Origin of the sequence: Arsenicicoccus dermatophilus (assembly GCF_022568795.1) — a bacterium.
Taxonomy (GTDB): domain Bacteria; phylum Actinomycetota; class Actinomycetes; order Actinomycetales; family Dermatophilaceae; genus Arsenicicoccus; species Arsenicicoccus dermatophilus.
The window spans coordinates 2224720-2279426 of record NZ_JAKZHU010000001.1 but is presented as its reverse complement, the minus strand read 5'-3'; the positions used below and the strand labels follow the sequence as shown (position 1 = coordinate 2279426).

59 protein-coding genes, 2 tRNA genes and 1 pseudogene (2 of these 62 only partly in view) are annotated in these 54707 nt (G+C 72.1%); 27 read left to right on the top strand and 35 right to left on the bottom strand.

The annotated features are described in order from the left end of the window. Window positions 1-939, bottom strand: partial view of a type IV secretory system conjugative DNA transfer family protein gene (locus MM438_RS10490; RefSeq protein ID WP_241452428.1) — the 5' portion only. 942 nt of this gene lie to the left of the window's left edge; the window shows 939 of its 1881 coding nt (coding positions 1-939); it begins with the start codon at window positions 937-939; its stop codon lies off the left edge, out of view. Between the two features lie 589 nt (window positions 940-1528). On the opposite strand from MM438_RS10490, the gene MM438_RS10485 reads away from it, so the two are divergent. Continuing rightward, entirely contained in the window at window positions 1529-1768 is a 240-nt protein-coding gene (locus MM438_RS10485) for a hypothetical protein (RefSeq protein WP_241452427.1), read from the top strand. 248 nt (window positions 1769-2016) lie between these two features. Here the strand turns inward: MM438_RS10485 and MM438_RS10480 are convergent, their stop codons facing one another. The 19 genes from MM438_RS10480 to MM438_RS10390 all read right to left on the bottom strand — a co-directional run bounded on the left by MM438_RS10480 (window position 2017) and on the right by MM438_RS10390 (window position 12117). Next, window positions 2017-2553 (bottom strand): hypothetical protein, encoded by a 537-nt coding sequence (locus tag MM438_RS10480; RefSeq protein WP_241452426.1) that lies wholly within the window; start codon window positions 2551-2553, stop codon window positions 2017-2019. Further along, the gene (locus tag MM438_RS10475) at window positions 2550-2975 is read right to left on the bottom strand and encodes a hypothetical protein (protein WP_241452425.1); all 426 of its coding nucleotides are present in this window, start codon (window positions 2973-2975) and stop codon (window positions 2550-2552) included. Before MM438_RS10475 ends, MM438_RS10480 begins: the two co-directional genes overlap by 4 nt. Beyond that, complete coding sequence (locus tag MM438_RS16765) at window positions 2972-3292, bottom strand: DUF4326 domain-containing protein (RefSeq protein WP_241452424.1); 321 nt, start codon at window positions 3290-3292, stop codon at window positions 2972-2974. Before MM438_RS16765 ends, MM438_RS10475 begins: the two co-directional genes overlap by 4 nt. A gap of 41 nt (window positions 3293-3333) precedes the next feature. Then, entirely contained in the window at window positions 3334-3711 is a 378-nt protein-coding gene (locus tag MM438_RS16760; RefSeq protein ID WP_241452423.1) for a hypothetical protein, read from the bottom strand. Next, window positions 3708-4349 (bottom strand): hypothetical protein, encoded by a 642-nt coding sequence (locus MM438_RS10460; RefSeq protein WP_241452422.1) that lies wholly within the window; start codon window positions 4347-4349, stop codon window positions 3708-3710. The genes MM438_RS16760 and MM438_RS10460 overlap by 4 nt, the downstream gene beginning before the upstream one ends. Further along, entirely contained in the window at window positions 4346-4726 is a 381-nt protein-coding gene (locus MM438_RS10455; protein WP_241452420.1) for a hypothetical protein, read from the bottom strand. Before MM438_RS10455 ends, MM438_RS10460 begins: the two co-directional genes overlap by 4 nt. Continuing rightward, window positions 4723-5703, bottom strand: a complete 981-nt coding sequence (locus MM438_RS10450) for a hypothetical protein (RefSeq protein ID WP_241452418.1) — start codon at window positions 5701-5703, stop codon at window positions 4723-4725. The genes MM438_RS10455 and MM438_RS10450 overlap by 4 nt, the downstream gene beginning before the upstream one ends. A 43-nt stretch (window positions 5704-5746) precedes the next feature. Then, a complete protein-coding gene (locus tag MM438_RS10445; RefSeq protein WP_241452416.1) occupies window positions 5747-6232 on the bottom strand; it encodes a hypothetical protein in 486 nt (161 codons plus the stop codon). Further along, entirely contained in the window at window positions 6229-7239 is a 1011-nt protein-coding gene (locus MM438_RS10440; protein WP_241452415.1) for a hypothetical protein, read from the bottom strand. Before MM438_RS10440 ends, MM438_RS10445 begins: the two co-directional genes overlap by 4 nt. Before the next feature lie 24 nt (window positions 7240-7263). Next, window positions 7264-7530, bottom strand: coding sequence for a WhiB family transcriptional regulator (locus MM438_RS10435; protein ID WP_241452414.1), 267 nt, complete (start codon window positions 7528-7530; stop codon window positions 7264-7266). Beyond that, entirely contained in the window at window positions 7527-8471 is a 945-nt protein-coding gene (locus MM438_RS10430) for a helix-turn-helix domain-containing protein (protein ID WP_241452413.1), read from the bottom strand. The genes MM438_RS10435 and MM438_RS10430 overlap by 4 nt, the downstream gene beginning before the upstream one ends. Window positions 8472-8546: 75 nt before the next feature. Next, window positions 8547-8690, bottom strand: coding sequence for a hypothetical protein (locus tag MM438_RS10425; protein ID WP_241452412.1), 144 nt, complete (start codon window positions 8688-8690; stop codon window positions 8547-8549). 23 nt (window positions 8691-8713) lie between these two features. Next, window positions 8714-9619 carry a recombinase RecT gene (locus tag MM438_RS10420; protein WP_241452411.1) on the bottom strand — a complete coding sequence of 302 codons (906 nt, stop codon included), beginning with the start codon at window positions 9617-9619 and terminating at the stop codon, window positions 8714-8716. Between the two features lie 5 nt (window positions 9620-9624). Then, a complete protein-coding gene (locus MM438_RS10415; protein ID WP_241452410.1) occupies window positions 9625-10500 on the bottom strand; it encodes a YqaJ viral recombinase family nuclease in 876 nt (291 codons plus the stop codon). Beyond that, on the bottom strand, window positions 10497-10901 hold the full coding sequence (locus tag MM438_RS10410; protein WP_241452409.1) for a hypothetical protein: 405 nt from the start codon (window positions 10899-10901) through the stop codon (window positions 10497-10499). Before MM438_RS10410 ends, MM438_RS10415 begins: the two co-directional genes overlap by 4 nt. Beyond that, window positions 10898-11050 (bottom strand): hypothetical protein, encoded by a 153-nt coding sequence (locus MM438_RS10405; RefSeq protein WP_241452408.1) that lies wholly within the window; start codon window positions 11048-11050, stop codon window positions 10898-10900. The genes MM438_RS10410 and MM438_RS10405 overlap by 4 nt, the downstream gene beginning before the upstream one ends. A 1-nt stretch (window position 11051) precedes the next feature. Continuing rightward, window positions 11052-11546, bottom strand: a complete 495-nt coding sequence (locus tag MM438_RS10400; RefSeq protein WP_241452407.1) for a hypothetical protein — start codon at window positions 11544-11546, stop codon at window positions 11052-11054. Between the two features lie 92 nt (window positions 11547-11638). After that, on the bottom strand, window positions 11639-11845 hold the full coding sequence (locus tag MM438_RS10395; RefSeq protein ID WP_241452406.1) for a helix-turn-helix domain-containing protein: 207 nt from the start codon (window positions 11843-11845) through the stop codon (window positions 11639-11641). A 14-nt stretch (window positions 11846-11859) separates the two neighbouring features. After that, window positions 11860-12117, bottom strand: a complete 258-nt coding sequence (locus MM438_RS10390; protein WP_241452404.1) for a helix-turn-helix domain-containing protein — start codon at window positions 12115-12117, stop codon at window positions 11860-11862. A 297-nt stretch (window positions 12118-12414) separates the two neighbouring features. On the opposite strand from MM438_RS10390, the gene MM438_RS10385 reads away from it, so the two are divergent. Further along, window positions 12415-12807, top strand: a complete 393-nt coding sequence (locus MM438_RS10385; protein WP_241452403.1) for a hypothetical protein — start codon at window positions 12415-12417, stop codon at window positions 12805-12807. 267 nt (window positions 12808-13074) lie between these two features. Here MM438_RS10385 and MM438_RS10380 read toward each other — a convergent pair whose 3' ends face one another. The 3 genes and pseudogenes from MM438_RS10380 to MM438_RS10370 form a co-directional block, all read right to left on the bottom strand. Continuing rightward, complete coding sequence (locus tag MM438_RS10380) at window positions 13075-14286, bottom strand: tyrosine-type recombinase/integrase (RefSeq protein ID WP_241452402.1); 1212 nt, start codon at window positions 14284-14286, stop codon at window positions 13075-13077. Between the two features lie 225 nt (window positions 14287-14511). After that, window positions 14512-14592: pseudogene (locus MM438_RS10375) on the bottom strand (excalibur calcium-binding domain-containing protein); the annotation flags it as partial. Between the two features lie 22 nt (window positions 14593-14614). Then, complete coding sequence (locus tag MM438_RS10370; protein ID WP_241452401.1) at window positions 14615-15544, bottom strand: antirestriction protein ArdA; 930 nt, start codon at window positions 15542-15544, stop codon at window positions 14615-14617. A gap of 404 nt (window positions 15545-15948) precedes the next feature. Between MM438_RS10370 and MM438_RS10365 the strand changes: the two genes are divergently transcribed. From MM438_RS10365 to MM438_RS10350, 4 genes are all read left to right on the top strand, one after another. Next, the gene (locus MM438_RS10365) at window positions 15949-16689 is read left to right on the top strand and encodes a metallophosphoesterase family protein (RefSeq protein WP_241452400.1); all 741 of its coding nucleotides are present in this window, start codon (window positions 15949-15951) and stop codon (window positions 16687-16689) included. Next, a complete protein-coding gene (locus MM438_RS10360) occupies window positions 16683-17849 on the top strand; it encodes a bifunctional metallophosphatase/5'-nucleotidase (protein ID WP_241452399.1) in 1167 nt (388 codons plus the stop codon). The genes MM438_RS10365 and MM438_RS10360 overlap by 7 nt, the downstream gene beginning before the upstream one ends. Window positions 17850-17992: 143 nt before the next feature. Further along, on the top strand, window positions 17993-18397 hold the full coding sequence (locus tag MM438_RS10355; protein WP_241452398.1) for a hypothetical protein: 405 nt from the start codon (window positions 17993-17995) through the stop codon (window positions 18395-18397). Between the two features lie 155 nt (window positions 18398-18552). Continuing rightward, on the top strand, window positions 18553-18939 hold the full coding sequence (locus tag MM438_RS10350) for a hypothetical protein (protein WP_241452397.1): 387 nt from the start codon (window positions 18553-18555) through the stop codon (window positions 18937-18939). A 29-nt stretch (window positions 18940-18968) separates the two neighbouring features. On the opposite strand, the gene MM438_RS10345 is transcribed toward MM438_RS10350, so the two are convergent. After that, window positions 18969-19598: a vitamin K epoxide reductase family protein gene (locus tag MM438_RS10345; RefSeq protein ID WP_241452395.1), complete on the bottom strand. Its 630-nt coding sequence runs from the start codon at window positions 19596-19598 to the stop codon at window positions 18969-18971. Next, window positions 19595-20518, bottom strand: coding sequence for a DUF929 family protein (locus tag MM438_RS10340; RefSeq protein WP_241452393.1), 924 nt, complete (start codon window positions 20516-20518; stop codon window positions 19595-19597). Before MM438_RS10340 ends, MM438_RS10345 begins: the two co-directional genes overlap by 4 nt. Before the next feature lie 207 nt (window positions 20519-20725). Here MM438_RS10340 and MM438_RS10335 point away from each other — a divergent pair, with 207 nt between their 5' ends. From MM438_RS10335 to ettA, 5 genes are all read left to right on the top strand, one after another. Continuing rightward, window positions 20726-22531, top strand: a complete 1806-nt coding sequence (locus MM438_RS10335; RefSeq protein WP_338155538.1) for a dynamin family protein — start codon at window positions 20726-20728, stop codon at window positions 22529-22531. Then, window positions 22528-24207, top strand: coding sequence for a GTPase (locus MM438_RS10330; protein ID WP_241452391.1), 1680 nt, complete (start codon window positions 22528-22530; stop codon window positions 24205-24207). Before MM438_RS10335 ends, MM438_RS10330 begins: the two co-directional genes overlap by 4 nt. Before the next feature lie 137 nt (window positions 24208-24344). Continuing rightward, complete coding sequence (locus MM438_RS10325; RefSeq protein WP_241452389.1) at window positions 24345-24545, top strand: hypothetical protein; 201 nt, start codon at window positions 24345-24347, stop codon at window positions 24543-24545. A 155-nt stretch (window positions 24546-24700) separates the two neighbouring features. Further along, window positions 24701-25357 carry a single-stranded DNA-binding protein gene (gene ssb, locus MM438_RS10320; protein ID WP_241452387.1) on the top strand — a complete coding sequence of 219 codons (657 nt, stop codon included), beginning with the start codon at window positions 24701-24703 and terminating at the stop codon, window positions 25355-25357. A 108-nt stretch (window positions 25358-25465) separates the two neighbouring features. Continuing rightward, entirely contained in the window at window positions 25466-27148 is a 1683-nt protein-coding gene (gene ettA, locus MM438_RS10315) for an energy-dependent translational throttle protein EttA (RefSeq protein WP_241452386.1), read from the top strand. A gap of 132 nt (window positions 27149-27280) precedes the next feature. On the opposite strand, the gene MM438_RS10310 is transcribed toward ettA, so the two are convergent. Next, window positions 27281-28249 carry an acyl-CoA thioesterase gene (locus MM438_RS10310; protein ID WP_241452385.1) on the bottom strand — a complete coding sequence of 323 codons (969 nt, stop codon included), beginning with the start codon at window positions 28247-28249 and terminating at the stop codon, window positions 27281-27283. Between the two features lie 135 nt (window positions 28250-28384). Here MM438_RS10310 and MM438_RS16940 point away from each other — a divergent pair, with 135 nt between their 5' ends. Next, window positions 28385-28537 (top strand): AMIN-like domain-containing (lipo)protein, encoded by a 153-nt coding sequence (locus MM438_RS16940; protein ID WP_420914040.1) that lies wholly within the window; start codon window positions 28385-28387, stop codon window positions 28535-28537. 19 nt (window positions 28538-28556) lie between these two features. Here the strand turns inward: MM438_RS16940 and MM438_RS10305 are convergent, their stop codons facing one another. Then, window positions 28557-30722, bottom strand: a complete 2166-nt coding sequence (locus MM438_RS10305) for a RecQ family ATP-dependent DNA helicase (protein WP_241452384.1) — start codon at window positions 30720-30722, stop codon at window positions 28557-28559. 61 nt (window positions 30723-30783) lie between these two features. Here MM438_RS10305 and MM438_RS10300 point away from each other — a divergent pair, with 61 nt between their 5' ends. After that, entirely contained in the window at window positions 30784-31239 is a 456-nt protein-coding gene (locus tag MM438_RS10300) for an acyl-CoA thioesterase (protein ID WP_241452383.1), read from the top strand. Next, window positions 31236-31946: a DUF8185 domain-containing protein gene (locus MM438_RS10295; protein ID WP_241452382.1), complete on the top strand. Its 711-nt coding sequence runs from the start codon at window positions 31236-31238 to the stop codon at window positions 31944-31946. The genes MM438_RS10300 and MM438_RS10295 overlap by 4 nt, the downstream gene beginning before the upstream one ends. 243 nt (window positions 31947-32189) lie before the next feature. Here MM438_RS10295 and MM438_RS10290 read toward each other — a convergent pair whose 3' ends face one another. The 4 genes from MM438_RS10290 to MM438_RS10275 form a co-directional block, all read right to left on the bottom strand. Continuing rightward, window positions 32190-33599, bottom strand: coding sequence for an MFS transporter (locus tag MM438_RS10290; RefSeq protein WP_241452381.1), 1410 nt, complete (start codon window positions 33597-33599; stop codon window positions 32190-32192). Beyond that, window positions 33596-34414, bottom strand: coding sequence for a glycerophosphodiester phosphodiesterase family protein (locus tag MM438_RS10285; protein ID WP_241452380.1), 819 nt, complete (start codon window positions 34412-34414; stop codon window positions 33596-33598). The genes MM438_RS10290 and MM438_RS10285 overlap by 4 nt, the downstream gene beginning before the upstream one ends. A 105-nt stretch (window positions 34415-34519) precedes the next feature. Further along, the gene (locus tag MM438_RS10280; protein WP_338155537.1) at window positions 34520-35047 is read right to left on the bottom strand and encodes a globin; all 528 of its coding nucleotides are present in this window, start codon (window positions 35045-35047) and stop codon (window positions 34520-34522) included. Then, window positions 35044-36153 (bottom strand): mechanosensitive ion channel family protein, encoded by a 1110-nt coding sequence (locus MM438_RS10275; protein WP_241452379.1) that lies wholly within the window; start codon window positions 36151-36153, stop codon window positions 35044-35046. Before MM438_RS10275 ends, MM438_RS10280 begins: the two co-directional genes overlap by 4 nt. 76 nt (window positions 36154-36229) lie before the next feature. Here MM438_RS10275 and malQ point away from each other — a divergent pair, with 76 nt between their 5' ends. The 4 genes from malQ (at window position 36230) to MM438_RS10255 (ending at window position 43778) form a co-directional block, all read left to right on the top strand. Continuing rightward, a complete protein-coding gene (malQ, locus tag MM438_RS10270) occupies window positions 36230-38446 on the top strand; it encodes a 4-alpha-glucanotransferase (RefSeq protein WP_407568155.1) in 2217 nt (738 codons plus the stop codon). 72 nt (window positions 38447-38518) lie between these two features. Then, entirely contained in the window at window positions 38519-40024 is a 1506-nt protein-coding gene (locus tag MM438_RS10265; protein WP_241452378.1) for a pyridoxal phosphate-dependent decarboxylase family protein, read from the top strand. Then, window positions 40021-41409: a lysine N(6)-hydroxylase/L-ornithine N(5)-oxygenase family protein gene (locus MM438_RS10260; protein WP_241452377.1), complete on the top strand. Its 1389-nt coding sequence runs from the start codon at window positions 40021-40023 to the stop codon at window positions 41407-41409. Before MM438_RS10265 ends, MM438_RS10260 begins: the two co-directional genes overlap by 4 nt. Then, entirely contained in the window at window positions 41406-43778 is a 2373-nt protein-coding gene (locus MM438_RS10255; protein ID WP_241452376.1) for a GNAT family N-acetyltransferase, read from the top strand. Before MM438_RS10260 ends, MM438_RS10255 begins: the two co-directional genes overlap by 4 nt. 73 nt (window positions 43779-43851) lie before the next feature. Here the strand turns inward: MM438_RS10255 and pepN are convergent, their stop codons facing one another. After that, the gene (pepN, locus tag MM438_RS10250; protein WP_241452375.1) at window positions 43852-46404 is read right to left on the bottom strand and encodes an aminopeptidase N; all 2553 of its coding nucleotides are present in this window, start codon (window positions 46402-46404) and stop codon (window positions 43852-43854) included. A gap of 113 nt (window positions 46405-46517) precedes the next feature. On the opposite strand from pepN, the gene MM438_RS10245 reads away from it, so the two are divergent. From MM438_RS10245 to MM438_RS10235, 3 genes are all read left to right on the top strand, one after another. Then, window positions 46518-47162 carry a mycothiol-dependent nitroreductase Rv2466c family protein gene (locus tag MM438_RS10245; RefSeq protein ID WP_407568154.1) on the top strand — a complete coding sequence of 215 codons (645 nt, stop codon included), beginning with the start codon at window positions 46518-46520 and terminating at the stop codon, window positions 47160-47162. Window positions 47163-47209: 47 nt separating this feature from the next. Further along, the gene (locus MM438_RS10240; RefSeq protein WP_241452374.1) at window positions 47210-47701 is read left to right on the top strand and encodes a ribose-5-phosphate isomerase; all 492 of its coding nucleotides are present in this window, start codon (window positions 47210-47212) and stop codon (window positions 47699-47701) included. Window positions 47702-47927: 226 nt separating this feature from the next. Continuing rightward, window positions 47928-48140: a hypothetical protein gene (locus MM438_RS10235; RefSeq protein WP_241452373.1), complete on the top strand. Its 213-nt coding sequence runs from the start codon at window positions 47928-47930 to the stop codon at window positions 48138-48140. 118 nt (window positions 48141-48258) lie between these two features. On the opposite strand, the gene MM438_RS10230 is transcribed toward MM438_RS10235, so the two are convergent. Further along, window positions 48259-48879, bottom strand: a complete 621-nt coding sequence (locus MM438_RS10230; protein ID WP_241452372.1) for an immunity protein Imm33 domain-containing protein — start codon at window positions 48877-48879, stop codon at window positions 48259-48261. A 499-nt stretch (window positions 48880-49378) separates the two neighbouring features. On the opposite strand from MM438_RS10230, the gene MM438_RS10225 reads away from it, so the two are divergent. Both MM438_RS10225 and MM438_RS10220 read left to right on the top strand, forming a co-directional pair. Continuing rightward, window positions 49379-49546, top strand: a complete 168-nt coding sequence (locus MM438_RS10225) for an excisionase family DNA-binding protein (protein WP_241452370.1) — start codon at window positions 49379-49381, stop codon at window positions 49544-49546. Next, on the top strand, window positions 49546-50664 hold the full coding sequence (locus MM438_RS10220; RefSeq protein ID WP_241453428.1) for a tyrosine-type recombinase/integrase: 1119 nt from the start codon (window positions 49546-49548) through the stop codon (window positions 50662-50664). The genes MM438_RS10225 and MM438_RS10220 overlap by 1 nt, the downstream gene beginning before the upstream one ends. Before the next feature lie 106 nt (window positions 50665-50770). Here MM438_RS10220 and MM438_RS10215 read toward each other — a convergent pair. Next, a tRNA-Gly gene (locus MM438_RS10215) sits at window positions 50771-50844 on the bottom strand. Between the two features lie 118 nt (window positions 50845-50962). On the opposite strand from MM438_RS10215, the gene MM438_RS10210 reads away from it, so the two are divergent. Next, window positions 50963-51036 (top strand) — tRNA-Pro (locus MM438_RS10210). A 118-nt stretch (window positions 51037-51154) separates the two neighbouring features. On the opposite strand, the gene MM438_RS10205 is transcribed toward MM438_RS10210, so the two are convergent. Next, window positions 51155-52204: a hypothetical protein gene (locus MM438_RS10205; protein WP_241452369.1), complete on the bottom strand. Its 1050-nt coding sequence runs from the start codon at window positions 52202-52204 to the stop codon at window positions 51155-51157. Window positions 52205-52352: 148 nt separating this feature from the next. Here MM438_RS10205 and pcaF point away from each other — a divergent pair, with 148 nt between their 5' ends. The 3 genes in view from pcaF to MM438_RS10190 are tightly spaced (at most 29 nt apart) and all read left to right on the top strand, a layout consistent with a single transcriptional unit that may run on beyond the window. Next, a complete protein-coding gene (gene pcaF / locus MM438_RS10200) occupies window positions 52353-53561 on the top strand; it encodes a 3-oxoadipyl-CoA thiolase (protein ID WP_241452368.1) in 1209 nt (402 codons plus the stop codon). 29 nt (window positions 53562-53590) lie between these two features. Next, the gene (locus MM438_RS10195; protein WP_241452367.1) at window positions 53591-54376 is read left to right on the top strand and encodes a CoA transferase subunit A; all 786 of its coding nucleotides are present in this window, start codon (window positions 53591-53593) and stop codon (window positions 54374-54376) included. 3 nt (window positions 54377-54379) lie between these two features. Then, window positions 54380-54707: the 5' portion of a CoA transferase subunit B gene (locus MM438_RS10190; protein WP_241452366.1), read on the top strand. The gene runs 323 nt beyond the window's last position; 328 of the gene's 651 nt are visible here — the first part of the coding sequence; its start codon is at window positions 54380-54382; its stop codon lies beyond the right edge, outside the window.

The window sequence follows — 54707 nt, the reverse complement described above, 5'->3', positions numbered from 1 at the left end:
GGGCGCGTCGAGCTTGCGCTTGCCCATGCGGCGCAGGCGGGCGGCGCGGGCGTCCATGGAGCGGCGGATCCCGTCGAGGAACGCGGCGACGCGGGGCCCGAACGGTGCGGTGCCGTCGTCGCAGAGGAACGTGGCGTAGAGGGGTTCGCCGATGCCGAGCTCCATGCCGCCCTTGGGGTCGACGGCGTGGACGCGGACGAGGCCGTCGCGGATGCCTGGGGCGATCTGCTGGTTGATCGCCCAGATCGCCCCGGACTTCCCGGCGCGGGTGGCGCCGACGAGGAGGAGGTGGGCGCCGAGGAGGGGAACGGTCGCGGGTTCGCCGGTGTCGGTGTCGCGGGCGACGGGGAGGGCTTCGAGGTTGGGCAGTGTCGTGGGGGTGCGTGTCGTGGTGACGGTCTTGGCTGGTCGCTGTCGGGTGGGGTGGAGCGTCACGATGATCCGCTTCCCGTCGCGTGTCGCGGTGACGCGTCGCGCGTGGAGCTGGCGGCGGAAGGCGTCGTCCTCGTAGTCGTGGGGCTCCTGGCCGGGGAGGGGCTTGACGGTGATGGTGACGGTGCCGTCGGTGTCGCGTCGCAGGCTGGTGAGGCGGGGGCGTCGGGTGATGCCGAGGGAGGTGACGTGGTCGTCGAGGCCGGCGGCGGCGCAGGCGTCGTTCCAGTCGTGGGTGATGCTCCACCAGGCGGGGACGCTGGTGACGTGTCGGGTGACGCGCTTGTGGTTGAGGGCGGTGAGGGCGACAGCGGCGGTGTACGCGGTGATGGTGGTGGTGCCGGGGGCGACAGCGGCGGCGGCGCTGGTCAGGGTGACGGCGGGCAGGGCCGTCAACGTGTCGGCGTGGCGGGCGACGTTGACGGCCCTGGTCCACGTGTCGCGTGCGCGGGTGTGGGCGTGGTGGGCGCGGGCGATGGTGTCGCGTGTCGCGGTTACGAGGGTCATGTCGTGCTCCTGGCGGGTGCGGGTGTCGCGTCCAGTGTCGCACATTCGTTGCGCGACAAGCGACGCAATGTTGCTTACGGGTTGCCATCTTGGGTGTCGCGGGTGATGGTTGATGTGTCGCAACTGATGCGACAGCTACCGATCCCCGCCAGGAGAGAACCATGCACCCTGTCCACATCCCTGACGCCGTCAGCGTCGCCCACCACGACAGCGACGGAGTCGCGTGCGTCGCCCCGGGCCGCGTGCTTCGCGCCGAGGACCTTGACCACGGCCTGGTCCGCGTCACCGCTGACGCCTGCCCCGACAGCGACACCGGCGCAACGACCGTCACCCTCCACGCCCGCGACCTGGCGCGTCACGTCAGTCTGGCCCGCGATACGGCTGGGCGGACTGTCGCACTGACGTGGCCCCGCCAGACAGAGATGGCCTGACACAGCACACGCCACGGTCGGGCGGCTGACACGACATGTGGCGTCAGCCGAAGCGGAGGATGCTTTCCCTGTTTCCGGCACGTCATGACGTGCCGGAAACAGGGAAGGTTCTGCCACGGTGGCCGGCTGATGAGCGCGACAGACAGGAGAGGCTAGGCATGAAGAGGTTCTGCGTGCAGGTGACGCTGCAGCGTCGACTGACGGGCGAGCTGGGGGAGGAAGTCTTCAGGGCGTTGATCCCGTACACGGACGTGTCGATCGGGGCTGGTGACGTATCGACGACGGTGGTGTCAGTGACGTTGCCGGCGGAGTCGTTGGAAGCTGCGTCGTCGTGGGTGATGGACCGGTTGGCGCGATTCAGCGAGAAGGGCCAGGTGATGACGAGCGAGATCAGCTAGTGCGCATGGCACAACGGGAAGGCCCCACACCGCTTGGTGTGGGGCCTTCCTACGTCCCCGCAATTGCGGGGACGCTAGACGTCACTGCAGCTACACGAGGCGCTCCAGCTGCTCTTCCTGACACGTCCGCATGGTAGCAGTGGCCGCGGCGGGTGGTGTAGGTAGCGGGAGGCCCCAGCGCCCTGGGCGGGGTGCTGGGGCCTCTGGTGTCACCGTTGCAGCGGTGCCGTGTCTCGACAGGACAGCCGTCACGCTACCTGGCCGTGCTCGTCGGGTGGTGGAGCGGTCTCGGGTGGTTCGAGGGTGTCGCTGGCGTACACGGCTAGGGCGTAGGCCTGCCATGCGTCGGCGGCGAACCCGTAGAACCAGCCCGGCTCGTCCTTCGTGCCCTTCCCGTGGCGCGGCTCGCCGGGCGCGAAACGATCGACCAGCGCGCGGCGCACGTCGGTGTCGGTGCCCTTCTGCCCGACGCGCAGGTGCACCTTGATCGGGACGCGCTTGACGCGCTCCACGAGCAGGCCAAGCCGTTCGGCTTCGTGCATGAACCGGCCGGTCCACACGCACGTCTCGAAGATGCTCTCGCCGGCGGTGCCGGCCATGCGTCCGATTTTCTCGATCCACACCCCGGCCCTCTGCTCGGGTGGGGTGTTGGCGTAGGAGCGGATGATCGCGAGGATCTTCTGGTTGGTGTCCTTCCCGTGGTGGAGGGGGCGGCGGGTGCGGGTGTCGATGATGACCCACCCGGACTGCTCGCTGCCGGGGTCGATGGCCAGGAGCTCGCTCATCCGGCCAGGGTCCCGAGCTGGCAGGGCCGCGGGTCGTGGACCGCTCCGGGCTGGGTGCCTTGGACAATCAGGGACTGGACGCGCACCTGCTGCTGGGGGCTCGCGTAGCGCTTCGCGTCCCGCTCCGCTGCGTCCTCGCTGATGTAGACGGTCTGCAGCTCCCAGCCCGCGTCAGCCGTGGCGATGCTGCGGGTCTCGACGACGTACACGACGAGCCGCGGGTCACCGGGGGCGGGGATAGCGTCCCCGTCCTCCTCCAGGTCGGCCGGGTTGAATATCAGCGGGCCGGTGAACGAGTTGAGCTTGACGAGGACCATCCCGTTGCTCCGGACATCTGTGACGACCCCAGATTGGCCGGCGCAGAGAGCCTCGTAGAAGTGGTCGCGGACGCGGACGCGCTGTCCGGGCTTGAGCTCGGTCACGGGGTCTCCTCGTTGGCGATGCGGAGCAGGGTTTCGGCGTGGCACGGCATGTCGAGTGGGCACCAGCAGGCCAGGTCGCGGCCCCGGAGCTCGCGCCTGACCTCGGCGACATCGAGCTCGTAGATGCCCACCGGGCCGGAGTGCAGGTCGTACAGGCGGGCGGCGACGCGAGTGGCGTGCTCCTTCCCGCCCCATCCCTCGACGTACTCCACGCCGCGGTGGTCAACGACGACGTACTCCCGCGTGCTGAGCCGCTTCACCCCGAAGGGGTTGCCCCACTTGGTGGGGCGGCCGACGTACACGGCCCCCTCGGGCATGCGCCACCCCTTGGCGCGGCGGCGCTGAATCCTCTGCGGGCTCACTGCTCGCCTCCGTCCTCGTCGTCCGGAGCGAGGCCGGAGCCGCCGCAGAAGGTGCAGTGCTTCCGGGCGGCGTCGTTGATACCGCACCACCAGCACAGATCGCGACCGGACCCGGCGCACGACGAGTGGTCCAGTCCATCGCCTGGCGCGTCGCAGTAGGCGGTGCACTTCATGGTGTCTGGGTCGAAGTACAGGTGGCATCGGCGGCAAGCGAAGTTCTCTCCGTCGAAGACCGTCTCCTCTCGGCAGCGCCCGCACAGCGGGTGTCGTATCTCCGTGTCCCAGCGGGACAGGGCGAGGTTGCCGTGGAACACCGGGATGACCTGGGGGCACGTGAGGGCCCCGGCATAGGCGGGAGGCGTAGGGCGGTTCACGACTGCTCCTCCGTGGGGATGCCGAGGAGCGCGCACACAGCCTTGACCTGGCGAGCGAGCAGCGTTTCTGTGGAGAACGGGTCCGGCTTAAGTACCTCGCCCGCCATCGCCCGGTGAATGTCTTCTGCATTCGGTCGGTACAACTCATGGACGAGCGCCTTGCGGATGTTCTCCGCGGTCGGCTGGGCCGCATCGAAGGTGTAGTAGCCGCCCCCGTATTCCGCCTTGACGGGGACCCGCACCTCTCCGTGCAGGTTCCCCTCGTCCTCCTGCGCCCAATAGTGCAGGCTGCACTCTGCGGGGTCGAACCGTCCCCTGTGGCGCTGCACCGAGAGGTCAACCTCTGGAAGCCACTCAGGGGGCATCCACGCTCCCCCGGGCTCGCCTCCCCCGGCATCGTGCCACGGCACTCCGTCGATGATCTCCATGCCGGACCACTCCTCGCAGTCACAGTCCCACACGATGTGGCAGCACGCGTCCGCGGGGGCGTGGCACTCGATCTTCCAGTTGTCGGGTGCCGCCAGATCAATGACGGCGATGTGGTGCGCGGTGGCGGTGTTCATCCCGGCCCCGTATCCGGCGCGGACCTCGGGGTCCTGCAAGCGCTCGGCGAGGTACTTATCGAAGTTGGTGCTCATGCTCGGTCTCCGTCCTGGTCCATCCCGGCGCGCAGTGCGTCGCACGCCTCTGCCGGGGTGGTGATCTCGTAGGTGTTCTGGTCAGCGGCGATGAGTGTGGCGAGAGCCTTCTTCCGATGCCGTCTCGGGACGCCGTCCAGGGACGGGTGGCATTCGATGAACGTGCGGCGGGCGTCGTCCTCGGTGAGGGCGTTGATCGACGCGGGGAGCCCCGGGAACCGCTTCCCGTCGGGAAGCGTCGCCGGCGGGTAGGCGCGGTCAGCTACGGAGATCACGCCCACAGCGGCGCCGTTCGGGTCGCGGACGAGCCACGACAGGTCGTGCGCTGGCACGAACCCACCGCGGAAGGGCAGGTGGGGGACCAGGTCGGTGCTCATGCCTGGCCTCCGTCGGTGAGGATGCCAGCGGCGCGCAGCTGCTCGTTCGTCGCGACCCGAATCGGGGCGAAGCGCGCTACGTTCCCGACCTTGCCAGCGGCGAGCCAGATTCCCCTGCCGGCGTGCCAGTTGAGGAGGTACCCGTTTGCCGCCGCTCGCCAGTAGTCCCCGTCGCAGTCGACCAGGATGACGCCCTCGGGGGCCTCGTCAGCGAGGTCGGTAACGTTGGTGCCGGGCTCCCAGCCTGGGCCGAAGCCCCACCGCACGACGCGGCGCCTAGACCAGGCAAGGACGCGGGTTCTGTCGCCGCACTGACACCCGTCCACGTGCCGAGTGATCAAGGAGTGTGCGCCGCCCATTCCATCGTCCGCGATGGTGCCAAGCGCGGCGGAGTCGTAGGCCTCGTAACCCTCCAGGTGCTCGGGGTGGTCCGGGGCGGTGGCAGGCTGCTCGTCCTGGACGGTGCCGGTGCGGATCTCCTCCGGCGTCGCCCATCTGGGGTTGCGCAGCCCTCCCCATGCGACCTTCCCCCTCTCGCTGAGCCACGGCTGCCGCTCGCCCGCCCCCCTCACGTAGAGGATGGCCCCTGAGCGGCTATCCGATCGGTACTCCGCGACGACGACGTGGCCGAGACCATGCGGCTCCTCGGTGATCGGCCCGGACGGGGCGGCGGGGCGCTGCGCGAGGTCGGCCTCGAGGCGGGCGGCGAGCTCGAGGCGGGCGGCTAGGTCCCGGGCGCGGTCGCGCTCGGCGGTGAGGTCGAGGACCCGCTGGGTGGCGTGGCCGAGGGCGGTCGCGTCGGTGTTGGTGATGGCCTGCTCGGCGGCCTGGTCCTGCTCGTGCTGGTGGACGAGGACGGCGGCGATGGCGAGGAGCGCGGAGGCTGTGGCGTCGCGGGTGTCGTCGGGGGTGCGGGCCAGGCGGGCGGTGCGGCAGGCGGTGTCGTAGTGGTCGCGTGGGGTGTGGTGTTGGGTCATGGCGGGGTTCCTTGTTTCGGTTGAGTGGGCGGGTTGTTGCTTGTCAGGCTACATGGGTGGGTCGGGTGAGGGAATGGATGAAGCGTTTCGCGGTCTGGATTTCGTCGGGGGTGGCGGTCTGGGTGGTGGGGAGTGCGAGGTTGTGGTGGCTGCCGGTGATGGAGACTCCGCCGGCTCGGTAGGTGGCGAGCTGGTCGGGGGTGAGGCCGTCGGCGACGGCTTTGCGGAGGGCCCGAAGCTCTGTGAGCCATTCTGCGGGCCTGTCGGGGTCAGCGTTGGGTGCGAGGTCCCCTGCGGCCTCTAGGCGGCGTCTGCGGGCCGTACGGACCCATTCTCGGATGTGTCTGGGGGTGAGGTACCCGTCGCCTTGCTGGGCGAGGTGGATGACGGCCTGGGTGGCGTCGTCGTAGGGGATGTCGGTGAGGATCCCGGCCCACACGTCGACGGTGACGTCGATGTCGTCGGCGGGGATGTGGAGGCCGGCTGCTCGTGCTGCTCGGACGATGCGTGCGGCGGCGGGGCGGTTCATGCGGGTTCCCCTTCGGCTGCGATCTGGGCGAGGCGGGTGTTGATGTCGTGGGCGGCTTGCTGGCTGGTGGTGCGGGTGACGGGGCGGGGGGCGTACTCGTCGGTCCAGCCCTGCTTGAGGATCCAGTTGTGGGGCTTGGGGACGAAGCGCTCTTCCTCCCATCCGCGGGCGACAGCGTCGGCGTAGCGGGCGAGGCCTTCGAGGATCGAGCTGGGTGGGGTGGTGCGGGTGGCTTGGTGCCAGGCGGCGTAGGCCTTGGTCTTCTCGCGGCGGCGGAAGGCGGGCCAGGACTGCCAGAGCTGCTCGAAGGCGTCGTCGTTCCCGGGTGTGTTGGGGAGCGTGGTGATCGTTGCTTCGTTCGCGCGCGTTGGGTGGGGTGACGTTGTGGGAGAGGTGAGTAGTAGTAGTTCTTCCCCTTCACCTTCCCCTTCACCTTCACCTTCACCTTCAACGCGTGCACACGCGTGTGCACGGTGTGCACTGTCAGTGTGCACGGTGTGCACTGTCCCTGAGGTGGTGGAATCATCACTGCCCGACTCCATCTCACTACCCGGCGTATCAATTCTTTCTGTCACATCGTCATCACTGTGTGTGGCGGTCCTACCTTTCTCGCGCTGGCGGCGCATCGCCTCGGCTCGCTCCGCGCGACGCTTCTCGATCGCCTCCTGCACCTTCTCCGGCAGCTCGCACCCGGGGCAGTCACACGTCACGTAGTAGCGGTGGTCGAGCTTCTGGTGCTTTGTCAGCCCCCGCACCGTGATCCACCCGCCCTCGCGGGAGATCAGCCCCACATCGGCGATCGCCTGCACGAGAGCATCCGCGTCGCAGGCATCATCGGGAAGGATCAGCCGGCGCAGCTGCCGTGGCACATCGGTGAGGTGCCCGTTGTCGCACGCCCAGTTCCACATGCCCATGTACAGGAGCCGGGCCAGGGGCTCGAGCTCGACGAAGGCGTCATCGGTCCAGATCGACGGCTTGAACCCGCGCATCTTGGGCTTCAACAGCATCTTCGGTCTCCGGTCTCAGGTAGGTCAGGCGGCGTCGGTGGCGGTGGTGGCGGCCCGGTCGCGGCGGATCCGCAGGCGCTCCCGGGGCGTGGTACCGCCCCACACGCCGTGGTCCTCGCCGTGGGCGATGGCCCACTCCCGGCACTCGACCATGGCCGGGCAGGACCGGCAGATCTGCTGCGCGGCACGCACCTTGGGCATCTCCCCCTTCTGGGGGTAGAAGAGCTCGGGGTCGGTGGTGGCGCACACGGCGTCCTCGCGGAGCCGGGGGAGATTGGTCAGGGGGATCACGCGGCGGCCTTCCCGGTAGAGCGACGCTCACGACCGCACACGAAGTCGTTGCGGTCGATGCGGTCGATCAGGTCGCTGCGCCCGGCGCGGACACACGCTCTGGAGACTGACTCCCACTCGACACCGAGACGAGCAGCCGTCTCCTCACGGCCTGCTCCGCTGCTGGCGAGGCACTCGACGTCTTCGATGTGGGTGCCCGCCCTGCCTGGCATGGGGGTGCTATCACCCAGGTCGGCGGTGGCGGACGGGTCGTCGATGGCGTCGTCGTCCCACGCGAGCGGCGGAGCCCACCCGCGGGCCTTCGCGTAGCTGCGGGTACGGGACGCCGCGATGCGGTCACGGTGGTTGCCCTGGGGCGGGGCCTGGTCCCACAGCTCGTCGTACAGACAGATGACGGCCTGCGCGGTCGCGTTGGTGACGTGGCCGGAGGCACCGGCCACGATGTGGTTGATGGCACTGCGGGTGACGCCGAGGCGCTCAGCGAGCTTGGCCTGGGACCAGCCGACGGCGACGAGGGCCTGGAGGCGGCGGCGGGTCCCAACGGAGGAGACCCGCGCCCCGGCTGCTGCAGCAGCCGGGGCGGCACGGACGGCGAGGACCTTCTCCGCGGTGGCTCGCGTAACCCTGCTGCTCTGTTCACGGTCGGCGGTGGGGTAGAGCAGGTTGGTCAGCACCGATGAGGAGACACCGGCGAGCTCCGCGATCCGCCGCCGGCCGAGGCCTGCAGCCTGGAGCGCGTGGACGTGGTCGCGGACCGGTCCCGCGTCGATGAGGTTGGCGCGGCCGTAGGCGTTGCGGCGGACCCTCTTGCGCTCGTACTCGGCTGCGGCGGCCCGGCACGGCTGGCAGCGGCAGCGGTCGAGGACGTAGCAGGCATGGGTGCCGTGCTGGTGGGTGGTGTGGGTGTGCAGGCACGGGGCCGGCATGGCTGGGGTGGTCATCGGTGGTTCCTCCTGTGGCGGGGTTCGTGGTGCTTCCCCCGCCCCACCCGGCGCGGGGTGGGGCGGAGAGGAGCGTCACGCTCGGGTGGCGTACTCGCCCGGGGTGGTGCCGGCGTCCTGGCGCCCGGGCCGCCGGTAGTGGTAGGTGCGGTAGTGGGATCGGGCCTCGTCGGGCCACCGCAGCGGCGCCCACTGCCCGTACCGCGGGCAGCCCTTCACCCAGCACCGCCACCGCGGTCCGGTCACTCGTCCCCACCGAACGCCGGCAACCCGGCACCGGACGCGTCGTAGCCGGCGGGCGGCTCCTCCAGATCAGGCTCGACCTCGACGTCGGCGTCGAGGATCTCCCCGGTGGTGCGGTGCACGGCCTCTCCCGCGACCTGCACCAGCTCCGGCGACAGGTTCGTGCTCTCCTGGACGACGTCACGGGCCGCGCGCATCTGCTCCCGGATGTACTCCGCGGACGTGGGCACCCACTTCCGCAGCTGCCGGACCGCCGACTTCATCCACATGGCCTCCTCGTGCTGCTGCCACGGGGAGTACTCGCTGTGCGCGCCCTGACTCGACCTCTTGATCCGCTCGATCCCGGCCCGGTTGAGCACGACCACCTTGGAGTACGCGCCGTCCTTCATCCGCGCGTACGCGTACACGAGCCGCAGCTTCCCGCGATCCTCGGCGTCCCAGTCGATGTCGTGCTGGGGGATCTCGTCGCGGCCGGGCCGGAACGTGAAGCGGTCGCTGTCGCGGACGACCTCGACGACGACGCTGCTGATCGCGCCGGCCCGGTACATCAACTCGATGTACCCCTGGTAGCCGACGATCCCGAGGATCTCCAGCTGGCCCTTCACCTTCCGGGGCGTGAGGTAGTACTCCGCTGAGCCGGGGGCGAGTCCGAGGCGGGCCGCTTCCAAGAGGCTCGCGAGGAAGATGCTGGGGTTGTTCATCGCGGCGATCTCCAGCTCGAATCGCCCGGTGCGGGGGTCCTGCTTGCCCTTCTTGAGCGCACCGGAGGCGAGGCGCACCCACGTCTCGGGCTTGATGTGGGTGGGCAGGACCGTGGCGAAGTCGTTGCTGTACCGCTGGATGAGGGCGCCGGGGCCCTGCTGGTCCTGCTCGCGCTGGGCGACGGCCTGGGTGATGGTGGTCATGAGGCTCACTTCTCCTTGGTGGCGGGGTGGGTGTTGAGGTAGAGGGAGACGCCGCCGCGGCAGGGCTGGCGTCGGGCGACCCAGCGGCCGTCGCTGGTGAGGCGGCGGGCGTCGCCGAGGTGGTGCAGCGCGAGGTTCTTCGCGCGCTGCAGCGCGGCCTCGGCGTCCTGGTGACGGGTCTTCGCATCGGTGATGCACCACGCGAGCCACGGGTCGACGTCGATGTCGTCGTCGGTGATCTGCGTGTGCAGGTGCCGCAGCGCCCGGAATGTGCTGGTGGCGCCGTCGAGCGGGGGCTGCACCCCGGCGTCCACGGAGTCGAGGAACGCGCGGGCCTCCGCGGTGATGTACGTGAACACGTCCGGGTCAGCGTCGACGCGGAAGGTCTCCCGCGCGCAGCCCTGCTTGAACAGCACCGCGATGTGCGCGTGATCGCGGCCGGTCACACCGAGCTGGGTCTGGACCTGCACCTCGTAGTGCGGGGGCAGGGCACGTACCCACTCGTCGGAGTCGTCGCTGGGGTAGTGCCGCCACTCCCACTCTTCGCCGGCCGTCTTGATCTCCAGGAGCCCTCCGCAGTCGGCCTCGCCGTCGGGGGTGGCGAGGAGCCACCCGTCGAGCTCGTAGGTGGCGGACTCGACGACGGTGATGCCGGTGTGGCGGGTGAACCAGGCGCGCATCATCGGCTCGGCGTCGCGCCCGAACTCGAGCACCTCGTTGTCGGGTTCGGGGGGGATGGTGCCGGCGAGGAGGTGCCAGGCGTGGAATGGGCTGGTCCAGGGGGAGATTCCGAGGGCGGCGGCGATCTTCGAGCCGCTCATCTTCCGGGCCCACTCGGGGCTTCCTGGGTCATGGCCGGTGACTTTCTGCACGGTGCTCATGCGGCACCGTCCGTGGGGGTCCAGTCGAGGTGGGCGATCTCTGCGGGGACCCGGCGGCGGGCGCGAGTGGCGGCCTTGGCCTGGTCGTGCTTGGCGACGCAGGTGGGGCAGCAGTAGGTGTGGATGCTGCGGGCTGGGACGAGCATCGTGGTGCCGTCGTAGGGGCAGTGCAGTTGGACTGGCTCGTCGGGGTGGACGTGCAGGCGAGCGGCGATGCGCTGCTCGGGGGTGGCGCCGGGGTAGATCCGGGACGGGGATCGGCCGATGGGCTCCTGGACGGGGTCTTCGTCGTGCTCCCAGTTGCCTCCGTGGTGGATGAGGTACCACCAGGCGAGGACGGCCAGGGACAGGGTCATCCAGAACACGGCCCAGGTCTGGTCGCTGATCTCGGGGATGCTCATGCCGTCGCCCCCTGGGTGATCTCGGACGGGTAGGCGTGGTCGGCGGCTCGGTCGTAGTCGTCGAAGAGATCGAGGTCGTCGTGCTCGCCGTGGGTGTCGAGGGTCGCGGTGGCCCAGGCCGGCGCCGGGGTGGTGTCGTAGTCCCACATGTCAGGCCCCGATCCGGTAGGTGAGGTCCTGGTCACGGCGCATCGCGGCGCGGTCCGCGTCGGCGGCGTCCTCTTCGCGGCGCAGGCAGGTGCCGCACAGCTCGCTGCCGGGGGTGGCGTAGTCGCCGCAGTGGCAGTCGCGGGGCTCGGCGGCGGGGCGGGTTGCCCCGGGGGAGCGGTGGGAGAGCAGGTGTGCGGGGAGCCCGTCCGTGGCGCTGTTGTCGACGGTGGTGTCACCGTCGATCGTGACGGTGAGGACCTTCGTGATGGAGCGCAGGACGTCGTGACCGCCGACGGCGGTAGCGATCTCGCTGGTGGTGGGCCACTCGCGGGTGGCCGTGAGCGTGCGGAGCCCGGCCCACCGGTCGTCGCGCAGGACCACGGCGAGGCTCAGGAGAAGGCGCGCGGTGTGGTCGTGGGAGGGAGTGAGCTCGGCGGCCCAGGTCGTCCCGTCGGTGGTCGTGTCGACGCTGTACAGGTCGTTCGTGCGGTGCATGTGGGATACTCCTCGGTGAGTGGGGCCGGTCCGGCTTCGGTTCTCCTGGCGGGGTTCCTTCGGGCCGGCCCTGCGGCGTGTTGCGGAGGGGGTCAGGCGACCTCGTCGAGCTGGGCGATCCAGTCGCGCAGGTCGGTGATGGGGATGACGATGCGACGGCCGATGCGGCGGGCTCGTAGGCGTGGGGTGGTGCGGCCGTCGGAGTGGATGGCGGCGTGGATGGTGCTCTCGGGCAGGCCGGTGAGCTCGGCGGCCTTGGGGCGGGTGACAGCGATGAGTTCCGTTGCGTCTGTGGGCATCTGGGTAGGCATGGTCAGGCTGCCGTCTCGGTGCAGTGGACTTTGCGTTGCTCATCAAGGGACGTTCGTGGCTCGAAGAGGGAGCCGGCGGGGACGCCGAGCCACCTCTCGATGAGGAGCGCCGTCTGGGGGCTGGTGCTGGTCTTCTTCCCGGTGGCGAGGGCGTTGATGTGGCTGGGGCTGGCGTGGCCGACGGCTCGGGCGATGCCGCGCTGCGTGAGCCCACGTGCGGTGATGGCTTCGCGGAGCATCCGGTGGTCGCGGAGTTGCATCCAGACCTCTCTCTGCTTGGTGACTTTGCGGGGTCGTGTGATCACTGTAGCCCTTTCCGGGTCGTGGTGTACAGCGGTTAGGGTCAGAAAGTAGCCCAATGGTGTACGTCGCGGCAAGGCGTGCGCTGTGGCTGGAGTGGCTTTTACCTGGTCAGACGCTAGATATGGAGGCGCTGAGCACGTAGCGTGGTGTACGCCAGAGGGTGCCGCATGCATCAGTTCTGGTGTACGCCGCGGCTTGTGTGAGGCGACGCTACTGACGAGTATCTTGGTATGACCACAGAAGGAGGACGTCGCGTGGGAGCTCTATGGGACCTGGTCCAGGCCTACAAGGACGCCCAGGACTGGCCGGTGCCCGACGCGCAGATCGCCCGGCGCCTCGGCCTCGCACGCTCTGCCCCCGCCCGGTGGAAGACGATGTCGGACCTCCCGACCGTCGAGACGATGCGCGGCATCGCCCGGATCTGCGGCTACCCCTATCTGCGCGTCCTGAACGCCGCACTTCTTGACTGCGGCTACGTCCAGCCAGGCGAGATCGAGGGCTCCTGGGCCGTATCCGCGGCCGATGTCATCGACATCGTCGAGGCCGACGACCGGGTACGCGCCGTGCTTGACGGCCCCGGCAGCGGAGCCGACCGAGCAGCTGTCCTCGCCGACCTTCTCCGCCGGAGGATTGCCCCTACCGGGTGACATACCGGGCCAACCGTCTCATCCTGTGGTTGGGTGGCTGCACCCCATGAGGAGGAAGACCGTGGCATTCAGCAGGGAGTGGTACCTCACGGTAGGGCTCATGGCAGAGGCGGTCATCGCCGCAGGCCTAGCCATCACCGTCTCCAGCCAGCGACGCAAGCTCCGCGCAGTGTGGCGTGCGGGCTACGACGAGGGCCGAGAGGCAAGAGGGTAGGGAAACAGCAACGAGGGGCCCGCACCAGCTGGTGCGGGCCCCTCGCCGTACGGTCACGCAGGCGGCAAGCCCAGCCTCTCCGCGACCTGGTCAAGAGCCTTGCGCGCCATCGTCGTCGAGACGTGCCGGTAGGCGTCGGTGGACAGAATCGACGAGTGCCCCATGATCGTGATGACGACCTTCGGGTCGACGCCGAGCTCGAGGAGCATGGTGGCGGTGGTGTGTCGGGCCTCGTGGAGGGTGTAGCGGCGGCCGGTGGGGTGGCGCACACCGGCGGCGTCCTGGAGGCGTGCCCACTCACGGCGGTCGGCGTCTGCGCTGGTGGGGATGATGCGCCCGCCGTCGTAGCGGGGATCGCTGCCGGTCCATACCAGGCCCCACGGGTTGGGTGGCGCCTGCTCGCGCCACTGGGTGAGAGCAGCGTGCATCCAAGGGACGAGCGGAACGATCCGGTACCCGGACTTCGTCTTCGGCGGCACGAGGTGGTAGCCGCCGTGCAGGGCCCGGACATGCACGCCGGGCGGCAGCCGGTAACCAGCGGCAGGGTTGCCCTTCTCGAGCAGGGGCAGCTCTTGGAGCTGCCAGGCGATCTCGATGGTGCCGCGGTCGAGGTCGACGGCGTCCCAGGTGAGGCCGAGGGCCTCTCCCTGGCGGAGGCCCTGGAGGAGGGCGGCGACCCAGCGGGCGGCGTGGGGGGTGCGGTGGGCGGCGTCGAGGACGGCGGCGGCCTGGGGGATGGTCAGGGCCTCGCGGTCGCTGGGTGCGGTGGAGGGGCGGGGGATGCGGAAGAGCCGGCCGGGTACGGGGTGTCCTTCGATGTCGGCGTCCTTGAGGATGCGGATGAGGAGGCCGTGGACGTGGTGCGCTGTCGTCGAGGACTGACCTGCGGCCGTGACGGCTGAGGCTACGGATCGTATGTCGGCGGGGGTCAGGTCGGTCAGTCGGCGTCGGCCGATGGTGGGCAGGATGTACCGGTTGACGCGGGAGGCGTCGGTGGCGTAGACGCGGGGGCGGGCGTGCTCGGCGTGGCGGGGGAGCCACTCGTCGGTCCATGTCTTGACGGTGGTCCGGCTTGTCTCGGTGATGCCCTGGTGCTGCTCGCGCTGCAGCTGGCGCAGCAGTGCGTTGGCCTCGGTCTTGGTGGCGGCCATCTTGGTTCGGTAGCGGCGGCGGCCGTTGGTGGTGTAGCCGTTCTCGATCTGGGCGACCCAGCGGCCGTCGCTGGAGCGTTGGTAGATGCTGCCCGATCCTGGGGTCCGTGCCATGGGTGCTCCGTCCGTGCGGCGGTCAGTCGATCGGTCAGTCGCGCCGCTCGTTGTGGTTCGTTGTGGTTCGTCGTGGTAAAGCATCCCATGGCGTCCTGTGGTGCGCTACGCCCTGTAGACCGTCGGTCTTCTAATCCGACGGTTGCAGGTTCGAGTCCTGCTGGGGGCGCGCACATGTCGAGGTCCCCTGACCTGCCGCGGGTCAGGGGACCTCGACATGTCGGCTCACTTCTCGCAGGCCACGCCGTCGTCGTCCCGGTCCAGCGTGCGCGAGGATCCCGGCTCGCCCCGGTGCAGCGGCGCCGCGCCCGACGCTCGGCCCGCCGGGTCAGAGCGTCGGCGGCCCGAAGATGTGGAAGCCGGCCCGTCCGGGCTCGTAGGAGTACCCGGTCGAGAACACGTGGCGCGTCAGCAGGTCCAGGTCCAGCTGGACGGCGCCCGCGAGCCCCTCGACGGCGTTGAGGCGGGCGATCGCCGCGAGCCACCCGCGCTCGGCGGCCTGGGCGTGCACGAACTCCTCGAGCAGCCGGACGTGCCCGCGGTAGCGCGCCTCGAAGTCGTGCTCGCTCATGCCCTGCTGGAAGGTGTACTCGGCATACGCCGCATAGGCCTCGCCGTGGCGGTCGATGCCCTGGCCGAGCGCGTGCATGGTCCACAGCTCGGGCTGGGCGAGGGGATAGACGCCGTAGAACCCGAGTCGTCCCTGGACGGTCCAGTCGGTGTCGGTGGGATCGCCGGGCAGTGCGGCGAGCGCCTCCTCGACGGTGCGCTCGGGGCGGGTCATGTCGATCCAGGCGCCGACCCGGCAGGTGGCGCGGGCGACGTAGAGCATCGGCCGGGGCTCCGCGTCGCGCTCGCGGCCCGCGGAGCCGAGGGCGTCGGCCTGCTCGCAGAAGCCGCGCAGCGCCTCCAGCCAGGCGCTGCGGCGGGTGGGCGGCTCGGGCAGGTCACCGCCGCGGACCCGCACGGACAGCTGGCGCTCGATCTCGTCGAGCTGGGCGAGCACGGCTGCGGGGCGCAGGATGTCGTAGACGACGAACTCGCCGAGCGGGCTCTCCGGCTCCGGCTCGAGGTGTGCGCCGATGACGTGGCACAGGGCTGCGCCGACCTCGCCGTGGCGCGCCAGGTCCTCGTCGAGAGCAGCGTCGATCCAGGCGGCCGGCCGGTGGTGCTCGCGCATCCACCCGATCTCCGCCAGGTGCTCGGGGTGGCTGGTCGAGCGGCGACGGTCGCGGTCGCTGAGGGGGGTGCCCGACATGATGCCTCCTTCATGGTCCTGGCCTCGGACAGGGTGTCCGGTGCGACGTCTGGCACGACGGTATGGCGCGGCGAACGGCCTGCTCGTGGCCGCCGACGAAGGTGGGCGTTATGTCCGGTCAACTCCGCTCGGACAGGGCGCCTACGTGACGATGCGTCACACGTCATCGCAGAGCGCTTCACCCAGGGTGGCGGCGTCGCGAAGATGTCGCCTGGCGGTTACCCGACGGTCACCGCAGGATGGGCCGTGGGGCGCCATCGTGCCGCACGCTGAGGGGCGGCGGCGACCAGGTCCGACGCGCGCAGGGGCGCGCCGGGCATGGTCACCCCGACCGGACTCGCCCCGAGACCCGGTCCTCGCCCGCCACCCGACGACGCGGGTGAGCAACCCTCCCAGGGAGAGTCATGTCTCGTTTCCGCTCCATGCGCACGGCCGCCGTCATCGCCGGTCTGGTCACCGTCACCGCCGCCGCCCCGGCCGTCGCCGACCCGAGCTGCCCCACGCCCACGCCGGCCCCGGGCAGGCCCGGCCACCCCGCCCCCGGCAGGCCCGGTCACCCGCACCCCGGCAAGACCCCGCCCGGCAAGGGCAAGCTCGTCGACCTGCAGGTGCTGGGCTTCAACGACTTCCACGGCAACCTCGAGGCGCCTGCGGGCTCCTCCGGCCGCGTGGTCGTCGACCACAGGATCGACCCGACCGCGGGCAAGGCCGTCGACGTCACCGTCGACGCGGGCGGCGCGGCCTACCTCGCCACCACCCTCAAGACGCTGCGACAGGGCCAGGCCCGCACCGTCACCGCCGCCATGGGCGACCAGGTCGGCGCGTCGCCGCTGCTGTCCGCGGCCTTCCACGACGAGCCCACCATCGAGGCGATGAACCTCATGCGCGTCGGCGTCGGCACCATCGGCAACCACGAGTTCGACGAGGGCTACCAGGAGATGCTGCGCCTGATCAAGGGCGGCTGCCTGCCCGACGGCGACGGCAAGGACAACCAGAACTCCTGCCCGGACGGTTCTTACGACGGTGCGGCCTACCCGATGGTCGCCGCCAACGTGTTCTACCGGGGCACCAACCGCACGGTCCTTCCGGCATACACCATCAAGATGGTCGGGGAGTGCCGGTCGGCTTCGTGGGCGCCGTGCTGAAGGCCACCCCCGACATCGTCAGCCAGGCCGGGGTGGCCGGCCTGGAGTTCCGCGACGAGGTCACCACCATGAACGCCGCCGCCAAGGAGCTGCAGCGGCGTGGCGTCAAGGCCGTCGTCGCCATGGTCCACCAGGGCGGCTCGCTCGAGCAGCAGCAGTGGACGGCGCCGGACGGCAAGACCTACCCGGTCAACCCGGCGTACGACGTCACCTGCGCCAAGGGCGGCAAGCTGGACCCCAGGTCCGACATCCTGCCGATCGCGCGCGGGCTGTCCCCGCAGTTCGACCTGGTGATGACCGGGCACACCCACCAGTCCTACGTCTGCGACGTCCCCGACCCCGCCGGTCAGCCGCGCTACGTCACCTCGGCGCTGTCCTTCGGCCGCCTGGTCACCGACGCGCGGATGACGTTCGACACCAAGGCCGGCGACGTCGTGCGCAGCTCGGTCACGGTCAACAACGTCGTCGTCTCCCGCACCCAGACGCCGGACCCGGCCGTCAGCGCGCTGATCGCGAAGCACAAGGAGTACGTCAAGGCGATCGCGGGCACGGTGCTCGGCCGGATCACCACCGACGTCACCAAGACGCAGAACGCCGCCGGCGAGTCCGCCCTCGGCGACCTGATCGCCGACGCCCAGCTCGCCGACCCCTCGGTGATCCGCGGCGGCGTCAAGCCGGTCGTCGCGTTCATGAACCCCGGTGGCATCCGGACCGACCTGACCTACACGGCGTCGGGCGCCGAGGGCGACGGCGTGGTGACCTACGAGGAGGCCTTCCAGGTCCAGCCGTTCAACAACTACCTCGTGTCCATGGACCTGACCGGTGCGCAGATCTACACCCTGCTCGGCCAGCAGTTCACCGGGGCGAACGCGTCCTTCGTCAAGGTGCTGCAGGTCAGCAAGGGGTTGCGCTACGAGCACACCGCGGCCGGCGCGATCAGCAACGTGACGCTCGACGGCAAGCCCGTCGCGAACGACTCCGGCACGACCTATCGCATCGTCACCAACAACTTCCTGTCCGACGGTGGCGACGGCTTCCCGGTCTTCAAGGAGGGCACCGACAAGCTGATCGGTGGCCTGGACATCGACGCGTTCGCGGCCTACCTGAGCAGCCACTCGCCCTACACCCCGGCCCCGCTGGACCGCATCGTCCTGCGGTGAGCCTGGTCGAGATCTCGGCCGTACGACGAGAAGGCTCCCTCACCCGCCGCGAGCGGGGGAGGGAGCCTTCTCGTCATAGTGTCGGATGCACGCCGGTGTGCGGTGCTCCCTGTGCCGGGAGAGGCATGGTGAAGGATGGCGGGATGACGCTCGGCCCACGTCTTCGCTGCCGTCCGGGAGCCGTCGCCGCCCTCCTCGGGATCGCGATGCCGTCCGGCTTCGTCGTCGTGGACGGTCCGGTCGTCTGGATGCGGGCCGGCTTCCTCCCCCAGGCCGGTCTCGTGGCCGTGACGTGCTCTCTCGTTCCCCGCGACATGCGGTCGGCGACAACGCTGTTCGTCGGGTTCGCCAAGAGGCGCGTCCTCGGCACCATCGCCTCCCTGCTCTCGTCGCACGTCACCGTCGAGGGACGGCACGTCGGGGTCATGGTCGGCGGTCTCGCAGGGCTCGGCCTCAGCGCCCTGCGCCTCTCGCGGCAGCGGCCGTCGCCGGACCGACCATCACCCTCGGACCCGCAGGACCAGGTCGGTCCCCGGCCACCATGCTGATCGACGGACGCCGGCTCGCCGTCACGCTCCTCGCGCCGCGTGGGGTCCTGGTCCCCCGCGCCTTCTGTCGCTACTCGCGACGCGAGAGGGGAATCCACACGACCGAGACGGGTGCACTGCTCCACCCGTCTCGCGAGTTCCCCGTCGTCGGCTACGTGAGTCTCTCGACCTACTCGGACCGGAACCTCGTGTACGGGATGAGCGGCTATCTCGGCGCCGTCCCCCGAGGGGAGGACGTGCGCGCGCTCTCGCCCGGGGCGGGGGAGGGGGAGCGACGCCTGCTGGAGGTGGTGCGGGACGAGGGGCCCACCACCTACGTCGTCCGTGCAGCACGAGAGGTGCTGATCATCGAGGATCCGCGCCTGACGCCCGAGATCTGGGCGCCCCTCACCGTGGATGGCGTGACCGTGGGCATCCAGGGAGACCTCCTGGCCTGCGTGGCCATCCTGAGGGATCGTCGGGCCGGGCGGCCTCGCCTGCCTTCGCCACGGGCGCTCCTCGAACGACCCAGCCGAGCTGGTGGCCATCACCGGCAGCCCTGACTGCCCGCCGGCATACGGCCCGATCCGCGTCAGCGCCGGGAGGGGGTGAGCGCCTTGCCGAAGACGAGGGCGAAGAAGAGCGCCAGCGTCACCACGTGCACCACGGTGCACCACAGGCAGATCGCGCCGAGCTGCACCTCCGCCCACACGAGATAGGCGACCATCGCCACGCCCGCCGCGGCCAGCGCGACCCGGGGCAGGTCCAGCGCCGCCCGCCGCCACGGCGCGGGCAGGCAGAGCGCGACGAGCGCCACGAAGAACGCGAGCCCGGGATAGACGACCGGGATCCCCAGGAGCGAGGAGTACGTCGACCCGGTCACCTTGGCACAGTTGACGACCTGACCCTCGGGGCAGGCGAGCGTCGCGCCGGCGGTGAGGTGCTCGTAGGTGAGGTAGAGCGAGGCGAGCAGCCCGATCACCGCCAGGGCGAGCGAGAGGGGAACGAGCCAGCGGGGCAGCCCACGGTCCCGGACCCGCACCGGCGCGGAGGACGAGGCAGCGCCGGACGCGGAGGCGGCGCGCACCGGGGTCGCTGCTGTCGAGGTGGCCCCGGTGGACGTGCCCCTGCCGGGAGACGTCCGGGCCGAGGCCGCCCGGGCCGCCCGGGCCGCGTGCCGGTCCCCGACGGGCTGCCCACCCTTGCGCGTGGTGCGTGTCATGGGTTCTGGATCTTCGCGGCGGCGGCCTTGACCGCGGCGGACGAGCAGACATCGGCGGGCTTGTTGCCGGTGGTCTCGCAGATGGCCGCCGTGATCACGTTGGCGCCGGTGAGCACGGCCTTGGCCGTGGGGTCCTTGGGGTCCTTGAGCGACGCGGCGATCTGTGCGGTCGTCTTGCCCTCGAAGGCCTTGAGGTCGCCGAGGCCGCCGTGCTGCAGCACCGTGCCACCGATCGACAGGAAGGGGATGGCGCCCTCGGACTCGGTGTAGGGCTTCGCGTCGTACTTCTCGAAGAAGGCCTTGTCCTCGCCCGAGAGGTCGTCGAGCTTGACCCGGGTGCCGTTCTTGACCTGGTTGGTGGAGGTCTCGTAGCCCGTGAAGCTGAGCAGCGAGCTCTGGTAGGACGCGCCGTGGTGCTGCTGGCTGAACGACACCGTCGAGATCGGTGCGAGGCCCGGCTCCTGCACGGAGGCGCTTTCGGCCAGGGCCTGCCACTGCCCGAAGCGCGCCATCGCGGTGGCGACCGACCAGCGCAGGCCGGCGCAGAAGGGGCAGTACTCCGCGCCGACGTAGATGATGCGCGGCTTGCCGCCCTGCACGGAGGCGGGGGCGCCCTTGACCCGCTTGGGGGCGGCCTGCAGGTCGGTGACCCCGGCGGCCTCGTACGCCGAGGCCGGGACCGAGTTGATCGCCTTGAGCGAGTCGGCGGAGAGCATCTGGGTGCCCTTGGCGACCTCGACCGGCTTGTTCCTGCTCGCCAGGGCCGACCAGACGACGCCGGCGATGACGAGCAGCACCACGGCGGAGGTGACGGCGGCGATCTGCAGGCGCTGCTTGCGGTCGGCGGCCTCCTGCTGGTCGCGCAGGGCGGCGGCACGCTGCCGGGCGGCTTCCTTCTGCAGGTTCCTCTTCGCGGCCACGGTCTCTCCTGGTGGTGGGGTGGTTCGGCGGGGCCAGCAGTTCTCGTCGGCGAGCACGCTACGTGATCGACGCTGGACCGTCCTGGGGAGTCTAGCGACGCACCCTTGGGAAATGAGGGAGGCAGCTCGCTCACCAATCCCGGGCGGGCCGGGGGATTCCTGACACAATGACCCCCGAGCGACCCCCGGTGCGACTGCCTGGCAGTCGTGACCATCCGTGAGCGGTCGACGGGCCCGTACGACGGCTCGCCGATCGCCGAGACCGAGGTGCAGATGGACAACAGGCAGGAAGCCGAGGCGGTGGCGCAGGCCCGAGGGGATCGGCTCGCCGACGCCGTGGCGCAGCTGCGGACCGTGGCCGAGCGGGCGCAGTTTCCCATCGACCTGGCCTCCGCCGAGCAGGCGCGGGCGGGGCGCACCAGCCTGGTGACCCAGCTCGACGACTACATCCTTCCCCGGCTCGCCGCGCTGGACGCGCCGCTGCTCGTGGTGGTCGGCGGCTCGACCGGCTCGGGCAAGTCCACCCTCGTCAACTCCGTCGTCCGCGAGTCCGTGACTCGCTCCGGCGTGCTGCGGCCGACGACCCGCGCTCCCGTCCTGGTGCACCACGCCGAGGACCAGGAGTGGTTCACCGGCAAGGTGCTCCCGCGGTTCGGCCGGCTCACCGGGCGCAGCGACAGCCAGGGCACCCCCGACGACGACATGAGCTCCGTGCGCCTGGTCACCTCCGAGACGCTGCCCGCGGGCCTCGCCCTGCTCGACGCGCCGGACATCGACTCGGTCGTCGCCGCCAACCGGGAGCTGTCCCGTCAGCTGCTCAACGCCGCCGACCTGTGGCTCTTCGTCACCACCGCGGCGCGCTACGCCGACGCCGTGCCCTGGGAGCTGCTGCGTCAGGCGGGGGAGCGCGGCACGTCCGTCGCCATCGTCCTGGACCGCGTTCCCGACGAGGCGCTCGTGGAGATCCGCGACGACCTGACCCGGATGCTCGCCGAGCAGGACCTGGCGGGCGCGCCGATCTTCCCGGTCCGCGAGACCGAGCTCACCGAGGCGGGTCTGCTGCCCGAGTCCGAGGTGGAGCCGCTGCGCCGCTGGCTGACCACGCTCGCCCAGGACGCCGTCGCCCGCCAGACCGTCGTGCGTCGCACCCTGTCCGGCGCCCTGGACTCGCTGAGCGAGCGGGTGACCACGCTGGTGGACGCCAGCGACGACCAGCGCGGCGCCGCGGACGACCTGCGCCGGGAGGCCACGACGGCGTATGCCGATGCCCTCGAGGGCGTCGAGGTCGGCGTCAGCGACGGCACCCTGCTGCGCGGCGAGGTGCTCGCCCGCTGGCAGGAGTTCGTGGGCACCGGGGAGTTCCTGCGCACGATCGAGTCGGGCATCGGCCGGCTGCGCGACCGCCTCACCGCGGCCATCAAGGGCACGCCCCAGCCGACCGAGCAGCTCGGCGAGGTGCTGCAGTCCGGCGTCGCCTCCCTCGTGCTCTCCCAGGCCGACCGGGCCGCGTCCGACGTGCGTCGCCAGTGGCGCAACACCCCCGGCGGTGAGGGCCTGCTCGCCCGGCACACGGGCCTGGGCACCTCCTCGGCCGAGCTGCCCGACCGGGTGGACCGGATGATCCGGGACTGGCAGTCCGACCTGCTCGACCTGATCCGCAGCGAGGGCCAGGACCGGCGGACCACCGCGCGGGTCATGGCCTACGGCGTCAACGCGCTGTCCGTGGTCCTGATGCTCGTGGTGTTCACCCAGACCGGTGGGCTCACCGGCGCCGAGGGAGGCATCGCGGCGGGCTCGGCGATCCTGGCCCAGCGCATCCTCGAGGCGGTGTTCGGCGACCAGGCCGTGCGCGACCTCGCCCGCAAGGCCCGCCGCAACCTGATGGAGCGGGTGCAGGAGCTGTACGACGACGAGGAGGCGCGCTACGTGTCAGCCGTGGACGAGGTGGCCGTGAGCAGCAGCCAGGCGGCCGAGCTGGCCCAGGCCGCCGTGCACGTGAGGTCGGCCCGATGAGCTTCCTGCACCGCGACGGTCGCGACGGTCGCGGCCGGGACCGCAAGGACGACGCCGGGACCATGCCCGCGGTCGAGCGCTCCCAGGTGCTCGCGGAGGCGCTGCAGACCGGTGGCGACGAGCTCGGCGAGCAGGGCGTGGCCCTCGCCCGCCGCTCGATCAACGTGACCCGGGAGCGCACCGCCCTCGTGGGGCGCCACACCGTGGTGGCCCTGGCCGGCGCGACGGGCTCGGGCAAGTCCTCGACCTTCAACGCCGTCGTCGGCGCCGACGTCTCCCGCGTCGGAGCCCGCCGGCCCACCACCTCCACCGCGAGCGCCGCGATCTGGGGCGACGACCCGGCCACGCCGTTGCTCGACTGGCTCGGCGTCGGGGCGCGGCACCGCGTGGCGACGGACCCGACCCACGGGCGGGCCGCCGACCTGGACGGGCTGGTGCTCCTCGACCTGCCCGACTTCGACTCGCGCACCCAGGCCCACCGGGACGAGGCGGACCGGGTGCTGCGGCTCGTCGACGTCTTCGTGTGGGTCACCGATCCGCAGAAGTATGCCGACGCGCGCCTGCACGACGACTACATCCGGGTGCTCAGCGAGCACGACGCCGTCACGTTGGTCGTGCTCAACCACGCGGATCGGCTCGGCGAGGCCGGGCGCGAGCAGTGCGTCGGCGACCTGCGCCGGCTGCTCGCCGACGACGGGTTGCCCGACGCCGAGGTCATCGCCGCCTCCGCGCAGACGGGCCTGGGTCACGACCTGCTGCAGCAGCGGCTCGCCGAGGCCGTCTCCTCCCGCACCGCCGCCGAGCGCCGTCTCACCGGTGACCTGCGGGCGGCCGCCGAGCTGCTGCGCGAGGACGTGGGGTCGGGCGAGCCGGAGGTCCCCGAGGGGCCGAGCCAGGACCTGGTGAGCGCGCTCGGCCGCGCCGCCGGCGTGCCCGTCGTGCTGGAGGCCGTGGAGCGCGACTACCGCCGCGAGGCCGCCCAGACGACCGGCTGGCCCTTCACCCGCTGGGGGCACGCGCTGCGCCCCGACCCGTTGAAGCGCCTGCGGCTCAAGGAGGACAACTCCCTCGGCATCCAGGCCACCGACGTCCGCCGCACCATCGGGCGCTCGTCCCTGCCGCCGCCGACCCCCGCCGCCCGCTCGGCCGTGGACCTCGCCACCCGCCAGCTCGCCGACGCCTCCTGCGAGGGACTGCCGGCGCGGTGGTCCGACGCGGTCCACCGCGCCGCCGCCCCCGGCGACTCCGACCTGGTCGACTCGCTGGACCAGACCGTGCTCAACGTGCCCCTGCGGGCCCGACGCCCGATGTGGTGGGGCGTCGCCAACGCGCTGCAGTGGCTCTTCGCCGTCTGCGCGGTCGTCGGCCTGGGCTGGCTGCTGGTCCTCGGCGGTCTCGGCTGGGCCCAGCTGCCCGTGCCCGAGCCGCCGCGCCTCGGGATCCTGCCCTACCCGCTGATCATGCTCGTCGCCGGGCTCCTGCTCGGGCTGCTCCTCGCCGCACTGAGCCGCGCGATCGCCGCGTCCGGGGCCAAGCGGCGCCGCGAGGGCATCGGGCGACGCTTCGACGCCGCGATCTACGACGTCGCCCAGGAGCGCCTCGTCGACCCGGTGCGCGCCGTGCTCGAGCGCCACGCCCGCACCCGCGAGCTGCTCGACCGGGCCGCGCGGCGGTGAGGCTGCCCTCTCCGCGAGGGGACGTGCGGGTGCCGCGGCGCCCGGGCGGCCCCTCGCGGCGGCATACGGACCGACCCGTGGCGAGGCGGAGCGTCGGTGCGGGGGAGGGGAACCGGGCTGATCGAGAGGGTGGTGGCATGGCGGACAGACGCACCGGGTGCGCGTGGTCGGTGTGGGCCGTGCTGGTGTGGGTCCTGTGGCTGGTGTCGAAGAGATTCCTGATGGGCGCCACGTGGTCGGAGGCCGTGGTCCATGCCGCGGTGATGACGGTGGGCCTGGGCGTCATCCAGTGGCTCGTCGACGTGTGGCTCCGGCGTCGCCGCGGCCGACGGGGCTGAGGCCGGTCGGGTCGTCCACAAGAGGGAGGGGTCAGTGCGGCATTCCGTGCGGCGTCCACAGGGGACAGGAGAGCTCTGCGCCCGGTGTCGCGGGGCGGTGAGGCTGGGCGGACGACCCCACCGCGGGGTATCCACCCTCACACCTGGAGAGAGTCATGCACGAGTCCATCGTGACCGTCACCGGAAACCTGCTCGCCGACCCCGAGCTGCGGATCACCAAGACCGGTGACCAGTTCGCGTCGTTCCGCCTGGCGTGCACCGAGCGCCGCCGCGACCGCAACGGCGTGTGGGGCGACGGCCACACCAACATCGTCCGGGTCACCTGCTTCCGCACCCTCGCGCAGAACGTCATGGGCAGCCTCGGGTCCGGCAGCCGCGTCGTCGTCACCGGACGGCTGCGCATCGCCACCTGGGAGACCGAGGAGCGCCGCGGCACCAGCGTCGAGATCGACGCCCACGCGATCGGCGCCGAGCTGACCTTCGCCCACGGCCGCCTCACCCGCGGCGTGTGGTCGTCGGTGGCCGACCGGATGGACGACGCCGAGCTCCAGCGGCTGCGCCAGGGCGACGACGGCGAGACCTCCCCGGGGCGTCCGGCGACGCAGGGGTATGGCGGGAGCATCGGCCCCCTCGTCCCGGCGCACGACGAGCAGACCGGCGAGGTGCCCGACGCCGAGCCGGGCGCCACGGCGGAGCGGGACGACCTGGACACCCTGACCGACGAGGAGCTGGCGCTGGCGGGGTTCACGCCGGCGGGCGAGGACGAGGGCGCGACGGAGGACGCCGCGGACCGCGAACCCGCCCTGGTGTGACCGGGCGTGGCGGCGCGGGAGCGGCCCCTGGCGGGGCGGCGCCGACCGGCGACGCCCCGCCAGGTCGCGGATTGGGTGAGGTGCGCGCGGACCGATAGCCTGACCTGCATGGCGGAGTTCATCTACACCATGACCAAGGCCCGCAAGGCGGTCGGTGACAAGGTCATCCTCGACGACGTGACCATGTCCTTCTTCCCCGGGGCGAAGATCGGCGTCGTCGGCCCCAACGGCGCCGGCAAGTCGACGATCCTGAAGATCATGGCGGGGCTGGACCAGCCGTCCAACGGTGAGGCGCGGCTCTCGCCGGGCTACTCCGTCGGGATCCTCATGCAGGAGCCCCCGCTCAACGAGGAGAAGACCGTCCTCGGCAACGTCGAGGAGGGCCTCGGCGAGATCAAGGCCAAGGTCGACCGGTTCAACCAGATCTCGGTCGAGATGGCCGAGGAGGGCGCCGACTTCGACGCGCTCATGGAGGAGATGGGCAAGCTCCAGGAGGAGATCGACCACGCCGACGCGTGGGACCTCGACTCCCAGCTGGAGCAGGCGATGGACGCCCTGCGCTGCCCCCCGCCGGACGCCGACGTCACCGTCCTGTCCGGTGGTGAGCGTCGCCGCGTCGCGCTGTGCAAGCTGCTGCTGAGCAAGCCCGACCTGCTGCTTCTCGACGAGCCCACCAACCACCTCGACGCCGAGTCGGTGCTGTGGCTCGAGCAGCACCTCGCGAGCTACCCCGGCGCCGTCCTGGCCGTCACCCACGACCGGTACTTCCTGGACAACGTCGCCGAGTGGATCTGCGAGGTCGACCGCGGTCGCCTCTACCCCTACGAGGGCAACTACTCGACCTACCTGCAGAAGAAGGCCGAGCGCCTCGAGGTGCAGGGCAAGAAGGACCAGAAGCTCCAGAAGCGCCTCAAGGACGAGCTGGAGTGGGTCCGCTCCAACGCCAAGGGGCGGCAGGCCAAGTCCAAGGCGCGACTGGCCCGCTACGAGGAGATGGCCGCGGAGGCCGAGCGCACCCGCAAGCTCGACTTCGAGGAGATCACCATCCCGCCGGGCCCGCGTCTGGGCAGCACGGTGATCGAGGTCAAGGAGCTCAAGAAGGGCTTCGGCGACCGCGTCCTCATCGACGGGCTGTCGTTCTCGCTGCCGCGCAACGGCATCGTCGGCGTCATCGGCCCCAACGGCGTCGGCAAGACCACGCTGTTCAAGACCATCGTGGGTCTGGAGCAGCCGGACGCCGGTGACGTGCGCGTCGGGGAGACCGTCGACATCTCCTACGTCGACCAGAACCGCGGCGGCATCGACCCCAACAAGAACCTCTGGGAGGTCGTGTCCGACGGGCTCGACTTCATCCAGGTCGGCAAGGTCGAGATCCCCTCCCGCGCCTACGTCTCGCAGTTCGGCTTCAAGGGGCCCGACCAGCAGAAGAAGGCCGGCATCCTGTCCGGTGGCGAGCGCAACCGCCTCAACCTGGCGCTCACCCTCAAGCAGGGCGGCAACCTGCTGCTCCTCGACGAGCCCACCAACGACCTGGACGTCGAGACCCTCGGCTCCCTGGAGAACGCGCTGCTCGAGTTTCCCGGCTGCGCCGTGGTCATCAGCCACGACCGGTGGTTCCTCGACCGCGTCGCGACGCACATCCTGGCCTACGAGGGCACCGAGGAGGACCCCTCGCGCTGGTACTGGTTCGAGGGCAACTTCGAGTCGTACGAGAAGAACAAGATCGAGCGTCTCGGCGAGGACGCCGCCCGCCCGCACCGGGTGACCTACCGCAAGCTGACCCGCGACTGAGGCAGTCCCCACGCGAGCGGCCCCGCACCCCTTCCCGGGCGCGGGGCCGCTCGCGTCGCGTCAGGTCCTGCCGGCTCCGGCAGCGGCATACGAGCTGATGTGCCGCGCGGCCTGGTGTGCCGTGCAGGGGGATCAGGCGCCGGACTCCTTGAGGCGCAGCATGCCCTCCTGGGCCACCGAGGCGGCGAGCACACCGTCGCGCGTGAACATGCGCCCCATGCCGAGCCCCCGGCCGCCCTGGGCGCTGGGGGAGTACTGCGTGTAGAGCATCCACTCGTCGACGCGCGCGGGCCGGTGGAACCACATGGCGTGGTCCAGGCTCGCCGCCCGCAGCCGCCGGTCGACCCAGGCCACGCCATGACGGCGGATCACCGGCTCGAGCAGGGCATAGTCGCTGGCGTAGGCCATCACCGCCGCGTGCACCAGCGGGTCGTCCGGCAGCGTGCCGATCGCCCGCAGCCACAGCTCCTGGTGGGCGACCTGCTCGGTGGCGGGCACCGACCACAGGTCGCCGTCCACGTGGCGCAGGTCGATGGGCCGGCCGTAGGCGAGATGGCGGGCGGCCGGGTGGTCGACGGCGCCGTACTTCTCCTCGACGCTCGGGAGCTCCTCCGGCGTCGGCACCGGGGGCATCGGGTCCTGGTGGTCCATGCCGCCCGCCGGCTCCTGGAAGGACGCGGTCATGGCGAGGATCGCGTGCCCGTCCTGCAGGGCGTGCACCCGCCGGGTCGAGAAGGACCGCCCGTCGCGAACTCGCTCGACGGAGAAGCGGATCGGCTTGTCCACCGACCCGGGGCGCACGAAGTAGGCGTGCAGCGAGTGGATGGGCCGGGCGGGCTCGCCGGCCGCCGTCTCGATGGTGCGTCCCGCGGCAATGATGGTCTGGGCGAGCACCTGCCCGCCGAAGACGCGCCCGTGCGGCTGCCACTGGCTCTGCCCCTCGAAGATCTCGCGGTCGGGATCGCCGAGGATCTGCTCGGTGAGGAAGGACTCCGGTCCGGCGTCCGAGCGCGGCGAGATCGTCGTGCGCGCGGTGCCGAGGTGTCGCAGGTCCAGCAGCTGGAGGAGCTCGTGGAAAGGGTCGTGGGTGGGGGAGGTCACGGCGCCAGGGTAGCCTCCCTGGCCCGTCCGGCTGATCTCTCCCACCTGGTGCTCAGGTGTTGCCTGCCCCGCGTCAGGGGCGGCTCCAGCGTGAGCCTCATCCGGACGACCGTCCCGGGTTGACGACGCCGTCACCTGGGGGAATCCAGGTCTCGCACCCGCATCACCGCCCAGGGCCACGAGGCCGTCGCCGTCGTGACCCGCGCCCGGCTGCCCTACCGCCTCTTCGTGCTCAAGGGCCCGGGCTCGCACCAGCGCGTCGTGGTGGACGTCGCCCACCGCTGGTGACCTGTCGCGTGACGGTCGGTCAGCCGGCCACGGCCAGCGCGAAGGGGAGCACTCGCGTCGCCCCGGCCCGCCGCAGCGCCCGGGCCGCCACGGTCATGGTCCAGCGGGAGTCGACCAGGTCGTCCACGAGCAGGACGGCACCGGGGCTGAGCTCGAGGTTGTCCCGGACGATCGGCGGGACGGCCACCCGGTCCCAGACCCCGGCCAGCCGGAAGGCGCTGTTGCCGCCGCGCTCGCCGGTCGGTCCGCCGTCGACGAGCTCGAGCGGCCCGAGGTCGACCATCCGGCCCATCGAGGCGAGCCCCCGCGCGAGCGACTCCACCAGCTGCGGCCGGGTCCGCGACGGCACCCAGGTCACCGCGAACGGCCGCTCGTCCCAGCCCCAGTCGCGCAGCACCGGCACGCAGGCCCGCAGCAGCGCCTCGTCGACCGGCGCGTCCGGGCCCGACACCAGCGCGCGGACCCGCTGGCCCCAGCCGAGGTCGGTGAGGCGGGCGAGCGCGCGCCCCGGGTCGGCCTGCTCGGCCGCGGCGATCTTGCCCTTGACCTCCACCCCGAGACGTGGCATCCCGGTCGGCCACTGGGCGCGCGGCTCGAGGAGCACCCCGGGCTTGTCGAGCCGGGTGCGTGCCTCGACCACCGCACCCTCGGGCACGTCGGCGGGGAACCACGGCCCGGCGCACACGTCGCACCGGCCGCACGGCTCGGCGCTGGGGTCGTCGAGGACCCGCTGCAGGAAGGCCATCCGGCACTCCTCGCCGCGCTGATAGGTGAGCATCAGCTCGGCCTCGCGGTCCCGGGCCTGCGCGACGCGGGCGTAGCGCTCGGCGTCATACACCCAGGGTCGGCCCGTGCCCGTCCAGCCGCCCTGCACGCGACGGACGGCGCCGTCGACGTCGAGGACCTTGAGCAGCAGCTCGAGCCGGGTGCGGCGGACGTCGACGATGGTCTCCAGGGCGGCCGTGGACAACGGCCTGCCCGATGCGCCGAGGGCCGCGATCACCGCCTCGGCCTGCTCGGGACGCGGCATGGACGCGGACGCGAAGTAGGACCAGATGTCCCGGTCGGCGGGCGACGGCAGCAGCAGCACGTCGGCGCGGCCGACGCCACGGCCGGCACGACCGACCTGCTGGTAGTACGCGACCGGTGAGCTCGGCGACCCCAGGTGCACCACGAACCCCAGGTCGGGCTTGTCGAAGCCCATCCCCAGCGCGCTGGTCGCCACCAGGGCCTTGACCTGGTTGTCCCGCAGCATGGCCTCCAGCTGCTCGCGGTCGGCGGGGTCGGTGCGCCCGGTGTAGGCCCGCACCTCGTGCCCGGCCTGGCGCAGCGCCTCGGCGACGTCCTCGGCCCCGGAGACGGTGAGGGAGTAGATGATCCCGCTGCCCGGCAGCGAGGCCAGGTGCGCGGTGAGCCAACCGAGCTGCTGCTCCGCGGAGCGCAGCCGCAGCACCCCCAGCCGCAGCGAGTCGCGAGCCAGGGAGCCCCGCACCGTGAGGACCTCGTGGCCACCGGTCTCGAGCTGCTCGGCGACGTCGTCGACCACCCGGGCGTTGGCCGTCGCGGTGGTCGCGAGCACCGGGACGTCGGCGGGCAGCTCGCCGAGCAGGTCCCGGATCCGGCGGTAGTCCGGCCGGAAGTCGTGCCCCCAGTCGCTGACGCAGTGGGCCTCGTCGACCACGAGCAGCCCGCAGCGCGCCGCGAGCCCGGGCAGCTGCTCGTCGCGGAAGCGCGGGTTGTTGAGGCGCTCCGGGCTGACCAGGAGCACGTCCACCTCGTCCGCCGCGAGCGCCGCTGCCACCTCGCCCCAGGCCTCGGGGTTGGCCGAGTTCATCGACACCGCACGGACGCCCGCGCGCCCGGCCGCCGCGATCTGGTCGCGCATCAGCGCCAGCAGCGGCGACACGATGATCGTCGGCCCGGCCCCCGCCGCCCGCCGCAGCGCCGTCGCCACGAAGTAGACCGCCGACTTGCCCCAGCCCGTCCGCTGCACCACGAGCACCCGCTGCCGCGCCGAGACCAGCGCCGCCACCGCCTCCAGCTGACCGTCGCGGAAGTCCACGTCGGGCCGCCCGACGAGCCGCCGCAGCGCCGCCACCGCCTGCTCGTGCAGCTGCGGGTCGACCGCCTCCGCGACCCCGCTGCCGCCACGGGCCACCCCGACCACACCCTCGTCGTCCGTCATGGCGCCCACCCTAGGACCGCGCACCGACATACACCCGGCACCATGCGTGATGATGGATGCCATGCCTGCCCACGCCCCACGCCCGTACTCCGTCGAGATCCCGCTCCGCTGGAGCGACATGGACGCCTACGGTCACGTCAACAACGTGCAGTACCTCCGCCTGCTCGAAGAGGCGCGCGTCGAGGGCTTCCACGCGTGGTTCGGCGAGCACGACCCGGTGCTCGGGCGCGGAGTCCTGGTGGCCCGCAGCGAGATCGAGTACCACCTGCCCCTGGAGTACCGCCACGCCCCGGTCGTCGTGGACATGTGGGTCAGCCGCATCGGCGGAGCGTCCTACGACCTCGACTACGTCATTCGCGACCCCGAGCGCGTGGGGGAGCGGACCTATGCCGTCGCGACCTCGACGATGGTCGGCTTCGACTTCGCGGACGGGCAGCCGCGACGCATCGACGACCGCGAGCGCGCCGTCCTGGACCAGCTGCTCGGCGACCCGGTGGCCCTGCGGCGGCGGCGATGACCGAGGGCGTCGAGCTGCACCTGGCCGACGAGCAGACGGCGTCCGACCTGCGCACCTATGCCGGGCGTGCGGCGTCCCTCGACCGCTCGGCGGCGATCCGGCTGCAGGTGGTCGGGACCGTGCTGGCGGCCTATGCCCCCGTGCTGCCGGGGAGCGGGCTCCTGTCCCAGGGGCTGGTGCTGGGCCTGCGCACCTGTCGTCTGGCGCAGCCGGCGGACCTGGACGTGACCGTGCCGGTGGCCGGGCTGCTCGACCGGTTCGCCCGGGAGGCGGGGACCACCCTGTCGGTGCCACCGACCCAGGTGGCCGCGCCGTGGGCAGGACAGGCGCCTCCGCGGTCCGGGTGGGAGCTCGTGGGGGAGGTGCCCGGCTCCGACCTGACCCGCGCAGCCGAGGCCGGGATCGCCGAGATCGCCTCGGCCACGGGGTCTTCCGCCGCGGCGCTGGCCGTGGCCGAGCTGCGTCGGCGGGTGTGGGCGCGCCCCGTGCCGACCGCCGCCGTCGCGGCTTCCTCGCCGTCCGGCCAGGCGCCGGCAGGCGGCCCGTCGTCCTGTCCGGCTGTCGCCGCCACCGTGGCGGACCTGCCGTCGGGGGTGGCTTTCGCGGCTCACGTGCTGGGCTTCGTGGGTGCGGCGCCGGCCGTGGTCTATCGCAGCGGGCCGTGGTTGCGGCTGTCCACGCCCGTCGGGCACGTGCTCACCCGCTGACCGGCCTACGTCCGCACCGCCTCACGGGCCACCCGATCCACCTGCGCCCGCTCCACCCGCGCCCGGGCCCTCGCGCCCCACCCGCGCCCGGGCCTTCGGGGCCAGGCTGGCCCCGAAGAGTACGTCATGGGCCTTCTTCGAACGTGCCACGGGGCCAGCCTGGCCCGGGGTGCACGGTGGGGGACGGCGAGGTGGGGCCGGGCGCGCGGCGGCGGGGGTATGCCGGGTCGGCGGCGGGCGCGGTCAGGCCGCCGGGCGGGCACGTCGGCCCGCCGCCACCACCAGCAGCCCGGACGCCGCGCACACCGACCAGAGCGCCACGTAGGCTCGGGCGTCGAGCCCGGCCCCGCGGTGCAGCCCGGCGAACACCGCCCCGGTGACGGCCACCCCGAGCGCGGACCCGAGGGTGTCGGCGAGCTGCAGCGACGCGGAGGTCTGGCCGTGGTCGGCCACCGGGGTCAGGTCGAGCCCGAGCACGGAGATCGTGGACATGGCGAGCCCCATCCCGAGCCCCATCCCGGTGACCGCGACGGGCACGAGCCACGGCGTCAGGCCGAGCCCGGCGACCAGTGCGAGCCCGACGAGCCCGGCGGCCAGGGCGATCCCGCCCAGCCCGAGCAGCCGATAGCGGTCGCGCACGAAACCCTCCCGCCCCTGCAGCGCCGCCCCCAGCGACCACCCGAGCGAGCCGAGCGTCATCATCACGCCGGCCGTCGTGGCCGAGGCGCCACGCTCGGCGACGAGCATGAGCGGCACGAAGGTGATCGCCCCGTTGAACCCCGCGGTCAGCAGGAACCTCGCCATCGTCACCGATGGCAGCCCGCGCGCGAGCCGCAGCGTGCCGGGCGGCACCAGGCGCGGCGCGAAGCCCGCGACGACCAGCAGCCCGAGCGCCCCGACGGCCAGCGGCAGGGCCTCCAGCGGCTCGACGTGCTGCGAGCCCCACTGCAGCGCCCCGGCTCCCAGGGCCACGAGCATCCCGGCGACGGCGCTGCGGCGGTGCTCGGCGCGGTCGCGCCCGGAGCCCACGTGCCCGGGCGGGGCGACCACCCGGCGGCGTGCCCAGGTCAGGGCGGCGGTGACCAGCACGGGCGGCACGCACACCAGGAAGACCCAGCGCCAGGACAGCGACTCGGTCAGCCAGGCGGCCAGCAGCGGGCCGATGATCGACGGCAGCACCCAGGCGGCGCTGACCCAGCCGAAGACCTGGGGCCGCAAGGACTCCGGATAGGCGCGCCCGATCACGACATACAGCGCGACGACGAGCAGCCCGCCTCCGAAGCCGGCCACGACGCGCCCGGCCAGCAGCATCGGGAAGCTCGTGGACACGCCCGCCAGCGCCGACCCGAGCGCCAGCCCGGCCTGCCCGACGAGGGTGACCGGCAGGGGTCCGCGCAGGTCGCACCAGGTGCCCGCGAGCACGGTCCCGAGCAGCTGCGCGGACAGGAACAGCGAGAACACCAGGCCGTAGGACCGCACCGCGTCCAGCTCGCGCGCCACGGCGGGCATCGCGGTCGTGACCGCCATCGACTCGAAGGCCACCAGCGTCACCTGGGCGAGCATGATCAGGGTGACCAGCCGGTATGTCGGCGCCAGCGGTCCTGGGGTCGGGTCGTCGTGAGGGCTTGCGTCGGTCCGGGGGTGGGTGCTCACCGATCCACGCTAGCGGTCGTCTCGTCCGGCTCGTGCCACTGGCCCCGCTCGGCGAGCACGGCGCGCAGCACGTCGATGGCGTCGCTCACCAGGCCGTCGACCCCGAGGTCGAGCAGCTCGTGCATCTCGGCGGGGTCGTCGATGGTCCAGACGTGGACCTGCTTGCCGCGTCGGTGCACGGCGGCCACGAAGTCCGGTGTGACGAGCTCGATCTCGCGCCCGGCGAGGGTGTGGCGTCGAGGGATCTGCAGCACCGGCGCCGGGGTGCGCAGCCACTGGCTCACCAGCCGGGGCAGGAACCGCAAGGTCGCGACACCGGGCCCGCCCGCGGCCGTGGCGACGCGCGGGCCGAGCAGCTCGCGGGCGTGGCTGAGGCGGCGCTGCGAGAAGGACCCGAGGCAGACCCGGTCCAGGGCGCCGGCGGCCAGGATCGCCTGGGCCGCCGGGACGACCGCGCCGGGGGACTTGAGGTCGATGTTGAACCGGGCGTCCGGAAGGGCCTCCAGCAGGTCGGACAGCAGCGGGACCGGCTCGCCGCCCACCCGCGCCCGGCGCACCTGCTCCCAGGTGAGGTCGGCGATGGCGCCGGAGCGGTCGCTCACCCGGTCCAGCCGGGTGTCGTGGAGCGCCACGAGGTGCCCGTCGACGGTGGCGTGGACATCGGTCTCCAGATAGCGATAGCCCAGGTCGTAGGCCGTCCGGAAGGCCGCCAAGGTGTTCTCCCGCCCCACGTTGGGGGCATAGCGGGCGCCGCCCCGGTGCGCGAGCGCGATCGGCGCGGGGGAGTCGAAGTACGGGAAGTCCGAAGCCCTCACGAACGGACATCCTCGCACCTGGCGGCACCCGCGGAGGCGCTTCCGCGGGAGAGGACAGCCTGGACGGGGGCTGACGGCCCGCGCCCGGCCGGGCGCTCCCGTGCGTCAGGCGTCGGGGCTGTTGACCAGGAAGTTCGCGGCGTTGGTGAGGTAGTGCCGCAGCGCCTCGTCCAGCGGCGGGTCCAGGTGCAGGGTGTCGGCGGCCGCCATCATGTGCTGCAGCCAGTGGTCCCGCATCCGAGGGGTCACGGCGAAGCCCACGTGCCGCATCCGCAGCCGCGGGTGGCCGCGCTCCTGGGAGTAGGTCGTCGGGCCGCCCCAGTACTGCTCCAGGAACATCCGCAGGCGCCGCTCGGCCGGGCCGAGGTCCTCCTCGGGATACAGGGCGCGCAGCTCGGGGTCCTGCGCCACCCGCAGGTAGAACTCGCGGGTGAGCTGCTCGAAGGCCGCGGCCCCGCCCATGGCGTCGTAGAAGGTGGTCGCGTCCCCGCGGCGGGGGCCGGGCTGCGGGAGCCGGTGGGGCTGGCTGGGCTCCGGCCGGGCCGGGCCGGGCTGAGCGGCGTCGGCGTCGGCGTCGGGCCGGGCGGGGTCAGGCTGCGGGGCAGGGGGCTGGGGCGCGTCGGCGGGCGTCACTTGGGGGTCTCCGACCCGGCATACGGCAGGACGCCCGGGCCGAAGCTCGGGACGACGGGCACGGTCGGCAGCGAGATGCCCTCGGCGCTCAGGGTCGCCATCACGCGGGAGCGCACCTGGCGGGCGACCACGATGGACTCGTTGGGGGCGCACTTGACGATGATGCGGACGGTCGCGACGCCGGCGCTGATGGACTCGACCCCGCCGACCTCGGGCTCCTCGGTGATCTTGCCGTCCAGCTCGGGATCGGTGTCCATGCCGCGCACGGCCCGGGAGATGATCGGCAGGACCCGCTCCATCGGCTCCGTGACCGGCACGGGGATGTCCACCAGGGCGGTGGACCAGCCCTGGGAGCGGTTGGCGACGCGCAGGATCTCGCCGTTGCGGATGTACCAGATGACGCCGTTGAAGTCCCGGATGGTGGTCAGGCGCAAGGAGACGTTCTCGACCGTGCCGATCACCTCGCCGGTGTCGACGACGTCGCCCACGCCGTACTGGTCCTCGACGATCATGAACATCCCGGACAGGTAGTCCTTGACCAGGCTCTGCGCGCCGAAGCCGAGCGCCACACCACCCACGGACGCCGAGGCGAGCAGCGGGGCCATGTTGAAGCCGAGCGCCTCGCCGATCATCAGGGCGGCGACGAAGGCCACGACCACCGTGGTCACCGACCGCAGCACCGCGCCGAGGGTGCGCACCCGCTGCTCCTGGCGGGTGGCGCTGATGAAGGCCGGGTCGCCGAAGATCTTGGACGCCCGCCGCATCTGGCGGGACAGGATCGGCAGCTCGGAGGTCTGCACCCGCTGGGTTCCCGCGGCCCGCTCCTCGGCGGCCCGCGAGCTGAGCAGGAGCCCGTGCACGAAGCCGTTGATGGCACGGTGGACCAGCCACCGGGTCGCGATGGCGCCCAGGACGATCATCACGACGCGCAGCGGGGCCCCCTGGGCCCAGGCGAGGGCGCGGTCCCAGGAGATCGCCAGGGGGTCGAAGGTCGCTGACAGGCGGGGGCTCTCGCGGGGGAGTGGCGCGGGGGCCACGGCGTGGACGTCGGCGGGGGACAGACCTGCCGGACGGGGCAGGGAGGGCAGGGGTACGGCGACGCGCATGGCTCCATCATGGTCGCTCCACCTTGGGGCGGGCTGTCAGCGCCGCAGCGCCGGTGCTCCGTGACAGACTGCTGCCGTGACCGACGCCGCCGTGACGCCGCCTGCCGACGACCCCACCGTCTCCCCCCTCCGGGCCCCCGCGGACGCCCCCGTCCAGGACCCCTCGCAGGACGGCGAGCCGCCGTCCGGGGAGCTGCTCGAGCTGGCCCGGGCTCATGGCGTGGCGACCGAGTACTGGGGCTGGCAGGGCGAGCACACGGTGGTCCCCGCCCGCACGATCGTCGCGGTGCTGGCCGCCCTCGACGTCGAGGCAGGCGACCCGGTCGCCGTGCGCGCGGCGCTGGAGCAGGTGCGCGACCGGGAGTGGCGGCGCGTCCTGCCGCCCGTCGTGGTGATGCGCACGGGCGAGTCCCGCGAGCTCGCGGTCCACGTGCCGCACGGCACCTCGGTCACCGTCGCGGCGCACCTCGAGGACGGCACCACCCAGGACCTGGAGCAGCTCGACAGGTGGGTCGACCCCCGTCACGTGGACGGTGCGCAGGTGGGGGAGGCGACCTTCCGCCTGCCCGAGCGACTTCCGCTGGGCTGGCACGAGATCCGCGCGACGGTGGGTGACGCCGGTGAGGCGGCCACCTGCCCCCTGGTGGTCACCCCGGACCGTCTGCTGGTCGACCCCTCGCTGGTGTCGCGTCCCGCCGCCGGGGTGATGACCCAGCTCTATGCCACGCGCTCGTCGCGTTCCTGGGGGATGGGCGACGCGGCCGACCTGGCCGAGCTGGCCTCCTGGGCCGGCGAGGACCTGGGCTGCGACTTCGTGCTCGTCAACCCGCTGCACGCGGCCGAGGCGGCCCCGCCCGTCGAGCCCTCGCCCTACCTGCCGACCACGCGACGCTTCGTGTCGCCGCTCTACATCCGGGTCGAGGACATCCCCGAGACGGCCTACCTCACCGCGCAGCAGCGCTCGCTCCTGCAGTGGCAGGCCGACGACGCCATCCGCCTCAACGATGCCGACGTCGTCGACCGGGACGCCTCCTGGCGGCTGAAGGAGGCGGCGCTGCGGCTCGTGCACCTGCAGGAGCGCTCGCCCCGGCGTGAGCGGGCCTTCCAGGCCTACTGCGAGCGGGAGGGCCAGGGGCTGGTCGACTTCGCCACCTGGTGCGCCCTGTCCGCCCGGTATGGCGAGGACGCCGGTGGCTGGCCCGAGGAGCTCGACGACTCCTCGTCCCCGGCCGTGGCCGCCGCCCGCGAGGAGCTCGCCGACGAGGTGCGGTTCTACTCCTGGCTGCAGTGGATCGTCGAGGAGCAGCTCGCCGCCGCGCAGCGGGCCGCCCTCGACGCCGGGATGCGCGTCGGGCTGGTCCACGACCTGGCGGTGGGGGTCCACCCGAGCGGCGCGGACGCCTGGGCGCTGCGCGACGCCCTCGCCCGCGGCGTCACCGTGGGGGCTCCCGCAGACCAGTACAACCAGCTCGGCCAGGACTGGTCCCAGCCGCCGTGGCGCCCCGACCGGCTCGCCGAGCTGGGTTACGCGCCCTACCGCGACATGCTGCGCACGGTGCTGCGCTCGGCCGGCGGGCTGCGCGTTGACCACGTCATCGGGCTCTTCCGCCTGTGGTGGATCCCGCAGGGCTGCAAGCCCTTCGAGGGCACCTACGTGCGTTACGACCACGACGCGCTCGTCGGCATCCTCGCGCTGGAGGCGCACCGGGCGGGCGCCCTGGTCGTGGGTGAGGACCTGGGGACCGTGGAGCCGTGGGTGCGCGAGTACCTCGCCGAGCGCGGGGTCCTGGGCACCTCGATCCTGTGGTTCGAGCGGGACTACGCCGGTGGCGGGGCGCCCTTCCAGCCCGAGACCTACCGTCGCCTGTGCCTGGCCACGGTGACCACCCACGACCTGCCTCCCACCGCGGGCTACCTCAAGAAGGTCCACATCGACCTGCGCGAGGAGCTCGGCCTGCTCACCCGGTCCGCCGAGGAGGAGCGTGCCGCCGAGGAGCGTGACCAGGAGGACGTGCTCGCCCTGCTGCGCTCGCGCGGCCTGCTGCGCGACGGCGCCTCCGACGAGGAGACGGTGGCTGCGCTGCACAAGCTGCTGTCGTGGACCCCGGCGCTGCTGCGCGGGATCTCGGTGAGCGACCTGGCCCAGGACACGCGGATCATCAACCAGCCGGGCACCGACGAGGAGTACCCGAACTGGCGGATGCCGCTCGCGGGCCCAGACGGCCGACCGATGCTGCTGGAGGACCTGATGCGGTCCGAGTGGCCCCGTCGCCTGGCGCGCACCCTCACCTGACCCAGGTCGCCCGCAACGCTCGACGACTTTTAGTTAGGTAAGCCTTACCTAACTCCGCTATCGTCCGGTCTCGTGACTTCTGCCAATCCTGCTTCTGCACTGCTGGTTCCGCGGACCGTCGAGGCCTACGAGGCGGCCCTGCACGACACTGTCGGGCGGCTCGGCCGTCACCTGCGCTCCGTGCCCCACCCCTCCGCCGGGCCCTGCGTCGAGGGCACCAGGCGCGCCGTGGCCGACGTCGATCTCGACGCCCCGGCCGTGAGCCTGGACGCGGCGCTCGACGAGCTGGGCCCGGCCTACCTCGACTCGGCGATGCACTTCCACCATCCCCGCTACGCCGCCCACCTGAACTGTCCGGTCACCATCGCCGGACTGGCCGCGGAGCTCGTGGCCGCCACCCTCAACTCGAGCATGGACACGTGGGACCAGTCGGGCGGGGCCACCCACATCGAGCAGGCCGTCGTCGACTGGACCTGCTCGCGTCTCGGTCTGACCGGCGGCTCCGGAGTCTTCACCCCCGGCGGGACGACCTCCAACCTCCAGGCCCTCCTGCTGGCCCGCAGCGAGGCCCGCGCCACCGGAGCCCGGCTCGAGCAGCTGTCGGTCCTGGTCAACGAGCACGGTCACTTCAGCATCGCCAAGGCCTGTCGGGCTCTCGGGCTGGCGCACGACGCGGTGGTCCCGGTCCCGCTCGACGCGGACGGCCGGATGTCACCGGAAGGGCTGGCGCGCACCATCGAGCACACGCGGTGGTCCGGGCGCGAGGTCATGGCCGTGGTGGCCACGGCCGGCACCACCGACCTCGGGATCGTCGACCCGTTGCGCCCGATCGGCGAGGTGTGCGCCCGGACCGGGGCCTGGCTGCACGTCGACGCGGCGTATGGCGGGGGCCTGATCACGTCCACACGTCATCGCGGTCTGCTCGACGGGGTGGACCTGGCCGACTCCGTCACCGTCGACTTCCACAAGACCTTCTTCGTCCCGATCGGGGCGAGCGCCCTGCTCGTGGCGCGGCCCGTGACCCTCGGCCACGTCACCCACCACGCGGACTACCTCAACCCGGCCGGGTCCGGGCTGCCCAACCTCGTGGACCGATCGATGCAGACGACGCGCCGGTTCGACGCCCTCAAGGTGTGGCTCACCCTGCGGGCGGTCGGGGCCGATGCGGTCGGTCGGATGATCGACGACGTGATCGACCTCGCGTACCGGGTCGCCGACCGGATCGAGGCGGCCGAGGACCTCGAGCTGTACTCCCGACCCACCCTGTCCACGGTGGTGCTGCGGGCCCTGCCGCCCGACCCCGGCGACCGGGCGAGGTTCCTGGAGGACCCGCAGCTGGCGGACGAGGTGACCCGGAGCACCCGTCGGTTGCTGCTGGACGAGGGCCACTCGATCGTGGCGGGCACCACGCTGGACGGCCGGGCCTACCTCAAGCTGACGCTGCTCAACCCGACGGCCACCGACGACGACCTGGCCGCGGTGCTGGACGACGTCAGCCGGGCAGCCCGCAGGGCCCACGAGCAGGTCCTGGTGGAGCAGGGCTGCCGTCCCGCCGTCCGCGAGGAGGTCCCCGCATGACTCGTCACACGAGCGCCCAGCCCGTCACGACACCCGCTCCCACCACCGATCCCGTCGTCCACGACGTCGTGGCGATCGGCCTCGGGCCCTTCAACCTGGGACTGGCGGCCCTGGCCGAGCCCGTCGACGGCCTCGACGTCGTCGTGCTCGAGCGGGCCGAGGAGTTCCGGTGGCACCCCGGGCTGATGATCGAGGGCACCACCTTGCAGGTCCCCTTCCTGGCCGACCTGGTCACGCTCGCGGACCCGACCTCCCGCTGGTCCTTCCTCAACCACCTCAAGGCGGTGGGGCGGCTCTATCCCTTCTACATCCGGGAGACCTTCGTCCCGCTGCGCGCAGAGTACGACGCCTACTGCCGGTGGGTGGCGGCCCGGCTGCCGGGCCTGAGGTTCGGCCACGAGGTGGTCTCCGTGACCCGGCGCGGGGAGGGCGCCGACGCGGTCCACGAGATCGTCGCCCGACGCACGGACGGCGAGCAGGTCGTGGTGCGCGGCCGGCACCTCGTCGTGGGTGTGGGCACCGAGCCGGTCGTGCCGCCGGGCCTCGCCGGGGCCCTGTCCCAGCTGCCGGGCCGGGTGCTGCACTCCGCCGACTACCTCAGCCACCGCGAGGCCCTGCGCTGCGCGTCGGCCGTCACGATCGTCGGCTCCGGGCAGAGCGCCGCGGAGATCTACCGCGACCTGCTCGGCGGGCTGGATCTGGCGTCCCAGCGCCTCGACTGGCTCACCCGGTCCCCGCGGTTCGCGCCGATGGAGTACGCCAAGCTCACGCTGGAGCTGACCTCCCCGGACTACACCGCCTACTTCCACGGCCTGCCGGGGGCCGAGCGGGACCGCCTGTGCGGGCAGAACCGACTCCTCTACAAGGGCATCAGCTCCCGCGCGGTCGACGAGATCTTCGACCTGCTCTACCAGCGCCGGGTCGAGCTGGAGCTCGCCCGGGAGCACGACGCCACCCTGCCAGCGTCCGTGCCCACCCTGGTGCGTCCCGCCTCCTCGCTGGAGTCGGTGACGGAGGTGTCCGGTCGGCTGAGGCTCACCTGGCGGCACACCGAGACGGGTCAGGGTTTCGAGTCGGAGACCGACCACGTGGTGCTCGCCACGGGTTACGCCCCGCGGCGGCCCTCCTTCCTCGACGGCCTGGCCGCGCACCTGCGCCTGGACGACCGCGGGCGGCTCGACGTGGCCCGGGACTTCACCGTCGACGACGCGGGCCTGGTCCTGGTGCAGAACGCCGAGGAGCACACCCACGGTCTCTCGGCGCCGGACCTGGGGATGGGCCCCTGGCGCAGCGCCCAGATCATCAACCAGGTGACCGGCAGGGAGGTGTACCCGGTGGAGGACCGGATCGCCTTCCAGACCTTCGGCCCGCAGGCGGCGTCATGAGCACGGCGACGCTCGACCCGACGGCCCTGACGACCCCGGTGGGGCCCATGGACGCCCATCGACTCCTCCCGGCGTCCGTCACCGCGTGGACCCCCCTGCTGCACGCCTGGGTGACCCACCCACGATCGGTGTTCTGGGGCATGGGCGCCGCCGCCGAGGACGAGGTGACCGCCGCCTACGCCGCCATCGCGGCCGACCCCCACCACGACGCCTTCGTCGTGCTGCACGCCGGTCGACCGACCGCGCTGGTCGAGACCTACGACCCGCAGCACAGCTCCCTCGCGGGCCACCCCCTCCTGGAGCCCGGCGACGTGGGGATGCACCTGCTCGTCGCCCCACCCGCAGCGGGCGAGCGCACCCCGGGGCTCACCGCGGCGCTGCTGGGCGTGGCCGTCCGGCTCGCCCAGCACCGCCCCGGGGCCCATGCGCCCCGCCGGGTCGTCGTCGAGCCCGACGAGCGGAACACCGCGATCCACGCGCTCAACGCCCGGGCCGGGTTCACCGTCCTCGAGCCGGTGCCGCTGCCCGACAAGACGGGACTGCTCAGCGTGGTCACGCCGGCGGACTTCGCGGGCAGCGAGATCGGGCGGGCCACCCTCGCCCCGGTGCCCGCCCACCTCACCCCGGCGGCCATGGACCAGGCCCAGAGGCACCTGTGCGCCAAGGCGATCCGCGAGCTGAGCCACGAGCGGCTGGTCGCCCCCGAGCCGGGGGAGCAGCCGGGCTCGTGGCGGCTCACGACCCGCCACGAGCCGCTGACGACATACACCTGGACGGGGACGGTCCTGCCTCTCGAGCACCCGGTGGTGCAGGAGGACAGCCTGGCCCGACACGTGGGTGGTGCCCCGGCACCGTTGGACGCCCAGGACCTGATCACCGAGCTGAAGGAGCAGATCGGCCTGCCGGACCAGCTCCTCGGGACCTACCTGGAGGAGATCGCCGCCACCCTCGCCGGTCACGCCTGGAAGTCCACGCACCACCGGCGGACCAGCCAGGAGCTGCTCCACGCGGACCTCGCCACCGTCGAGGCCGCCATGACCGAGGGGCACCCGTGCTTCCTCGCCAACAACGGCCGCCTCGGGTTCAGCCTCGACGACCACGAGCGCTTCGCCCCGGAGGCGGGCGCCGACGTCACCCTGGAGTGGCTCGCCGTGCGGCGCTCGCTCGCCCACCTCGCCCTGGCCCAGGACCTGGACGAGGACGAGCTCTGGCGCAGCGAGCTGGGCCCGCGGCGGGCGTGGTTCGACGCGCGGCTGGCCGCCCTGGGACACCGCCCGCAGGACTACCTCTACCTGCCCGTGCACCCCTGGCAGTGGCAGCACAAGCACCAGATCACCTTCGCCCCGGACGTGGCTCGCGGTGACCTGGTCCACCTCGGGCCCGGCGACCGCTATCGCGCCCAGCAGTCGATCCGGACCTTCCTCGACGTCGAGCACCCGCAACGGCGCTACGTCAAGACAGCCCTCGCGATCCAGAACATGGGCTTCCTGCGGGGTCTGTCCCCGGCCTACATGCAGGCCACGCCCCTGATCAACGACTGGGTCGCCGGGGAGGTGGCCGACGACGCGGAGCTGACCGATCGCGGGTTCACGGTGCTGCGCGAGGTCGCCACGGTGGGCTACACCGGCGACGCCTACCATCGCGCAGCGGTGTCGCCCGCCCCGCCTCAGCAGAAGATGGTCGCCGCGCTGTGGCGACAGAGCCCCGAGGGCCTCGCCGACCGGGCTCGGGGCGAGTCGCTGCGGACGATGGCCTCGCTGCTGCACCGGGACGGGCAGGGCGAGGCGCTCGTGACGGCGATGATCAGGGCCTCCGGGCTGCCCCCGGCCGACTGGGTGTCCCGGTGGCTGGACGCCTACCTGCGCCCGGTCGCCCACTGCCTGCTGGCGCACGACCTGGCGTTCATGCCCCACGGCGAGAACGTGATCCTCGTGGTGCGCGACCACGTGGTGGCGCGGGTGGTGATGAAGGACATCGGCGAGGAGTGCGCGGTGCTGACCGACCGGCCCCTCCCGCCCGGGGTCGAGCGGATCCGCTCCGTGGTGCCCGCCCAGGAGGCGGCGCTCGCGATCTTCACCGACGTGTATGACGGGGTCCTGCGTCACGTCGCCGAGATCCTGCACGTCGACGGGGTGCTCCCGGCCGACGACCTCTGGGGCCTGGTGCACGCCTGCCTGGACCGGCACCGGCGTGACCACCCGCAGCTGCACCGGCGGGTCGACCTCTTCGCCGAGGACTTCGCCCACTCCTGCCTCAACCGGCTGCAGCTGCGCAACACCCTGCAGATGGTGGACCTCGCCGACCAGTCGGGGTCCCTGATGTATGCCGGACGCCTGACGAACCCTGCCTCGGACGCCCGCCGACGCTGACGGCAGGACGAGCCGGCGGTGGTCGGATCCGCCTGGGCGGCGACGCCCGGCGGACCTGCCCACCGCCGGCAGGTCAGGCGCGGTCGCGGGCCTGGACCCGCAGCGCCCGAGCGACGGCGTCCCGCTGCTCGGTGATGGTGCGGACCAGCCCGGCGGGGGCGTCCGCGTTGGCGGCCAGCCACGCCTCGGTCGCGTCGAGCAGCGCCTGGTCGGCGAGCACGAAGGGATAGAAGGACGACGCGACGACCTCGCCGAGCGCGAAGGAGTGGCGGTCCCACATCCCGCGCAGCATCTCGAAGTAGCGCGTCAGGTAGGGCCGGACGAGCTCGACGTCGCGGACCCGGGTGAAGCCCGCGCCCGTCGCGCCGAGGATCGTGTTGGACTCCGACCTGTCCTCGATCCCCCGCTTCCACGCCGCGGCCTTGGCCTGCGCGGTGGGGATGGCGGCGAGCGCCAGCGCCGCGTGCTCGTGCCCGGACGCGGTGTTGTCCCGCTCCCGCTCGGTCTCGACGTCGGCGGCGTCGGCGCGACCGCCCGCGGCCAGCGCGGTCAGCAGCGTCCAGCGCATGTCGGTGTCGACGGCCAGGCCCTCCAGGGTGGTGGACCCGTCGAGCAGCCCGGCCGCCAGGTCGAGCTCCTCGGGGCGCTCGGAGATCGACATGAGCGCCGAGACCAGCTGCAGCTGGGCGTCCGACCCCGGTCGGGCCGCCTCGGCGAGCCCGCGCAGGGTCGAGGCGACGGACGTGCGCACCGAGGCCCGTGCGGCCGGGTCGACATACGCCGTGACCGTCGTGGCCAGCTGGGCCAGCAGCACCCGCAGGAGCGTGGAGTCGGTCTCGCCGTCTATGGCCCGCAGGGCCAGGGCGACGTAGTCCTGCGCCCGCATCTCGGCGTCGCGCGTCATGTCCCACGCCGCGGCCAGCGCCAGGGAGCGCGGCAGCGAGTCGGTGAAGGCGCGTGGGTGCTCGACGACGGTGCGCAGCGAGGCCTCGTCGAGGCGCAGCTTGGCATAGGCCAGGTCGTCGTCGTTGACCAGCAGCAGGTCGGGCATCCGGCGCCCGGCGAGCATCGGCAGCTCGGTGCGCTCGCCGTCGAGGTCGATCTCCTCGCGCCACACGCGGACCAGCGCGTCGCCCTGCAGCTCGTAGCCGCCCACGGCCAGGCGGTGCGGTCGCAGCACCGGGAGCTCCGCCGGCGCGGTCTGCTCGACGGCGCAGGACTCGATGGTGCCGTCGGTCACGGTGACGACCGGGTGCAGGGTGTTGACGCCGGACTCCTGCAGCCACAGCGCCTGCCAGCGGCCGAGGTCGCGCCCGGAGGTCGCCTCCAGCTCGGTCATCAGGTCGCCGATGGTGGTGTTGCCCCACTTGTGCTTGGCGAAGTACGCGCGGATCCCGTCGCGGAAGGCCTCGCGCCCGACGTATGCCACGAGCTGCTTGAGCACGGACGCGCCCTTGGCATAGGTGATGCCGTCGAAGTTGGTCTCCACGTCGTGCAGGTCGCGGATGTCGGCGGCGATGGGGTGGGTCGAGGAGAGCTGGTCCTGGCGGTAGGCCCAGGCCTTCTCGGCGGTGCCGAAGGTCGTCCACGCGGACTCCCAGCGGGTGGCCTCGGCCTGCGCGGTCGTGGACGCCCACTCGGCGAAGGACTCGTTGAGCCACAGGTCGTCCCACCAGGTCATCGTGACCAGGTTGCCGAACCACATGTGCGCCAGCTCGTGCAGGATCGTCAGGGCGCGGCGTTCGACGGTGGCCTCGGAGACCTTCGCGCGGAAGACGTACATCTCGTGGAAGGTCACCGCCCCGACGTTCTCCATCGCGCCCATGTTGTACTCCGGCGTGAAGATCTGGTCGTACTTGGGGAACGGGAAGGGCTGGTCGAACTCCTCCTCGAAGAACGCGAACCCGCGCCGGGTGATGTCGAACAGCTCGTCGTGGTCGACGTGCGGCGTCAGCGACCTGCGGCTGAAGATCCCGAGCGGGATCTCCCCGGCGCGCGTCTGCACCGAGCTGGTCACCTTGTCGTAGGGGCCGGCGATGAGGGCCGTGATGTAGGACGAGATGCGCGGGCTGGGCGCGAAGGCCCAGGTGGCGGCGGCGACTCCGTCCCGGTCGCCCGCAGGCGTGGGCTCGGGGGTGGGGGAGCAGGAGATGACCTGCCAGTGGGCCGGGGCGGTCACGGTGAAGGTGAACTCGGCCTTGAGGTCGGGCTGCTCGAAGACCGCGAACATGCGCCGCGAGTCGGGCACCTCGAACTGCGTGTAGAGGTAGACCTCGCCGTCGGCGGGGTCGACGAAGCGGTGCAGGCCCTCGCCGGTGTTCATGTAGGTGCCGGTGGCCCGGACGAGGAGCTCGTTGCGGGCTGCCAGCTGCGGCAGGCGGATCCGGCTGTCGGCATACACCTCGCCGGGGTCCAGGGAGGTGCCGTTGAGCACGATCTCCTGGACGGAGTCGCCGACGAAGTCGACGAAGGTCTCGGCTCCCTCCTCGGCCGCGAAGCGGATGGTGGTCGTGGTGGCGAAGGTGGTGGGACCGGTCATCAGGTCGAGGGCGACGTCGTAGGACGCGTCGCGGACGACCTGGGACCGGGCACGCGCCTCGTCGCGCGTGAGGTTGGTGCCAGGCACAGCGGGGGCCTTTCGGTGGTGATGCGCCCGGCGGAGCGAGCCGGGCGAGATGGCCTGCCCATCCTCGCAGGTCGCTCTCCATGGACGAACGGTGGCACGGTGTTACTGGCAGGATGGTGACTGTGACTCAGGACACCAGCACCGCCGCGCCCGCTCCGTCCGTGGAGATGTTCTTCGACCCCGTCTGCCCCTGGGCGTGGATGACCTCACGCTGGCTGATGGAGGTGGAGCGGCAGCGGGACCTGTCGGTCACCTGGTCGGTCATGAGCCTGTCGGTGCTCAACGAGGGCCGCGACCTGCCCGAGGACTACCGCGCGCTGATGGACCAGGCGTGGGGCCCGGTCCGGGTCGTCATGGCGGCCCGCGCCGAGCACGGAGACGAGGTCGTCAAGGCGCTGTACGACGAGATGGGCACCCGCATCCACCCGGGCGGCACCAAGGACTACGCCGCGGTGATCCGCGAGTCCCTCGACGCCGCAGGCCTGCCCGCGTCGCTCGCCGAGGCCGCCACCCCGGTCGCGGGCGACGACGTGGACACCGCGCTGCGCGCCTCGCACCAGCGGGCCATGGACCTGGTGGGCGACGAGGTGGGCACCCCGGTCGTGCGGGTCGGCGAGGTGGCGTTCTTCGGCCCCGTCGTGTCGCCCGCCCCCCGGGGTCAGGACGCGCTCGACCTGTTCGACGGGTGCGTGCTCGTCGCCGGGACGCCGGGCTTCTTCGAGCTCAAGCGCACCCGAGACGTCGGCCCCCAGCTCTGATCGCCGCCAGTAGGTTTCCGACCACCCCCCCACATCCGAGGAGAACCATGCGTATCCACATCGGCGCCGACCACGCGGCCCTCGAGGCCAAGACCGCGATGATCGAGCACCTGCGCGCCGCCGGCCACGACGTCGTCGACCACGGCCCCTTCGCCTACGACGCCCTCGACGACTACCCGGTGTTCTGCCTGCGCGCGGCGGAGGCCGTGGCGGCCGACCCCGACTCGCTCGGCTTCGTCCTCGGCGGGTCCGGCAACGGCGAGCAGATCGCGGCCAACAAGGTCAAGGGCGTGCGCGCCGCCCTCGCGTCCAGCGTCGAGCTCGCCCGGCTGGCCCGGCAGCACAACGACGCGCGGGTCCTGTCGATCGGCGGACGCTTCACCACGCCGGAGGACGCGCTCGCGATCGCCGACGCCTTCGTCGCGACGCCATTCACCCACGAGGAGCGTCACGCCCGCCGCATCGCGATGCTCGACCACTACGAGGAGACGGGGGAGCTGCCCGACCTTCCGGAAAGCGCACGCGGGCTCCGGTCCTGAGCGGGGACCGGGTGGATCCTGGGTGTCCCGGGCGGCCCTCAGGGGACTTTCACGTTCCGTGAGTGTCCGATGTCGCCACTGCCTGAATTGCTCCGGCCCGTAAGGGTGAATGTCCCCTCGATGGCCCAGCCCGTGTGGGCCTTTCGACCACGAAGAGTGCCCCTCACGTGGTTGAGTAGGGGTGCACCCCACCCCACCGGATTCTCACGGAAGAAGCCTCATCTTCATGGCTGTCCACACCGGACCTCACCTGCGTCCGAGCGCCCCTGTCGTGACCTGGTTCATCGCCCCGCTGCTGGTCGCTCTGGGCGTCGTCCTCGCCTTCGCGACGGTGGTCACCGTCGTCATGGGCATGGCCCCCTTCGCGGTGGCCGCGATCATCGCCCTGGTCGCCTCGGTGGCCGGCTTCTGGTCGGTCCTGGACCGACCTAGCGCCTGACCTCCGTTCCGGCTCAGCCGGATTCGCTCGTATGTCGAAGGCCCCGCCGTCCGGCGGGGCCTTCGCCGTGCCCGGCACCTGGCCCAGGCGCCGCGGGGACGCGCCGCCGACGAGGGGGTCAGTCCGCGGTGCCGCCGTCCTGGGGCGGAGCCAGGGCGCGGTAGGTCTGCTGCTCCTCGTCCCAGACCCAGCCGCCGCCCGGCTCGCCCGTGCTCAGCACCGGGGCGAGCGCCGGCCACCGGGACACGACATAGCCCCAGGGCTGCAGGAGCACGTTCTCCGGGTCGTCCAGCTCCGCGTCGGTCTCGTCGCTCACCAGGAGGCTCCAGCCCGAGTCGCCCTCGTCCGCGGTCTCGGTGCGCGCCACGAACCCGGGCCGCAGGTTCTGCTCGTGCAGGCGCCGGCTCACCCAGACGGCCTGCGCGGACTGCGGGTTCTCGTCCCAGACCGCCATGACGTGCTCGGGACCGAACTCCACGGGGTCCCCGCGGTGCAGGCTGACGAGGGCGGAGGGGGTGTTGTCCAGCCGTCCGGCATACCGCCCGTCGGCGTCCGCGGACGTCACCTCCACCCACATCCGCTCCCCGAAGGGTCCGCACTCGGGCGGGTCGACGAGGTCGAAGCCCAGCTTGACCAGGTCCCCGGCCCACAGACCTGCGCGGACTTCACGGGAGGGGATGGCGAGGCTCTCCGGGTCGGCGGCCGCCAGTGCCTCGGCGTCGACCAGCTGGTAGTCCATGACGTCTCCTCGGCGCGGGCGCGTGCAGGGGGGCGTCGCTGATCCCGCCCCCGGGTGGGAGGCCAGGTGGCCTCCGCCCGCGCAGACTACCCACCTCGGGGACGAAAGCCCTCCCGGCCAGGGGAAGTTCAGGCGCTGGGCAGACCCCGGTCACGCAGCGAGGCGGTAGGCCACGGGATCGTGACCTACCGCCTCGGGTGGAGCGGGTGACGAGAATCGAACTCGCGTAGCTAGTTTGGAAGGGGAGCCTAACCCTCCTTCCGACCCCCTGCTGAGCACGAAATCGGGGTCTCGGGTGACCGCTCTAGGCCTCTTTCTGCCGTCGTTTTGGGCACGTATTGGGCACGACAGCGGCGAGCTGCTGGGGCCGCTCCTGGGCGCCCTGCTGGGGTTGTTGCGCGTGAGGCGCCGCCTCGTAGGGCTCCCCTGTGGGGCATCTCGTCGGGTCGGCGCGTCAGCCGTGATCGTGTCCGCGGCGGGGGGGACTGTCGGATTATCGGTGGGCGGGGTGCTGGGGACGGGGGAGCGGTTCGTGCGTCGGCTGGTCGCTGAGCGACGCATCCGCTTCGTGAAGGTCGGGAGTCATCTGCGCTTCCCGAGGTCGGCGGTCGTGGAGTTCATCGACGCCGGCACGGTCCCGGTCGTCCGCCGTCACCGGGTGGCGTGATGGGTCGCCCTTCTTCGGGCTCGTTCCGCCGGCTGCCTTCGAAGCGGTGGCAGGTCCGTTACACCGCTCCTGATGGTCTGCGGCGGACGATGCCGCACACCTATCGGACGAAGGCGGACGCTCAGGCCGCGTGGGCGCTCGTCGCGGCGGAGATGGCTAAGGGGCGTTGGATCGACCCAGAGTTGTCGGGGCAGACCTTCGGGTCCTATGCCGAGACCTGGGTTGCTCAGCGTGACCTGTCGGAGGGGACGCGTCAGCTCTACCGGCTGTTGCTGAGGCGCCACATCACGCCATACCTCGGGCACCTGGCCCTGCGGCAGGTGACGGCTGCTGAGGTGCGTCGTTGGCGCACGGGTCGGATCGAGGCTGGGGTGGGTGCGTCGACCTTGGCCAAGTCGTACTCGTTGGTCAGGTCGGTGATGACGACGGCGGTGGATGACGAGCTGGTGCCGCGCAACCCGTGCCGGATCAAGGGTGCCGGTGTCGACCCGACCCCGGAGCGGTCTGTGCTCACGATGGATCAGGTCGCGGCGCTGGCCGAGGGGGTGGATCGTCGGTGGCGGCTGCTGGTGCTGCTGGCCTGCTTCGGGCACCTGCGGTTCGGTGAGCTGATGGGCCTGGTGGTGGATGACTTCGACCTGGACACGATGACCGTGCACGTGCGGCGCTCGGTGGCCGAGGTCAGCGGTCGCCTCGTCGTCAAGACCCCGAAGTCGGGCAAGTCGCGGTCTGTGGCGTTGCCGCCGGCCTTGCGCCCGGAGATCGAGGCGCACCTGGACGCCTTCGCAGAGCCGGACGCGCCCCGTCGCGTGTTCGTGGGGGAGAAGGGCGGCATGATCCGCCGGTCCAACTGGGCGGTGATCTGGCGTCGGGCTCGGGATGCGGCCGGTGTGCCGGACTCGGTGCACCTGCACGACCTGCGGCATACGGGCAACCATTTCGCGGCCAGGTCGGGTGCTTCGACGCGCGAGCTCATGGCGCGTATGGGGCACTCCAGCATGCGGGCGGCGCTGATCTATCAGCACGCGACCGAGGAGCGTGACCGGGCGGTGGCGGCTGCACTGGACGCCGTGCTAACCGATGCGCTGGGAGCGGCCGGCGACGGGCAGGCGTCGTGATGGTGGTCCGGGGTTTTGGGCACGTATTGGGCACGCGGGCCGCATACGTAAGCAGCAGGCCGGAGGCGGACTTCGTCCTCAGTGCCTCTGACCTGCTGCTTCGTGGTGGAGCGGGTGACGAGAATCGAACTCGCGTAGCTAGTTTGGAAGACTAGGGCTCTACCATTGAGCTACACCCGCAGTGGTGCTGCGGCCCTCAGGATAGGCGGGTGGCGCCCCTTGCGGGAAATCCGACACCCGCGGCACGACGCGCGACGGGTCCGGGCACCGCGGTCGGCCCGGTACTCTTGGTGCTTCACGGGCTGTGGCGCAGCTTGGTAGCGCGCGTGCTTTGGGAGCACGATGTCGCAGGTTCAAATCCTGTCAGCCCGACAGCACCGAGGGCCCTGCCGGTCGACCGGCAGGGCCCTCGCGCACCTTCCGGACCGTCAGGTCAGGCCCGGTCGCCCTGGTCGACCACGCCGGGCCCGGCCCGGTCGACCGGCGGGAGTCACTCGTACAGCACGTAGTCCGGGGTCGGGGTGAGCGCCAGCACCTGCTCGGGCGTCATCAGCTTCCACGCCCCCTCGGTGTCCTCGGTGAAGAACAGCTTGAACCCGGCCCGCACGTGAGCGGGCTTGCGCTTCACCACCGCTTGCCAGGTCTGCCGCTTCATCGTGGCCGAGCCGATGCCGTCGACCGACACGATCTGGGCGACGCCCGGGTGCGGGTGCAGGCCGGCGGCGTCCCGCACGATCCGCGGGTTGAGCTGGTGATAGAGCATGACCTTCTCGGGCAGCTTGTAGGTGGTGACGAGGTGGGCGAGATACCGCGCGGTGTCGTCCAGCTCGGCGCCGGTGACCGACCCGAACTGCTTCATCGGCACCTGGCCGGGGCCCATCCGCCACTCCGGGTCGAGGGCGACGCCGACGTCGGGCTGCGCCAGCCACTTCTCGTAGACCTTCGTCTCGGTCACGAAGTCGCTGCGCCCCGGCTGGATCGCGAGCAGCAGCATCCCGCCGACCTTGCGGACGGCCTCCAGGTGGCGGGCGATGACGTCGTCGCCGACCCGCGCGTTCCACCGGCCGCCTTCTCCCGGAGCGGGTTTGACGACGGTGGCGATGAGCTCGGCGACGGGGACGGTCTCCGCGCCGACGGCATACGGCCTGCTGCGCCCCACGATCTCGGTCATGCGCTCGTCCAGGCTGCCGACGCCCAGCTTGCCGAGCAGGGGACCGGTGCCCTCCCGCCCCGCGAAGCCCACGAGCCGGTGCCCGGGGAAGAGCGTGCGCCGCGCCAGCACCGCGGGGGAGGCAGGAGCGTCGACCGGTATGGCGGGAGTCGTGGGGCCGGGGGCGGTGGTCGGGCTGGCGGCGCTCCCCCCGGGGCGACCGGGGGTGGGAGCGCCGGGTCTCGACCCGGGCGCGGATCCCGAGGCGCTGCTGGACGCGGACCCGCCGGAGGTGCCCCCCGCGGGCCGGTCCGGGATGCTTGCGCCGGTGCAGCCCGCCAGCAGCACGGCGACCGCCAGGGCCCCTGCTGCGCAGACCTGTCGAGCCATGTCGGTCCCCTCTCGTGATGACTGGTCGTGCCCATCGTGGGGTCTGTCCCCGGCGTGCGGCGCGCAGCGACACGAGCCGGTCCACCGGGACGTCGTGCGCCTCGGCGTCGCCTGCGCGGACGCCCCGCCCCCATGGTAGGTATGGGACATGACGGCAACGAAGACGGCATACATCGTCGACGGCGTGCGCACGCCCATCGGGCGCTACGGCGGGGCCCTGGCGCCGGTCCGGCCGGACGACCTGGCGGCCCACGTGATCCGCGAGCTCCGGGTCCGTCACGCCTCGGTCGACTGGGAGCGGGTCGACGACGTCGTCCTCGGCTGCGCCAACCAGGCCGGCGAGGACAACCGCAACGTCGCCCGCATGGCCGCCCTGCTGGCCGAGCTGCCCGTGCAGGTGCCCGGCATCACCGTCAACCGGCTGTGCGCCTCCGGCCTGGACGCCGTGGCCATGGCGGCCCGGGCGATCATGGCGGGCGACGGGGACGTCTACGTCGCGGGCGGCGTGGAGTCCATGAGCCGCGCGCCGTTCGTGATGCCCAAGGCTGAGTCGGCCTACAGCCGCAGCAACGCGGTCTACGACACCACCATCGGCTGGCGCTTCGTCAACGAGGCGCTGCAGGCGGCCTACGGCACCGACAGCATGCCCGAGACCGCCCAGCACGTCGCCGACGACTGGCAGGTCTCGCGCGAGGACCAGGACGCCTTCGCGATGCGCTCGCAGGAGCGGGCCGCGGCGGCGATCGCGAGCGGCCGCCTCGCCCGTGAGATCGCCCCGGTCGCCATCCCGCAGCGCAAGGGCGACCCGGTCGTCGTCGACACCGACGAGCACCCGCGCCTCACCTCCTTGGACACGCTCGCCTCCCTCAGGCCGCTCTTCCCGAACGGATCGGTGACCGCGGGCAACGCGTCGGGCGTCAACGACGGCGCCGCGGCCCTGCTCGTCGTCAGCGAGGAGGCCCTCGAGCGGTACGGACTCACGCCCCGGGCCCGCATCGACGGCGCCGCCGCGGCTGGCCTGGAGCCGCGCGTCATGGGCTACGGCCCGGTGCCCGCCGTGCGCACGCTGCTGGCCCGCAAGGGCGTCGACCTCGCCGACGTCGGCACGATCGAGCTCAACGAGGCCTTCGCCTCCCAGGGCCTCGCCGTCCTGCGCGACCTGGGCCTGGCCGACGACGACCCGCGCGTCAACCCGCACGGCGGCGCCATCGCCCTCGGTCACCCGCTCGGCATGAGCGGCGCCCGGCTGGCCCTCACCGCGGCGATCACCCTGCAGGACGAGGGCCACGAGCACGCCCTCGCCACCATGTGCGTCGGCGTCGGGCAGGGCGTCGCGATGCTGCTCTCCAAGCCCTGACCCGCGCCCTCAACCCGAAAGGCAACTCCATGGACAAGGTCGTCCGCTCGGCCGCCGAGGCCATCGCCGACATCACCGACGGGGCCTCCCTCGCCGTCGGCGGCTTCGGCCTCTGCGGCATCCCGAGCGTCCTGATCCAGGCCCTCGACGACTCCGGGGTCACCGACCTCGAGGTCGTCTCCAACAACTGCGGCGTCGACGACTGGGGTCTCGGCATACTCCTGCAGGACAAGAAGATCCGCCGCATCCAGGCGTCCTACGTCGGGGAGAACAAGGAGTTCGAGCGGCAGTACCTCCACGGCGAGCTCGAGGTGGAGCTGACGCCGCAGGGCACCCTGGCCGAGAAGCTCCGCTGCGGCGGCTCCGGCATCGCCGGGTTCTACACCCTCACCGGGTCCGGCACCCAGGTCGCCGAGGGCGGCCTGCCGCTCAGGCACGACGCCGACGGCACGGTCGTCAAGACCTCCGCCCCCAAGGACACCCGCGTCTTCACCGTCGACGGCGAGGAGCGCACCTACGTCCTGGAGGAGGCCATCCGTTGCGACTTCGCGCTGGTGCGCGCCTGGCGCGGCGACCGGCACGGCAACCTCGTCTTCCGCGAGGCCGCCCGCAACTTCAACCCGCCCGCGGCGATGGCCGGCCGGATCACGATCGCCGAGGTCGAGGAGCTGGTCGAGCCCGGCGAGATCGACCCCGACGACGTGCAGCTGCCCGGCATCTTCGTGCAGCGGGTCGTCGCGCTGACGCCGGAGCAGGTCCAGGACAAGCGCATCGAGCGCCGCACCGTCCGCCCCACCGAGCACAAGGAGTCCTGAGCCATGGCCCTCACCCGCGAGCAGATGGCCGCCCGGGCTGCCAAGGAGCTCCAGGACGGCGACTACGTCAACCTCGGCATCGGCCTGCCCACCCTGGTACCCAACTACGTGCCGGACGACGTCGAGCTGGTCCTGCAGTCCGAGAACGGCATCCTCGGCACCGGTGCCTACCCGACCGAGGAGCAGGTCGACCCCGACCTGATCAACGCCGGCAAGGAGACCGTCACCGTCCGCAAGGGCGCGAGCTTCTTCGACTCCGCCATGTCCTTCGGGATGATCCGCAGCGGCAAGGTCGACGCCGCGATCCTCGGCGCCATGCAGGTCTCCGAGC

Bases quoted from the DNA above. Each gene is read 5' to 3' on its own strand.
- MM438_RS10455 (WP_241452420.1), bottom strand. From the start codon at position 4,726: ATGAGCACCGACCTGGTCCCCCACCTGCCCTTCCGCGGTGGGTTCGTG.
- MM438_RS10275 (WP_241452379.1), bottom strand. From the start codon at position 36,153: ATGCGCGTCGCCGTACCCCTGCCCTCCCTGCCCCGTCCGGCAGGTCTG.
- ettA (WP_241452386.1), top strand. From the start codon at position 25,466: ATGGCGGAGTTCATCTACACCATGACCAAGGCCCGCAAGGCGGTCGGT.
- MM438_RS10260 (WP_241452377.1), top strand. From the start codon at position 40,021: ATGACTCGTCACACGAGCGCCCAGCCCGTCACGACACCCGCTCCCACC.
- MM438_RS10300 (WP_241452383.1), top strand. From the start codon at position 30,784: ATGCCTGCCCACGCCCCACGCCCGTACTCCGTCGAGATCCCGCTCCGC.
- MM438_RS10420 (WP_241452411.1), bottom strand. From the start codon at position 9,619: ATGACCACCATCACCCAGGCCGTCGCCCAGCGCGAGCAGGACCAGCAG.
- MM438_RS10345 (WP_241452395.1), bottom strand. From the start codon at position 19,598: ATGACACGCACCACGCGCAAGGGTGGGCAGCCCGTCGGGGACCGGCAC.
- MM438_RS10195 (WP_241452367.1), top strand. From the start codon at position 53,591: ATGGACAAGGTCGTCCGCTCGGCCGCCGAGGCCATCGCCGACATCACC.
- MM438_RS10295 (WP_241452382.1), top strand. From the start codon at position 31,236: ATGACCGAGGGCGTCGAGCTGCACCTGGCCGACGAGCAGACGGCGTCC.
- MM438_RS10230 (WP_241452372.1), bottom strand. From the start codon at position 48,879: ATGGACTACCAGCTGGTCGACGCCGAGGCACTGGCGGCCGCCGACCCG.
- MM438_RS10220 (WP_241453428.1), top strand. From the start codon at position 49,546: ATGGGTCGCCCTTCTTCGGGCTCGTTCCGCCGGCTGCCTTCGAAGCGG.
- MM438_RS10405 (WP_241452408.1), bottom strand. From the start codon at position 11,050: ATGTGGGACTACGACACCACCCCGGCGCCGGCCTGGGCCACCGCGACC.
- MM438_RS10415 (WP_241452410.1), bottom strand. From the start codon at position 10,500: ATGAGCACCGTGCAGAAAGTCACCGGCCATGACCCAGGAAGCCCCGAG.
- MM438_RS10330 (WP_241452391.1), top strand. From the start codon at position 22,528: ATGAGCTTCCTGCACCGCGACGGTCGCGACGGTCGCGGCCGGGACCGC.
- MM438_RS10485 (WP_241452427.1), top strand. From the start codon at position 1,529: ATGAAGAGGTTCTGCGTGCAGGTGACGCTGCAGCGTCGACTGACGGGC.
- MM438_RS10410 (WP_241452409.1), bottom strand. From the start codon at position 10,901: ATGAGCATCCCCGAGATCAGCGACCAGACCTGGGCCGTGTTCTGGATG.
- MM438_RS10430 (WP_241452413.1), bottom strand. From the start codon at position 8,471: ATGACCACCCCAGCCATGCCGGCCCCGTGCCTGCACACCCACACCACC.
- MM438_RS10380 (WP_241452402.1), bottom strand. From the start codon at position 14,286: ATGGCACGGACCCCAGGATCGGGCAGCATCTACCAACGCTCCAGCGAC.
- MM438_RS10240 (WP_241452374.1), top strand. From the start codon at position 47,210: ATGCGTATCCACATCGGCGCCGACCACGCGGCCCTCGAGGCCAAGACC.
- MM438_RS10440 (WP_241452415.1), bottom strand. From the start codon at position 7,239: ATGCTGTTGAAGCCCAAGATGCGCGGGTTCAAGCCGTCGATCTGGACC.
- MM438_RS10235 (WP_241452373.1), top strand. From the start codon at position 47,928: ATGGCTGTCCACACCGGACCTCACCTGCGTCCGAGCGCCCCTGTCGTG.
- MM438_RS10450 (WP_241452418.1), bottom strand. From the start codon at position 5,703: ATGACCCAACACCACACCCCACGCGACCACTACGACACCGCCTGCCGC.
- MM438_RS10445 (WP_241452416.1), bottom strand. From the start codon at position 6,232: ATGAACCGCCCCGCCGCCGCACGCATCGTCCGAGCAGCACGAGCAGCC.
- ssb (WP_241452387.1), top strand. From the start codon at position 24,701: ATGCACGAGTCCATCGTGACCGTCACCGGAAACCTGCTCGCCGACCCC.
- MM438_RS10255 (WP_241452376.1), top strand. From the start codon at position 41,406: ATGAGCACGGCGACGCTCGACCCGACGGCCCTGACGACCCCGGTGGGG.
- MM438_RS10460 (WP_241452422.1), bottom strand. From the start codon at position 4,349: ATGAGCACCAACTTCGATAAGTACCTCGCCGAGCGCTTGCAGGACCCC.
- MM438_RS10305 (WP_241452384.1), bottom strand. From the start codon at position 30,722: ATGACGGACGACGAGGGTGTGGTCGGGGTGGCCCGTGGCGGCAGCGGG.
- MM438_RS10400 (WP_241452407.1), bottom strand. From the start codon at position 11,546: ATGCACCGCACGAACGACCTGTACAGCGTCGACACGACCACCGACGGG.
- MM438_RS10325 (WP_241452389.1), top strand. From the start codon at position 24,345: ATGGCGGACAGACGCACCGGGTGCGCGTGGTCGGTGTGGGCCGTGCTG.
- pcaF (WP_241452368.1), top strand. From the start codon at position 52,353: ATGACGGCAACGAAGACGGCATACATCGTCGACGGCGTGCGCACGCCC.
- MM438_RS10355 (WP_241452398.1), top strand. From the start codon at position 17,993: ATGACGCTCGGCCCACGTCTTCGCTGCCGTCCGGGAGCCGTCGCCGCC.
- MM438_RS10390 (WP_241452404.1), bottom strand. From the start codon at position 12,117: ATGCAACTCCGCGACCACCGGATGCTCCGCGAAGCCATCACCGCACGT.
- MM438_RS10480 (WP_241452426.1), bottom strand. From the start codon at position 2,553: ATGAGCGAGCTCCTGGCCATCGACCCCGGCAGCGAGCAGTCCGGGTGG.
- MM438_RS10370 (WP_241452401.1), bottom strand. From the start codon at position 15,544: ATGTCGGGCACCCCCCTCAGCGACCGCGACCGTCGCCGCTCGACCAGC.
- MM438_RS10205 (WP_241452369.1), bottom strand. From the start codon at position 52,204: ATGGCTCGACAGGTCTGCGCAGCAGGGGCCCTGGCGGTCGCCGTGCTG.
- MM438_RS10395 (WP_241452406.1), bottom strand. From the start codon at position 11,845: ATGCCCACAGACGCAACGGAACTCATCGCTGTCACCCGCCCCAAGGCC.
- MM438_RS16765 (WP_241452424.1), bottom strand. From the start codon at position 3,292: ATGCCCGAGGGGGCCGTGTACGTCGGCCGCCCCACCAAGTGGGGCAAC.
- MM438_RS10245 (WP_407568154.1), top strand. From the start codon at position 46,518: ATGGTGACTGTGACTCAGGACACCAGCACCGCCGCGCCCGCTCCGTCC.
- MM438_RS10365 (WP_241452400.1), top strand. From the start codon at position 15,949: ATGTCTCGTTTCCGCTCCATGCGCACGGCCGCCGTCATCGCCGGTCTG.